The 52916-nt window shown below is 72.0% G+C and carries 44 protein-coding genes and 3 pseudogenes (1 of these 47 only partly in view); 16 read left to right on the plus strand and 31 right to left on the minus strand.

Going from position 1 to position 52916, the window contains the following annotated elements; translation table 11 throughout:
* Positions 1 to 438: the 3' end of an alpha/beta hydrolase gene (locus ACFVHI_RS02020; protein WP_380334794.1), read on the plus strand. 486 nt of this gene lie to the left of the window's left edge; 438 of the gene's 924 nt are visible here — the last part of the coding sequence; its start codon lies beyond the left edge, outside the window; its stop codon occupies positions 436 to 438.
* A 178-nt stretch (positions 439 to 616) separates the two neighbouring features.
* The gene (locus tag ACFVHI_RS02025) at positions 617 to 1375 is read left to right on the plus strand and encodes a hypothetical protein (protein WP_380334797.1); all 759 of its coding nucleotides are present in this window, start codon (positions 617 to 619) and stop codon (positions 1373 to 1375) included.
* A gap of 207 nt (positions 1376 to 1582) precedes the next feature.
* On the opposite strand, the gene ACFVHI_RS02030 is transcribed toward ACFVHI_RS02025, so the two are convergent.
* The 9 genes from ACFVHI_RS02030 to ACFVHI_RS02070 form a co-directional block, all read right to left on the minus strand.
* Complete coding sequence (locus tag ACFVHI_RS02030) at positions 1583 to 2221, minus strand: DNA-3-methyladenine glycosylase I (protein ID WP_380334800.1); 639 nt, start codon at positions 2219 to 2221, stop codon at positions 1583 to 1585.
* 80 nt (positions 2222 to 2301) lie between these two features.
* Positions 2302 to 2814, minus strand: coding sequence for a methylated-DNA--[protein]-cysteine S-methyltransferase (locus tag ACFVHI_RS02035; RefSeq protein ID WP_380334803.1), 513 nt, complete (start codon positions 2812 to 2814; stop codon positions 2302 to 2304).
* A 249-nt stretch (positions 2815 to 3063) separates the two neighbouring features.
* A complete protein-coding gene (locus ACFVHI_RS02040) occupies positions 3064 to 3600 on the minus strand; it encodes a hypothetical protein (protein ID WP_380334805.1) in 537 nt (178 codons plus the stop codon).
* Positions 3601 to 3728: 128 nt separating this feature from the next.
* The gene (locus tag ACFVHI_RS02045; RefSeq protein ID WP_380334807.1) at positions 3729 to 4505 is read right to left on the minus strand and encodes a 2OG-Fe(II) oxygenase; all 777 of its coding nucleotides are present in this window, start codon (positions 4503 to 4505) and stop codon (positions 3729 to 3731) included.
* Positions 4502 to 5119, minus strand: coding sequence for a methylated-DNA--[protein]-cysteine S-methyltransferase (locus ACFVHI_RS02050; RefSeq protein WP_063352126.1), 618 nt, complete (start codon positions 5117 to 5119; stop codon positions 4502 to 4504). The genes ACFVHI_RS02045 and ACFVHI_RS02050 overlap by 4 nt, the downstream gene beginning before the upstream one ends.
* Positions 5116 to 5607: an RNA polymerase sigma factor gene (locus ACFVHI_RS02055; RefSeq protein WP_380334808.1), complete on the minus strand. Its 492-nt coding sequence runs from the start codon at positions 5605 to 5607 to the stop codon at positions 5116 to 5118. The genes ACFVHI_RS02050 and ACFVHI_RS02055 overlap by 4 nt, the downstream gene beginning before the upstream one ends.
* A 254-nt stretch (positions 5608 to 5861) precedes the next feature.
* Positions 5862 to 6536: a hypothetical protein gene (locus ACFVHI_RS02060; RefSeq protein WP_380334811.1), complete on the minus strand. Its 675-nt coding sequence runs from the start codon at positions 6534 to 6536 to the stop codon at positions 5862 to 5864.
* Positions 6537 to 6855: 319 nt separating this feature from the next.
* The gene (locus ACFVHI_RS02065) at positions 6856 to 7101 is read right to left on the minus strand and encodes a hypothetical protein (RefSeq protein WP_380334814.1); all 246 of its coding nucleotides are present in this window, start codon (positions 7099 to 7101) and stop codon (positions 6856 to 6858) included.
* A complete protein-coding gene (locus ACFVHI_RS02070; protein WP_380334817.1) occupies positions 7098 to 8258 on the minus strand; it encodes an anion permease in 1161 nt (386 codons plus the stop codon). The genes ACFVHI_RS02065 and ACFVHI_RS02070 overlap by 4 nt, the downstream gene beginning before the upstream one ends.
* A 265-nt stretch (positions 8259 to 8523) precedes the next feature.
* Between ACFVHI_RS02070 and mdlC the strand changes: the two genes are divergently transcribed.
* The 6 genes from mdlC to ACFVHI_RS02100 all read left to right on the plus strand — a co-directional run bounded on the left by mdlC (position 8524) and on the right by ACFVHI_RS02100 (position 15331).
* A complete protein-coding gene (gene mdlC / locus ACFVHI_RS02075; protein ID WP_380334819.1) occupies positions 8524 to 10134 on the plus strand; it encodes a benzoylformate decarboxylase in 1611 nt (536 codons plus the stop codon).
* A 327-nt stretch (positions 10135 to 10461) separates the two neighbouring features.
* Positions 10462 to 12357, plus strand: a complete 1896-nt coding sequence (locus ACFVHI_RS02080) for an amidohydrolase (RefSeq protein ID WP_380334822.1) — start codon at positions 10462 to 10464, stop codon at positions 12355 to 12357.
* Positions 12358 to 12428: 71 nt separating this feature from the next.
* Positions 12429 to 13091 carry a hydrolase gene (locus ACFVHI_RS02085; protein ID WP_063352131.1) on the plus strand — a complete coding sequence of 221 codons (663 nt, stop codon included), beginning with the start codon at positions 12429 to 12431 and terminating at the stop codon, positions 13089 to 13091.
* A 48-nt stretch (positions 13092 to 13139) separates the two neighbouring features.
* Positions 13140 to 13664: a DoxX family protein gene (locus ACFVHI_RS02090; protein WP_380334825.1), complete on the plus strand. Its 525-nt coding sequence runs from the start codon at positions 13140 to 13142 to the stop codon at positions 13662 to 13664.
* Positions 13645 to 14373, plus strand: a complete 729-nt coding sequence (locus ACFVHI_RS02095) for a YoaK family protein (RefSeq protein WP_380334828.1) — start codon at positions 13645 to 13647, stop codon at positions 14371 to 14373. Before ACFVHI_RS02090 ends, ACFVHI_RS02095 begins: the two co-directional genes overlap by 20 nt.
* Positions 14374 to 14419: 46 nt before the next feature.
* Positions 14420 to 15331, plus strand: a complete 912-nt coding sequence (locus tag ACFVHI_RS02100; protein ID WP_380334831.1) for a VOC family protein — start codon at positions 14420 to 14422, stop codon at positions 15329 to 15331.
* 13 nt (positions 15332 to 15344) lie between these two features.
* Here the strand turns inward: ACFVHI_RS02100 and ACFVHI_RS02105 are convergent, their stop codons facing one another.
* From ACFVHI_RS02105 to ACFVHI_RS02115, 3 genes are all read right to left on the minus strand, one after another.
* Positions 15345 to 16379, minus strand: a complete 1035-nt coding sequence (locus ACFVHI_RS02105; RefSeq protein WP_380334834.1) for a helix-turn-helix domain-containing protein — start codon at positions 16377 to 16379, stop codon at positions 15345 to 15347.
* A 141-nt stretch (positions 16380 to 16520) separates the two neighbouring features.
* Entirely contained in the window at positions 16521 to 17492 is a 972-nt protein-coding gene (locus ACFVHI_RS02110; protein WP_380334837.1) for a helix-turn-helix domain-containing protein, read from the minus strand.
* A gap of 118 nt (positions 17493 to 17610) precedes the next feature.
* The gene (locus ACFVHI_RS02115; RefSeq protein ID WP_380334839.1) at positions 17611 to 20358 is read right to left on the minus strand and encodes a BREX system ATP-binding domain-containing protein; all 2748 of its coding nucleotides are present in this window, start codon (positions 20356 to 20358) and stop codon (positions 17611 to 17613) included.
* Positions 20359 to 20590: 232 nt separating this feature from the next.
* Here ACFVHI_RS02115 and ACFVHI_RS02120 point away from each other — a divergent pair, with 232 nt between their 5' ends.
* Positions 20591 to 21148, plus strand: coding sequence for a hypothetical protein (locus ACFVHI_RS02120; RefSeq protein WP_063352136.1), 558 nt, complete (start codon positions 20591 to 20593; stop codon positions 21146 to 21148).
* A gap of 80 nt (positions 21149 to 21228) precedes the next feature.
* On the plus strand, positions 21229 to 21777 hold the full coding sequence (locus tag ACFVHI_RS02125; RefSeq protein ID WP_380334842.1) for a hypothetical protein: 549 nt from the start codon (positions 21229 to 21231) through the stop codon (positions 21775 to 21777).
* Between the two features lie 101 nt (positions 21778 to 21878).
* Here the strand turns inward: ACFVHI_RS02125 and ACFVHI_RS02130 are convergent, their stop codons facing one another.
* Positions 21879 to 22364: a TetR-like C-terminal domain-containing protein gene (locus tag ACFVHI_RS02130; RefSeq protein WP_380334845.1), complete on the minus strand. Its 486-nt coding sequence runs from the start codon at positions 22362 to 22364 to the stop codon at positions 21879 to 21881.
* On the opposite strand from ACFVHI_RS02130, the gene ACFVHI_RS02135 reads away from it, so the two are divergent.
* A complete protein-coding gene (locus tag ACFVHI_RS02135; RefSeq protein WP_063352138.1) occupies positions 22251 to 23669 on the plus strand; it encodes an APC family permease in 1419 nt (472 codons plus the stop codon). The genes ACFVHI_RS02130 and ACFVHI_RS02135 overlap by 114 nt on opposite strands.
* A 37-nt stretch (positions 23670 to 23706) precedes the next feature.
* A complete protein-coding gene (locus ACFVHI_RS02140) occupies positions 23707 to 25344 on the plus strand; it encodes an amidohydrolase (protein ID WP_380334847.1) in 1638 nt (545 codons plus the stop codon).
* Positions 25345 to 25542: 198 nt separating this feature from the next.
* On the opposite strand, the gene ACFVHI_RS02145 is transcribed toward ACFVHI_RS02140, so the two are convergent.
* The 11 genes and pseudogenes from ACFVHI_RS02145 to ACFVHI_RS02195 all read right to left on the minus strand — a co-directional run.
* Complete coding sequence (locus ACFVHI_RS02145) at positions 25543 to 26247, minus strand: TetR/AcrR family transcriptional regulator (protein WP_063352140.1); 705 nt, start codon at positions 26245 to 26247, stop codon at positions 25543 to 25545.
* 161 nt (positions 26248 to 26408) lie between these two features.
* On the minus strand, positions 26409 to 27401 hold the full coding sequence (locus ACFVHI_RS02150) for an Acg family FMN-binding oxidoreductase (RefSeq protein ID WP_380334850.1): 993 nt from the start codon (positions 27399 to 27401) through the stop codon (positions 26409 to 26411).
* 206 nt (positions 27402 to 27607) lie between these two features.
* Positions 27608 to 28210: a TetR-like C-terminal domain-containing protein gene (locus ACFVHI_RS02155; protein WP_380334853.1), complete on the minus strand. Its 603-nt coding sequence runs from the start codon at positions 28208 to 28210 to the stop codon at positions 27608 to 27610.
* Positions 28211 to 28588: 378 nt separating this feature from the next.
* Positions 28589 to 28984: a hypothetical protein gene (locus ACFVHI_RS02160; RefSeq protein ID WP_380334856.1), complete on the minus strand. Its 396-nt coding sequence runs from the start codon at positions 28982 to 28984 to the stop codon at positions 28589 to 28591.
* 393 nt (positions 28985 to 29377) lie between these two features.
* A complete protein-coding gene (locus tag ACFVHI_RS02165; protein WP_380334859.1) occupies positions 29378 to 30661 on the minus strand; it encodes a hypothetical protein in 1284 nt (427 codons plus the stop codon).
* 79 nt (positions 30662 to 30740) lie between these two features.
* The gene (locus tag ACFVHI_RS02170; protein ID WP_380334862.1) at positions 30741 to 31865 is read right to left on the minus strand and encodes a hypothetical protein; all 1125 of its coding nucleotides are present in this window, start codon (positions 31863 to 31865) and stop codon (positions 30741 to 30743) included.
* Positions 31866 to 31886: 21 nt separating this feature from the next.
* Entirely contained in the window at positions 31887 to 35882 is a 3996-nt protein-coding gene (locus ACFVHI_RS02175) for a discoidin domain-containing protein (RefSeq protein ID WP_380334865.1), read from the minus strand.
* 10 nt (positions 35883 to 35892) lie between these two features.
* Positions 35893 to 38073 carry a hypothetical protein gene (locus ACFVHI_RS02180; RefSeq protein WP_380334868.1) on the minus strand — a complete coding sequence of 727 codons (2181 nt, stop codon included), beginning with the start codon at positions 38071 to 38073 and terminating at the stop codon, positions 35893 to 35895.
* A gap of 38 nt (positions 38074 to 38111) precedes the next feature.
* Complete coding sequence (locus tag ACFVHI_RS02185) at positions 38112 to 42074, minus strand: DUF6603 domain-containing protein (protein ID WP_380334871.1); 3963 nt, start codon at positions 42072 to 42074, stop codon at positions 38112 to 38114.
* 745 nt (positions 42075 to 42819) lie between these two features.
* Positions 42820 to 43374 carry a hypothetical protein gene (locus ACFVHI_RS02190; RefSeq protein ID WP_380334874.1) on the minus strand — a complete coding sequence of 185 codons (555 nt, stop codon included), beginning with the start codon at positions 43372 to 43374 and terminating at the stop codon, positions 42820 to 42822.
* 177 nt (positions 43375 to 43551) lie between these two features.
* Positions 43552 to 43921 (minus strand): annotated as a pseudogene (locus ACFVHI_RS02195) (transposase); the annotation flags it as partial.
* On the opposite strand from ACFVHI_RS02195, the pseudogene ACFVHI_RS02200 reads away from it, so the two are divergent.
* Positions 43902 to 44024 (plus strand): annotated as a pseudogene (locus ACFVHI_RS02200) (epoxide hydrolase); the annotation flags it as partial. The pseudogenes ACFVHI_RS02195 and ACFVHI_RS02200 sit on opposite strands and share 20 nt — an antisense overlap.
* Before the next feature lie 723 nt (positions 44025 to 44747).
* Here the strand turns inward: ACFVHI_RS02200 and ACFVHI_RS02205 are convergent.
* On the minus strand, positions 44748 to 45113 hold the full coding sequence (locus ACFVHI_RS02205) for a darcynin family protein (RefSeq protein WP_380334876.1): 366 nt from the start codon (positions 45111 to 45113) through the stop codon (positions 44748 to 44750).
* 73 nt (positions 45114 to 45186) lie between these two features.
* Complete coding sequence (locus ACFVHI_RS02210) at positions 45187 to 46080, minus strand: NAD(P)H-binding protein (protein ID WP_380334879.1); 894 nt, start codon at positions 46078 to 46080, stop codon at positions 45187 to 45189.
* Between the two features lie 107 nt (positions 46081 to 46187).
* Here ACFVHI_RS02210 and ACFVHI_RS02215 point away from each other — a divergent pair, with 107 nt between their 5' ends.
* Entirely contained in the window at positions 46188 to 47156 is a 969-nt protein-coding gene (locus tag ACFVHI_RS02215) for a LysR family transcriptional regulator (RefSeq protein ID WP_380334882.1), read from the plus strand.
* Between the two features lie 46 nt (positions 47157 to 47202).
* On the opposite strand, the gene ACFVHI_RS02220 is transcribed toward ACFVHI_RS02215, so the two are convergent.
* Together ACFVHI_RS02220 and ACFVHI_RS02225 are read right to left on the minus strand one after the other, a co-directional pair.
* The gene (locus tag ACFVHI_RS02220; RefSeq protein WP_380334885.1) at positions 47203 to 48072 is read right to left on the minus strand and encodes a recombinase family protein; all 870 of its coding nucleotides are present in this window, start codon (positions 48070 to 48072) and stop codon (positions 47203 to 47205) included.
* 191 nt (positions 48073 to 48263) lie between these two features.
* A complete protein-coding gene (locus ACFVHI_RS02225) occupies positions 48264 to 49835 on the minus strand; it encodes an FAD-dependent monooxygenase (protein WP_380334888.1) in 1572 nt (523 codons plus the stop codon).
* 113 nt (positions 49836 to 49948) lie between these two features.
* On the opposite strand from ACFVHI_RS02225, the gene ACFVHI_RS02230 reads away from it, so the two are divergent.
* Positions 49949 to 50485, plus strand: coding sequence for a CGNR zinc finger domain-containing protein (locus ACFVHI_RS02230; RefSeq protein WP_380334890.1), 537 nt, complete (start codon positions 49949 to 49951; stop codon positions 50483 to 50485).
* Positions 50486 to 50616: 131 nt separating this feature from the next.
* Here ACFVHI_RS02230 and ACFVHI_RS02235 read toward each other — a convergent pair.
* Positions 50617 to 50844 (minus strand): annotated as a pseudogene (locus ACFVHI_RS02235) (Tn3 family transposase); the annotation flags it as partial.
* Between the two features lie 238 nt (positions 50845 to 51082).
* On the opposite strand from ACFVHI_RS02235, the gene ACFVHI_RS02240 reads away from it, so the two are divergent.
* On the plus strand, positions 51083 to 52162 hold the full coding sequence (locus tag ACFVHI_RS02240; RefSeq protein ID WP_063352155.1) for a hypothetical protein: 1080 nt from the start codon (positions 51083 to 51085) through the stop codon (positions 52160 to 52162).
* Positions 52163 to 52188: 26 nt separating this feature from the next.
* On the opposite strand, the gene ACFVHI_RS02245 is transcribed toward ACFVHI_RS02240, so the two are convergent.
* Both ACFVHI_RS02245 and ACFVHI_RS02250 read right to left on the minus strand, forming a co-directional pair.
* Positions 52189 to 52611: a DUF6262 family protein gene (locus ACFVHI_RS02245; RefSeq protein WP_063352156.1), complete on the minus strand. Its 423-nt coding sequence runs from the start codon at positions 52609 to 52611 to the stop codon at positions 52189 to 52191.
* A 4-nt stretch (positions 52612 to 52615) separates the two neighbouring features.
* A complete protein-coding gene (locus tag ACFVHI_RS02250; protein WP_159398680.1) occupies positions 52616 to 52786 on the minus strand; it encodes a hypothetical protein in 171 nt (56 codons plus the stop codon).
* Positions 52787 to 52916: the final 130 nt, after the last annotated feature.

Raw genomic sequence — 52916 nt, forward strand, 5'->3', positions numbered from 1 at the left:
GCCGCTGCGGCGGCCCGCACCGCCGAGGCCCGGGACGGGGGCGTCCGGACCTTCCCGATCTTCCCCGCGACCGAGGAGGAGGCCCACCGCGGCGGCCCGCACGTCCACGACGGCTGGGAGTACTACTGCACGCCCCGCGCCGAACATCCCCGGGCGGCCAAGGCCCTGACCTGGTCCAGCATCGACCGCATCGCGGCCTTCGACACCTTCGCCGCCCTGCCCCTGCTCGCCCCGCGCCCGCTGCTCATGGTCGTCGGCCGCGAGGCGGTGACCGCCTGGATGTGCGTGCAGGCCTTCCAGCGCTCGACCGGACCGAAGGAACTGCACTGGATCGACGGCGCGTCGCACGTCGACCTCTACGACAAGAACGAGTTCGTCACCCCCGCCGTCGCGAGGCTGGCCGGCTTCTTCGGCACCCACCTCGTTGCGGCCGCGTAGCCGCGCCCCGGGCAGCCGGCCGGTCTTCGCGTGCACCGGCGGGCAAGCCCCCGCTGACGGCACCGTCACCGGCTCCCGCCGGCGCCAATGTCCGGGCTCCGGGCGGAAGTTCCGCCTCGGATTGCGGCGCGCCCCGGCGTGCACCACGTCGAGGCGCCCGGAGGAGGGAGATGGTCCGATGGGATCGGAACGCATGCGCGGCCGCCGTGCCGTTGTCGCCCGCGCACCGCGCGTGGCAGTGGCGGTGCTGGCCGGGCTCGGCCTGGCGGTGGGGCTCACGGCCTCGCCCGCCGCGGCGGCGACGACCGAGGGCAACTGGATCAACGAGGGCGGCCCCGCACGCTCCCCGTCGGCCATGACCGCCCTGTGGCACGACAACGAGACGTACGAGGCCGCCCGCGGCGAGGACGACCGGATCTGGTGGCGGCACGGGAACGGCGCCTGGCAGCTGATGCCGGGCAACGCCCGGGCCGTGCGCATCACCAGCAACTTCACCTTCACCGCCGGAGAACAGGAGTTCTACGCCTCGCGGGGGCTGACCAACACGGTCAGCATCGCCCGCACCCGCCCGGGCGACGGCAGGAACGCCCGGTACACCGAACTGCCCGGCGGCGGCAGGTGCGAGTCGGTGGCGATCGGCCGCGGCGGCGACCCAGGACACCTCGCGACCAGTCCCTTCGACCCGGGCTACGCCGCCCAGCAGAACATGGCCATCGGCTGCATCAGCCCCAACGACCGCCAGCTCTACCTCAACCGCTCCACCGACGGCGGCAACACCTGGTCCGGCTGGGCCCACAGCACCGGCGGCCCCTCCCCCTCCGACGCCGCACCCGAGATCCACGGTTTCCCCGGCGGCGAGGTCTTCGCCGTGCTGTCCTGGGGCAGCGACACCGCACCCTTCAAACGCCACATGATCGTCATGAAGCGCGTCATGTGACACCCACTCGGGACCAGGATCACCGCACCGGCCCTCCCGGGTGCGGTGGATCGGGAACACGAGCAGCGTGATGATGACGGCGAACGTCCCGTCGCCCGTCGCCTCCAGACGGCGGCTCGACGGACACGGCCCGCCACACGGGGGACGTGGCGGGCCGTGTGGTGGCCGAACGGCCCCAGCGAGCAGGGGCGCTGGGTGGTGAGGCGGTCATTCCGGCCAGATTCCGGAGGAACCGCGGCGGTGGGAGTCCAGCAGGTGGGTGTCGATGATGCCGATGGCTTCCATCAGGGCGTGCATGGTGATCGGGCCGACGAACGCGAACCCCTGCGCGCGCAGGGCCTTGGACAGGGCCTGCGATTCGGGGGAGGTTGTCGGGATCTCGGCGAACGTGCGCGGCCTGGGGGTGTCGAGTGGCTTGAACCCCCACACGAAGTCGGTCAGGCCGCCGTGTTCGCGCAGCCGGATGGTCGCCCGGGCGTTGGCCACGGCCGCGAGGATCTTCGCGCGGTTGCGGACGATCCCGGCGTCGGCCATGAGGCGTTCGACGTCGGTGTCGCCGTAGCCGGCGACCCGGTCGGGGTCGAAGTCGTCGAACGCGGCACGGAACGCCGGGCGCTTGCGCAGGATCGTCGCCCACGACAGCCCGGCCTGGAACGCTTCCAGGCTGATGCGTTCGTACAGGCCGCGCTCGTCGCGCACGGGCATGCCCCACTCGGTGTCGTAGTACTGGCGGAGCATCGGATCGGTGCCGGCCCACGCGGGGCGGGCGAGCCCGTCCTCGCCGATCACCACCCCGGGGTCGGCGGAGTGTTCGGGGGCGGGGGCGGGGGCGGTGTCGCTGGCCATCGGGGAAGGGTTCCTCGCTGTTCTTCAAAGGGGCAGGGGGTGCCGGGCGTTCGCAGTCGGGCCGCCCGGCCGGGGCGCGGCTAGAACAGTCGTCCGGCCCGGGTCTCGACCGGCTCCTCCAGGTCCAGCAGGAGCTGCTTGCGCTCCAGTCCGCCGCCGAATCCGGTGAGTTTGCCGCCCGCGCCCACCACTCGGTGGCAGGGGATGACGATGCTCACCGGGTTGCGCCCCACGGCCTGGCCCACGGACTGCGCGAACCCCTTGCTGCCCAGCTCGACCGCGATGTCGCCGTAGGTGATCCGCGCGCCGTACGGGATCTGGCGCAGCTGCGCCCAGACCTGTTCCTGGAACTCGTCGCCGTTCGTCGCCGCCGCGACGTCGAACACCTGCCGCTTTCCGGCGAAGTACTCGTCGAGTTCGCTGCGGGCCTGGGCGAGCACCGGGTCGGCCGAGGTGTCGGCTCGCCGGCCCCACGCCGAGGGCCGGGGCGTGTACCGGTAGCCCGGGAAGCAGAGCCCGATCAGGGCGTTGTCGCCGGCGACGACCAGGAGCCGTCCCACCGGGCTGTCCACGTAGGCGTGCCGGACGTCCATGTCGATCTCCTCTCTGCGCCTGCTGTCTGTGGTGAAGACGCGCGGGCGCACCGAAACGTGAGACGCGTTCCGGCAGCAGTCGGCCGGGCAGGACGGCGGGGCGGCCGAAGGCTGGGCCGGGCAGGATTCCCGAAAGGCGCGTGGATACGCGGGATCACGAGGAGTGCGGGGGTCCTGGGGCAACAGGAGCGCCCCAGGGGGCGGGGCTGACCGCATCGCGCGGCACCTCCGGCAGGTCGGACAGCGCCGTCACCGTGATCTGCCGGGGCCGGGGCCGAGGCCGGTGACCGTGAGGCCGCCGTCGTCGGTGACGATCCAGGTGGCGCCGTTCGCGTCGGCTCCGGTCAGGCCGCGCAGCTGCCGGGCGCCGACCAGGGTCAGCGTGGCGGGGCGGCCGATGGCGGCGGTGGCCAGGGTGCGGTCGGGCCGCCAGGACGTGGACCACAGCAGCCGCCGGGCCACCTGGGCCCAGCCGACCTCCGGGCCGGTCATCACCCACACGTCGGCCGGCGCGTCGGCGAAGTGGCGGGCCTGGCACAGCCAGGAGGCTGCGGTCTCCGGCCAGGTGGTCCTTGCGGCCACGACGCCGCCGGCGGCCTGCCAGGCCCGGGTGATCGCGTCGGCGCCCGCCAGCGCGGCCGGGGTCCGGCCGGAGCCGACGGCGATGCTCCGGGCGCCGCGCGCCTGGGCCAGCGCGACCAGCACGGTGACTTCGGTGTCGTTGACTGCCAGGTCGGGGCCCGGCGGTGGGGGGTCGGTCAGCAGGGGGCTGGTCAGGGGATTCATGGGGTGCCTTCTTCGTCAGCGCTCTTCGATGACCGGCAGAGGTCCAGGTGGCGCACCGCGCCCGGCCGGCAGGAGCGGGCGGGCGGGCGCGGTGAATGCGGACAGACCGACGGCGGCCGCCGGGGATGCTAGGCGGCGTCGTGGAAGACCAGGGCCAGGGTGTGCCGGTGCCCGGAGCGGAGCGCCGAGACGCCGTGCCGGACCGGGGCGGCGGACCAGCCTCGCGCGGAGCGCACGGGCCGGTCGCGGGTGGTGAACACGTAGCCGTGGCCCTGCGGGAGCAGGGTGGCGGTGCCGCGGGACTGGGCGCGGGGGCGCTGCTCGACCAGCAGGAACTCCCCACCGGTGTGGTCGGTGCCGGGCCGGTCCAGGTTGATCACGACCTGCAACGGGAACACCAGGTCGCCGTACAGGTCACGGTGCAGCGCGTTCCAGTCCCCGGCGGCGTAGCGCAGCAGGATCGCGGTGGACTTGGACTGCCCGGCCGCGTGGCACATCTGCAGCCACTCGTCCAGGGTGTCCGGCCACGGCGCGGTGCGGCCGAGCCGTTCCCACCAGGTGCGGGCGATGGGCAGCAGCCGCGGGTACAGGGCCTGCTTGAGCTGCTCGACCGGCTCGGGGTAGGGGGCGTGGAAGTACTTGTACTCGCCGGCCCCGAACCGGTACCGGGCCATGTCGACGGTGGAGCGGAACAGCTCGGGCCGCCCGTACAGGTCCCGGAGTCGGCCGGCCTCGTCCGGGGTGAGCAGTTGCGGCAGCAACGCGCCTCCGAACGCGTCGAGTTCGGCGGCCACCGCGTCCCAGTCGGCGCTCTCGGCCCGGCCGGCCCACGGCCCGGATCCGGTGGCGGCGTCCGCGCCGGGAGCCGGCGTCCTCGTGTTCGCCCTCGCAGCGGTGGCGGTCATGCCGCGGCCTCCAGTTCCAGTAGTGCGGTCTTGGCCTCCAGGCCGCCGATGTAGCCGCCGAGGGTGCCGTCGGTGCGCAGCACCCGGTGGCAGGGGACGACCACCGGCAGCGGGTTGGTCGCGCAGGCCGTGCCGACCGCCCGCACCGCCTTGGGGCTGCCGACCAGTTCGGCGACCTGGCGGTAGCTGCGGGTCTGGCCGTAGCCGATCTCCGGCAGGTGCTGCTGGACCAGTTGCCGGAAGCCCTTGGACAGGGACAGGTCCAGCGGCAGGTCGAACGCGCGACGGCGGTGGTCGAAGTACTCGTCGATCTCCCGGGCGGCGGTGTCCAGCCGGCCGGGGGCGCGCAGGATGCGCGGGCTGACCTTGTCGGCCAGGGCCTGAAGGACCTGGTCGTGGCCTTCGACCGCGAAGGCGACACGGACCAGGCCCCGGTCGGTGGCGGCCAGCAGCAGGGGGCCGACCGGGGAGTCGACGACGGTGTAGGCGATGTCGACCAGGGCGGCGGCCTGGGCCTCGGCCTCCAGCCGGCGGTGCAGCCGGGCCAGGGTCCCGGCGTCGACGGGAGCCGACAGCACGCTCAGGACGTCATCGTGGGATCGGATGCCGCTCATGTAGATGCTCCTCTCGAGGTCGCGCCCGGATAGTGTTTTCGTAGATTCTTCAGACCGTCCGCCGCCGCCCGGCGCGCCGCCGCGGTGTTCCCGCCCAGGACCGCCGCGATCTCGTCGTACGACATCCCGGCCAGATAGCGGAACGTGACCGCCTGCCGCTGCTTGCCCGGAAGGCGCCCCACCATCTCCCACAGCTCCCCGTCGTCAGCGCCCGGAACGCCCAGCGAACTGGGCTCCTCCGGCAACTCCTCGGCCGGCAGCGGCCGGCGTCCGGCGGCGCGCAGCACGTCGATCGCCTTGCGCCGGGCGATCGTCACCAGCCACGCCTCCACGTTCGCCGTCTCCGGCAGCCCCGGCCAAGCCCGCATCGCCGCCAGGAACGTCTCCGACCAGGCGTCGTCTGCGTCGTGTGTCCCCAGCAGCGCCCGGCACACCCGCAGCACGGTCGCGCCGTGCTGCTCGACCGCCTTCTCGAACGGTTCCCTCATCCTCGCCCTGCCGTAGACCTTGAATCCGAACCGATGTGTTCGAGCTCCCGAAACAGCCGGCCGGTCGCGGCCGGCACTGCCCTCCTGCAAGTCCGGCGGCCTCCGCCCGGTTTCTTCGGGTCGTCACCGTGCCCGGCCGCCTTCTGCACCTGCTGTCCCACCTGGAAGACGGTGCGGGTGCCGAGAACGTGAGATCCGAATTTCACCCGGTGGGAACGCGCTCGGCCGCGGGCCTCAGCCTCCGCCGCTCCCGTTCATCCGGCGGACGGGTGCAGGACGGGCGCGTACCCGCCGACCAGCACCTGCACCGTCACCGCGGGGGTGAGCACCTCCACCCGAAGGTCCGGGGCGACCGCCCGCGTCGCGCCGTACCCGGCCATCGACCAGGGCCGCCAGTACCCCTGCCGCATCAGCCCGGCCTCACCGTCCAGGCGGATGAACGCGCCGTCCGGCAGGTCGCCGGCCGCCGCCCGGAAGGTGCGCTGGCGCCCGTCGGGCGTTCGCCGGTCCGCCTGCAGCCTGCTGTCCATCTCCGGCGCGCCGGGAAGGCCGCCTCCCAGGGTGTCGGCCCAACTGCGCTGGAACCGCCGGTAGTCCGGGACGCGGCACAGCCCGCACGGCCGGTGCCCGGCGGCGAGGGCCGTGGCCTCGTCGAGGAAGTACAGCTCCGTCAGCCGGCCCGGCTGCCACTGAACCCGCCACCAGTCCTTGAACTCCAGCACGCAGCAGACCCAGGCCCGCGTCGACGGCTTGCGCGTCGGCTGGCCGCCGGCGCCGAGCAGCGAGCCCCGGTTCCCCCAGAACAGCCCCCGCCCCGGGTCGGCCACGAGCTCGCCGTCCGGCCGCACCCGATTGCGTCGGCCCGTACGGACCCGTTCGCCCGCCCCCGGCTGGTTCTCCCGCCTGGTCAAGCCCTCGTCCACCGGCATGATGCGCTCCTCGCCCTGTCGGATGATCGGCAGGCGGGATTGACCGCCGACATGGTGAAGACGCCGGCGGCAGGTCAGGCATGCGGCCGGAGTCCGGACGCCCATCGGATCACGATGCGCCCTGGATGTTCCCCGAGCTCCGAGGTGCGTTACCGCGGCAGCTTGGTGGTGCGCTCCGGGCGGACGGCGGGGGCGGACGGCAGGGGCGGACGGCAGGGGCGGACGGCGGGGGCGGACGGCAGGGGACGGACGAAGCACGACAGCACCCGCAGTGACGAGCGGGATCGGCATTCGCCGAGACGGCCTGGACGGCGGGCGGTCAGCGGTGGCCGACGATGACGGAGATGCCCCAGCCGATCGCCGCGAGCACCACCGCGAAGATCAGTCCCGCCAGGGTGGAGCCGACCGGCCCGGCGGCGGGCCGGACGGCGGCGGGCTCGCCGGCCGCGCCGGTCGGGTTGAGCAGGCGCAGGCCGAGGGCGAACAGCGCGGGCAGGCCGGCGCCGGTGAGCAGGCCCACCACGACGATCTTCCACAGCGCGTCCAGGTTGATCCAGGAGTTCACGGGCTCACCTCGTCCTTGGCCTTGACCGGCTCCGGCGTCACCGAACCGGTCCACGCGGCGTTGACGTTCTCCGGTGTCACGGCCGGATGGCGGGAGGCGGCGAAGAAGGCGGCCGACGCCGCCACCAGCACGCCGACGATCACCACCACGCCGACCGTCCCGCCGATCCCGTTCGCGGCCCAGTAGGCCACCGCGCCGGCCAGCGCGGAAGCCGGCAGGGTGAGCAGCCAGGCCGTCACCATCCGGCGGGCGAGCTGCCAGCGCACCACTGCGCCACTCCTGCCGACCCCTGAGCCCAGGATCGATCCGGTGGCCACGTGCGTGGTGGAGAGCGAGTAGCCGAAGTCGGTGGAGCAGAGGATCACGGCGGCCGAGGCCGACTCGGCGGCCATCCCCTGCGGCGGTTCGATCTCCACCAGCCCCTTGCCCAGGGCTCGGATCACCCGCCAGCCGCCGATGTAGGTGCCCAGGGCGATCGCCAGCGCACAGGAGAGGATCACCCAGTCCGGTGCCTTCGCCCCGGCGGGCAGGGTGCCGTTGGCGATCAGGGCGAGGGTGATGGCGCCCATGGTCTTCTGCGCGTCGTTGGTGCCGTGGGCGAGCGAGACCATGGAGGCCGAGCCGATCTGGCCGAGCCGGAAGCCGCGCCCGCGCGGTCCTTCGGGCACGTCGCGGGTGAGGCGGTAGACCAGGAGGGTGCCGACCACGGCCACCCCACCGGCGATGAACGGCGACAGCGCCGCGGGCACGACCACCTTGGAGACCAGCCCCTGCCACTTGACGGCCGAGGCCCCGGCGGCCGCCACCGTCGCCCCGACCACCCCGCCGATCAGCGCGTGCGAGGAACTGGAGGGGATGCCGAGGTACCAGGTGGCCAGGTTCCACAGGATGCTGCCGACCAGACCGGCGCAGACGACCGTCAAGGTCACCTCCCCCGTGGCGACCAGGCCGTTGGCGATGGTCGCCGCCACGGCGGTCGACAGGAACGCGCCCACCAGGTTCAGCACCGCCGACACCGCGACCGCGACGCGCGGCGGCAGGGCGCCGGTGACGATCGAGGTCGCCATCGCGTTGCCGGTGTCGTGGAAGCCGTTGGTGAAGTCGAAGCCCAGCGCCGTGGCGACCATCAGCGCCAGGACCGCGTCGTTGCCGGTCACGGACCCGAACCTAGCCCGCGCACCGGCCGAGGCTGCCGCCGACCCGCCCTGCCCCGGGGCCCGGCACCCGTTCGTCCGGCCGTTCGTCCGGTTGCGGGGCCCTCAGTGCCGATGCTCTCCTGCAAGAGCCGGCCGGCGTGACGATCGGAACCGATGTGCCGTCCCCCGTCGCCGTCCCGCCCCAGGAGGCTGCCGGCCGGCCGGACCGAGACCCGTCCCTGCAAGCCCTGAGGCCCTGACGCCCCGGGTGAAAGCGCTGGCACCCATGGCTGAGCACTCCACCGTCCGCACCGTGACGTACGACCTGCTGCGCACGCTCGGACTCACCACGGTCTTCGGGAATCCGGGCTCCACCGAGGAGCCGTTCCTCCAGGACTTCCCCGCGGACTTCGGCTACGTCCTGGCGCTCCAGGAGGCGTCCGCCCTCGCGATGGCCGACGCCTTCGCCCAGGTCACCGGCCGCCCCGCGCTGGTCAACCTGCACTCCTCGGCCGGCACCGGCAACGCGCTGGGCAACCTGGTGGCGGCCCACCACGGGAACACGCCCCTGATCGTCACCGCCGGCCAGCAGCACCGGGAGCTGGTGATCGGCGAGCCCTACCTCGGCAACCGCGAGGCCACCCAGCTGCCGAAGCCCTGGGTGAAGTGGTCCTACGAACCGGCCTGCGCCGAGGACGTCCCCGAGGCCTTCATGCGCGCCTACGCGCAGGCGCTCCAGCCGCCCGCCGGCCCGGTCTACCTGTCGATCCCGATGGACGACTGGAAGCGGCCGCTGTCCGGCTTCACCCGGGTGCGGACGGTGAGCGAGCGGGTGGCCCCCGACCCCGGGCGGCTGCGGGCCTTCGCCGAGCGCATCACCGCCAGCCGCCGGCCCGCACTCGTCTTCGGGCCGGAGGTCGACCGCAGCGGCGGCTGGGACGCGGCCGTCGCCCTGGCGGAGAGGCTGCGCGCCGCCGTCTACGGCGCCCCGCTGGGAGACCGCGTCTCCTTCCCCGAGGACCACCCGCTCTTCGCCGGCCCGCTGGGCATGTCGGTGAAGACCATCAGCGACCGGCTGGCCGGGCACGACCTGGTGGTGGTGATCGGCGCGGAGGTGTTCCGCTACTACCCGTACGTGCCCGGCGACTACCTCCCCCCGGGCACCGGGCTGCTCCAGATCACCGGCGACCCGGAGGCGGCCGCGGCCGCGCGGGTCGGCGACAGCCTGCTCGGCGATCCCCGGCGGGCGATCGAGCTGCTCCTCGACCTGGTCGAGGAGGGTTCGGCGCGGACCGCTCCGGAGCCGATGCCGCGGCCCCGCGTGCTGCCGTCCGCCCCGGACCGGCCGCTCACCCCGCCGGAGGTCTACGCCGCCCTGAGCAGGGTCCGCCCGCCGGACGCCGTCATCGTCAACGAGTCGACGTCGACCATGGCGCAGCAGCTCGAATGGCTGCCCACCACCCGATCGGGCTCGTTCTTCGCCACGGCCAGCGGGGGCATCGGCTGGGCCGTCCCGGCCGCGGTCGGCGTCGCGCTGGCCGACCGGGAGCGGGGGACGCGGCGCCCGGTGATCGGCCTGATCGGCGACGGCTCCTTCCAGTACTCCGTGCAGGCCCTCTACACGGCGGCCCGGCACCGCCTCCCGGTCGTCTACGTGGTCATGCGCAACCACGAGTACTCGATCCTCAAGTCGTTCGCCCTGCTGGAGGACACCCCCGGGGTGCCCGGGCTCGACCTGCCCGGACTGGACGTCGCCTCGGTGGCCCGCGGCTTCGGGTGCCACGCCGTCGACGCGGAGACCACCGAGGACCTGGAGCGGGAGTTCACCGCGGCCCTGACCGCCGACACCCCCACCGTCATCGTCGTTCCCACCCGACCCCAGCAGGCCGCGCTGTAGACCGCGCGGCGCGGCCGGGCCGGGCGGCAGGAGCACCTCGGCGACCAGCAGGGGAAGGTGTCCGACAGCCGGGCACCTTCCCCTTTCGGCACCACGGACCCCTCCGTCTTCCGCCATCGACCGCCCGCGCACGATCGCCGCTGCGGGCGGCTGGTGCGCTCGCGGACCGGGGCCGGTGCGCTGTGGGCCAAGTCCGGCACCACCCCTGCGCCTAACGTCACGTCAGGAGCCCGACGGGGCGGGGCTGTGGCCCCGGCCCGCTCGGAAGCCTCCATCCGCCGCCCGCACCCGGGCGGCGGGTCGATCCCCTGACAGGAGGCCGTCGAGGTGCCTGCAATACCCGTCGGTGGGCTGGTCCCCCGGGCCGTCGAGGACGCCGCCGAGAACGCCGCCGATGTCGTCGTCCGCAACGCGCGGATCCACACCGGCGACGCCCGCCGCCCCCAGGCCGGCGCCCTCGCCATCCGCGACGGCGTGATCACCGTCGTCGGGGACGACCCGGACGTCGCCCCGGTCATCGGCCCGTCCACCGTCGTGGTCGACGCGCTCGGCCGACGGGTGGTACCCGGCCTCAACGACGCGCACCTGCACGTGATCCGGGGCGGCCTCAACTACGTCCTGGAGCTGCGCTGGGACGGCGTGACCTCGCTGCGCCGGGCGCTGGCGATGCTGCGGGAGCAGGCCGCCCGCACCCCCAGGGGCCAGTGGGTGCGGGTCGTCGGCGGCTGGTCGGCCGAGCAGTTCGCCGAGCGGCGGCTCCCGACGCCCACCGAGCTGAACGAGGCGGCGCCGGACACCCCGGTGTTCGTCCTCCACCTCTACCAGTCGGCGATCCTCAACCGCGCCGCCCTGCACGCCGTCGGCTACACCCGCGACACCCCGGACCCGAAGGGCGGCCAGATCGTCCGGGGCCGCGGCGGCGAGCCGAACGGCATGCTGCTGGCGGCGCCGAGCGCCCTGGTCCTCTACTCCACGCTGGCCAAGGCCCCGGTGCTGGAGGGCGAGGACCGTGCGACCTCCACCCGGCACTTCCTGCGCGAGCTGAACCGCTTCGGACTGACCTCCGCGATCGACGCCGCCGGCGGCTTCCAGAGCTTCCCCGAGAACTACGCCACGGTGACCGAACTCGCCCGCGAGGGCCTGCTCACGCTCCGCATCGCCTACCACCTGTTCCCGCAGACCCCCGGCCAGGAGCTCGACGACCTCACCCGCTGGATCGAGACGGTCCGCCCCGGGGACGGCGACGCCTGGCTGCGGCTGAACGGCGCCGGCGAGAACCTCACCTGGGCCGCCGCCGACTTCGAGAACTTCGCCGAGCCACGCCCCGAACTCGGCCCCTACGAGGGCGAGTTCGAGAAGGCCGTCCGCCTGCTGACAGAGCACGGCTGGGGCTTTCGGCTGCACGCGACCTACGACGAGACGATCCGGCGCGACCTCGCGGTGTTCGAGAAGCTCGCCGCCGAGGGGCTCTTCCCGGCCGGGAACCGGTGGCTCTTCGACCACGCGGAGACCGTCTCCCGGGACAGCCTGGACCGGATCGCGGCCCTCGGCGGCTCGCTGTCGGTGCAGAACCGGCTGTCCTTCCAGGGCGAGGTGTTCACCCGCCGCTACGGCCTCGGCGCCGCCGCCGAGGCCCCGCCGATCCGCGCGATGCTGGAGCGCGGCCTGACGGTGGCCGCCGGTACGGACGCCACCCGGGTGTCCTCGTACAACCCCTGGGTCGCCCTGCACTGGCTGGTCTCCGGGCGCACGGTCGGCGGGTCGGCGATCCGGCCGCCGCAGAACCGGGTGGACCGGGCGACCGCGCTCGCGATGTACACCACGGCGGGCGCCACCCTCACCGGCGAGCAGGACGTCAAGGGCGTGCTGCGGACCGGCTGCTACGGCGACCTGGCCGTCCTGTCCGAGGACTACTTCACCGTGCCGGAGCCGGAGATCCCGTCCATCGAGTCCCTGCTGACGGTCGTCGGCGGCCGGATCGTCCACGCGGCGGCCGAGTACGAGGGCATGGACGAGGAGCTCCCGCCGGTCAGCCCCGGCTGGAGCCCGGTCGCCCACTTCGGCGGCTACCAGGCCTCCGGTCGCGCCTCCGGCGCGGGCGCCCGCCAGGCGGAGCTGCTCGGCGAGGTCGTCGCCGAGTCGCAGCTGCACCACCGCTGGCGGGTCGAGCGCGGCCTGGCGGACGAGCACCACCAGCCGTTCGACCCCTGCTTCCTCCTCTGATCCACCTCCCCCGCCCCCGCGCGGAGCACCGTGCGGGGGCCCTGCCGAGACGAACCGAAGGGAACCCCGTCATGGTCGACCTCACCCAGGTCAGCCCCACCCCGAGCCCCGACCTGCTGACCCCCGACAACGCCGTGGTGCTGTTCGTGGACCACCAGCCGCAGATGTTCTTCGGCACCGGCAGCGGCGACCGCACCGCGATCGTCAACGCCACCGTCGGCCTCGCCAAGGCCGCCCGGGCCTTCGAGGTGCCGACCGTCCTGACCACCGTCGCCGCCGAGTCCTTCTCCGGCCCGCTGCTGCCGCCGCTGGCGGCGGTGTTCCCCAAGGCCGAGGTCCTCGACCGCACCTCGATGAACGCCTGGGAGGACGCGGCGGTCGTCGAGGCGGTCAAGGCCACCGGGCGCGGCAAGGTCGTCATCGCCGGCCTGTGGACCGAGGTCTGCCTGGTCCTGCCGGTGCTGTCCATGATCGACCAGGGCTACGAGGTCTACGTCGTCACCGATGCCTCCGGCGGCGTCTCCCCGCAGGCCCACGAGCACGCGATCCAGCGGATGACGCAGGCCGGTGCGGTGCCGGTCACCTGGGTCCAGGTGCTGCTGGAGCTCCAGCGCGACTGGGCCCGGACGGAGACGTACGGCGTGGTCACGGAGATCGTCAAGGAACACGGCGGCGCGTACGGCCTCGGGATCGTCTACGCCCAGGCCGTCATCGGCGAGCACGCCGCCGGCTGACACCCACCACCGACGCTCCGTCAGAACAGGGACCAGGGACAGGACACGATGGATACCGGACTGCTGATCCTCCGCGTGGTGGTGGGCCTGCTCATCGCCGGGCACGGGGTACAGAAGGTGAGCCACCGCCTCGGGGGCAACGGCCTCGCCGGCGGGACGGAGGAGTTCCGGCACGACGGCTTCCGCGGCGGGACGCTCACCGCGCTCGCCGCGGGCGCCGGGCAGGTCGGTTCGGGCCTGTTCCTGGCCCTGGGCGCGCTCACCCCGCCGGCGGCCATGGTCGCCATGGGCGTGATGACGGTGGCGATGACCGTCAAGCTGCCGCACGGGCTCTGGGTGCAGGACGACGGCTACGAGTACCCGCTGGTGCTGGTCGTCGTCGCGGGATCCCTCGCCCTCACCGGCCCGGGCCGGTGGTCCGTGGACCACGCCGTCGGCCTGACCGCCTGGCCGCTCTGGCTGTCGGTCACGGCCGCCGTGCTCGGCCCGGCGAGCGGGCTGCTCACCCGGGTGGTCCTGCACCACCCGCCCGCACCCGAGGAGGCGGCCGCCGTTGCGCGCCCTGCTGACTGACGCCCTGCGCACCCTCGCCCCGCCGCGCACCGACCGGCACGGGCCCCTCCCCCCGCTGATGCTGCTGCTGACGGTGGCGACCGGGGTGGTCGACGCCGTGAGCTACCTCGGCCTCGGGCACGTCTTCGTCGCCAACATGACCGGCAACGTGGTCTTCCTCGGCTTCGCCCTGGCCGGAGCCCCGGGCCTGTCGGCCACCGCCTCACTCGTCTCGCTGGCCTCCTTCCTGGCCGGCGCACTCGTCGGCGGGCGGCTCGGCAGCCGGTCGACCGCCCACCGCGGACGCCTGCTGGCCCTGGCCGTCGGCGTCCAGACGGCCCTGACGGCCGCGGCGGCCGCCACCGCCGCGGCCGGCGGCGCCGACTACGTCCTGATCGTCCTGCTGGGCCTGGGCATGGGCCTGCAGAACGCGGTCGCCCGGCGGCTCGCCGTACCCGACCTGACCACCACCGTCCTCACCCTCACCCTGACCGGCCTCGCCGCCGACTCGACGGCGGCCGGCGGCACGGCGCCGCGCCCGGGCCGTCGGATCCTCTCCGCCCTGGCGATGCTGCTCGGCGGCCTCGCCGGCGCGGCGCTGGTCCTGCACGGGCGCCCCGCCGTGGCCCTCGCCCTGGCCGCCCTGCTGCTCCTCGGCACGGCGCTGGCCGCCCACCGGCTCTCGGCCGCCGACGGCCCCGACGCCCCCTGGGCCGCGCCGACAGTCTGAGCAACCCACCGCACCGTCACAACGTCAGAACATCAGGAGCTTCCCCATGATGCGACGCTTCGCCCGACGCCTCGTCCCGCTCGCCGCGGCGATCGCCGTGCTGACGGCCCTGCCCGCCGCCTCGGCGGCCCAGCCCGCACCGGCCAGCCGCCACACCTTCGCCGTCGGCCCGCAGTACGACTCCACCCACGTGTACGTCGAACCGGGCACCGAGCAGGCGTTCGCGGCCAGTTGGGTGGCCACCTTCGGCGGCAGCACGATCGGGCCGAACGCCACCCAGGTGACGCCCACGCCCAGCCGGACGCTCTCCGAGCTGGTGGTCTCCCCGGTCGGCACGCTGTCGGTGTTCGACTACACCACGCCCGTCCCGTACCCGTTCGGCACCGAGCGCACCGGCTGGCTGGTCACCGACCTCGACCAGGCGGTCCGCGCCGCCCGCGCCGACGGAGCCGCCGTCACCGTGGCGCCGTTCGCCGACCCGATCGGCCGGGACGCCGTCGTCCAGTTCCCCGGCGGCGTCAATGCCCAGCTCTACGTGCACACCACGCCGCCGTCCTACCCCGAGTTGGCCAGCGTGCCGGAGAACCGGCTCTACCTGTCACCGGACGCGGTGGGCGCCTTCCTGCACAGCTTCCTCGCCTTCACCCAGGGCCGGATCGTCTCCGACGACCGCCGGGCCGACGGCGCCGCGATCGGACTGCCCGGCACCGCCTACCGGCTCGTCCGCCTCACCTCCGGCTTCGGCACCACGACGGTCGCCGTGACGGACGGCCACCTGCCGTACCCGTTCGGCCAGGAGCTCACCGGCTACGGCGTGGCGGACCTCGGCGCCACCCTGGAGCGGGCGAAGGCCGCCGGCGCCTCGGTGCTGTCGGGCCCGGTCCGGGCGGGCGGCCGGGACACCGCGATGGTGCGGTTCCCCGGCGGCTACGTCGCGGAGCTGCACAACGACCGGTGAGCGGCGGGGGCGATCACACCGCGACGCCGTACCCCGCCGGCCGGGCGGCCGGGACCGGCTGCCCGGCCGGCCGCACCACGCTCCCCTGGGCCAGGCCCGCCAGTGCGCACGCCTGCCACTCGCGCGGCGAGACCCCGTAGGCGGCCCGGAAGGCCCGGCTGAAGTGACTGGCGCTCACGAAGCCCCACCGGCCGGCGACCGCCGCCACGGTCGCCCGGCCCGCGTTCGGACGCCCCAGGTCCCGGCGGGACATGTCCAGCCGCTGGCGCTGGATCCAGCGGGCCACCGTCACCCCCTCGAAGCGGAAGAGCTTGTGCAGGTACCGCACCGACACGTGATGGGCCCCGGCGATCCGCTCCGGTGAGAGGTCCCGGTCCCCCAGGTGGCGCAGGATGTGGTCCTTCACCCGGGCCAGGGTGGCCAGGGCCGCCTCGGGCGCCTCCGGGGCGGCCCTGCCGCGCCGTTCGTGGGCGAGCACCGCGAGCAGGTCGAGCGCCGTGGCGGCGAGCCAGCGGGCCACCTGCGGTTCCATCGAACCGGCCGACCGGGAGAGGCACTCCAGGTAGGCGGCCACCAGGCGGGCGGTGTCGTCGCGGGTGTCGAAGGCCGTCGCGGTCAGCACCCGCAGGTCCTCCTCGGTGACGCCCACCGCCGAGCGCGGCCAGTGGAACGCCGTGAAGACGAACGGTTCCGGCAGCTCCTTGACGAACGGCCTCCCGGCGTCCGAGATCGCGAAGGCGCCCGGGCGCAGCTCCACCTGGCGGCCGTCCTGGACCAGCCGGGCGGTGCCGCGGTGGTGGAGCGCCAGGGTGAGGTGGTCCTCCCCGCCGCGGGCGATCAGGCCCGCGCTGCGCTCGACCCGCTGCGGTCCGGCCTGGACCAGGGAGACCTGCACGGCGCCCAGCCGGTGGCTGGTGATCGCCGCGGGCGCGGGCGCGTCCTCTCGCAGGGCGACGTCGAGCGGGATGAAGGTGCGGGAGACGGCCTCGTGCCAGTACTCGGCGCGGTCGCCGGACGGTATCCCTGTGGTGTCGAGGACGACGGACATCTGTACTCCTCTTCGGGGGGCCGGCCGATCGGGGCCCACCAGGAACGGCTGTGCAGGACGACGCGCACGGTGTCGGCCGCCTGGACGGTGGCCCGATCGTGCGCTTCGGCGGACGGTTCGGCAGACGGCTCGGCGGCCCGGTCAGCCGGCCTCGTCGTTCCGGAGTGAGCGCCACTCGCGCGGCGGGACCCCGTACGCGGCGCGGAAGGCCCGGCTGAAGTGCGCCGGGTTGACGAAGCCCCAGCGCTGGGCGACAGCTGACACGGTCGGGGCCGTACGACCGCGGCGGCCCAGCTCGCGGGCACAGGCTTCCAGGCGGCGCTGCTGGACGAGGCGGCTCACCGTCACTCCCTCGTTCTCGAAGAGCCGGTGCAGGTACCGCACGGAGATGTGGTGGGCCCGCGCGATCCGCTCGGGTGTCAGCTCCGGATCGCCCAGCCGGTGGTCGATGTACTCCCGCACCCGCCGGACCAGGTGCCCGTCGGGGCCGTCCGGCTCGTCCGTGGCCCGGCCGGCCACCAGGTGGGCGACGAGCGCGCTCACCAGGTCGGCGACGCGTCCGGCCAGCAGGTCGCCGACCGGTGCGGGGAGCGACCGGGCGGACGCGGCCAAGGCGCCGAGGAAGGGCGCCAGCACCGGCCCGCAGCCGTCCGCGGGGCCGACGGCGCTGCCCGCCGCGTGCCGCAGGTCGCGCTCCGCCGCACCGAGCAGCCGGCTCGGCAGGTGGACCAGATGGGTGCGGAAGCGCTCCGGGAAGTCGACGGCGTAGGGCCGCTCGGTGTCGTACAGCATGAGCCCGCCCGGCAGCGCCTCCGCCCGGCGCCCGTCCTGCTCCAGCACGGCCCGGCCCGACACCTGCACCCCGACCCCGACCTGCGGCTCGGTGCGCGGGGCCCGGGCGATCAGGTCGGCCGTACGGGAGAGGCGGGCGGCGTCCGCCTCCAGGGTGGAGATCCGTACGTAGCCGAGCCGGTGCGACTCCAGGAGTCCGTCGAACGGCCGCCCGGTGAGCGGGTGCACCTCCACCGGCACCAACGTCCGCGACACCATCTCGCTCCAGAACGCCGCCTTCTCCTCGTCCGCGACCGACCCGGTCGTCACCCGCACGCCCATCTGACCGCCCTTCCGCCGAAGCCCTGCGCGGTCCAGCGTGGACCGCGCGCACGACGTGCCGTTAGGTCATCTGACTGCCGTGCCCGGGAAGGGCGGTTCGAGGAGCCGTTCCGGCAGGTCAGCCGCCGTCCAGGGCGTGGGCGAGCGCGGCCCGGGTGGTGATGCCGAGCTTCGGGAAGATCCGGTAGAGGTGGGCCCCGACGGTGCGGGGCGACAGCTGGAGCTGCCGGCCGATCTCCTTGTTGGTCAGCCCGGTCGCGGCCAGCCGGGCGATGCGCAGCTCGTGACCGCTGAGGCCGGCCGGCTCCGCGTCCGGTCCGCCCGGCGGCAGCGCCACGGAGTCGCCGGCCGCCCGGAGTTCCGCCTCGCACTGCCGGGCCCAGGGGGTGGCCTCCAGGCGGCGGAACACGTGGTGGGCCGCGCGCAGCGCCTCCCGGGCCCCGGGCCGGTGGCGCCGGCGCAGCCACGAGCCGTGGGCGAGCCGCAGCCGGGCGAGGTCGAACGCCCACCGCTCGGCGCCCGGTACGGCGTACGCGGCGCGGTAGGCGGCGTCGGCCTCGTCGTCGTCGGCGGAGGCGGCCAGAGCGGTGGCGGCCAGGGCGGTGGCGGCCGCGAAGAGGAAGGCGTGGCGACCGGAGATCTCCGCCGAGCGCGCCGCGGCTCCGGCCGCGAGGTGGTCCCGGGCCTCCTCGTGCCGGCCGGTGTGCACGGCGGCCGTCACCAGGTCGAGGACCAGCGCGTGGCGCCACGGCGACCCGTTGGGCAGCCGCCCGGGCGGGGTGAGCTCGCAGAAGTGCGCGTACGCCTCCTCGTCGCGTCCGTGGGCGAGCGCCGCCAGGCCGCGCAGGTGGGTCAGGCGGTCCAGCACGTACCGCATCCGGGCCCGGGTGGCGACCGGACGGACGGCCTGCTCGATCTCCCGCAGGCCGTCCTCGTCCCCTCGGCCGGCCACGAAGTGGGCGTAGTACTGGCGGAACATCAGGGCGTTGGTGTGATAGCCGAGTTCGTCCGCGATCTCGGCCTCGCGCAGGCAGGCGGCCGCCCGGTCCCAGTGCCCGAGCAGGAAGTCCTGGTGGCACTTGGCCTTCGCCACCGAGCCCTGGGTGGCGTAGCCGTGGAAGCCGGTGAAGCGCCGCCACAGGTCGCCCTCGGGGCAGTCGAGCGCCGAGGCGGTCCACAGCAGGAGCCAGGCCGCACCGGCCTCCTGCTCCTCGGTCATGGCCCCGGCCACCGTCCGCAACGCTTCGGCGACCTCCGGGCCGGGGGCGGTCCAGGCCCGCAGGCACAGCCGCCCCACCTCGGAGACGTTCTCCCGGTGCCGTTCCAGGGCGTGCCACACCCACGGGTCGTCGGTGTAGCTGGCGGCCAGCAGCAGCTTGAAGTACACCTGGTCGACCAACCCGCCGAAGGTGTCCGCGCCCGGGGCGGTCAGCGCGTCGAGGGCCGCGGGCAGCAGGGCGGCGGAGGACTCGAAGTCGACGTGGTGGCTCTGGTCCGCGTAGACCACCGCGTACGCGAACAGCGGGGCGACGTCCTGCGGCACCGTACTGGACTTCAACTCCTCCACCAGGTCCACGGCGTGGCGCAGCTGCCCGCCGCGCGCCGCCATCACCGCGGCCCAGGTGAGCCGGCGGGTCTGGTCGCAGGAGCCGGGGCTGAGGGCGGCGGCACGTTCGAGTAGCAGCGCGCCCTCCGCGTCGCCCCCTCGACGCGCGAGGTCGCGCCCCGCCTCCTGCAGCCGCTGCGCGAGTGCCTCGTCGGGCAACAGCGCGGCCGACGCCTCGTGGGCCAGCCGCCTGGGATCATCCGGCGCGAGGGCGGCGGACAGGGCCCGGTGCGCTTCCCGGCGGGCACTGTCGGAGGCGGTGGAGACGACGGCGGTACGGACCAGGGGGTGCCGGAACACGAGCTGTCCGGCCCGGTCGAGCCGGACCAGCCCGTCCGCCTCGATCCGTTCCAGGATCTCCCGCGCGTTCTCGTCCGCGACGGCGCGCAGCCACGCCCCGGTGGCGGACTCCGTACCGGTGGCCAGGGCGCCCAGCAGCAGCAGGCGGCCGACCTCGGGCGTCACGGCGCCCAGGCGGTCGGCGAACATCCGCTCCAACTTCCGTCCCAGTGGCAGCCGTTCGGGCAGCGGGGCGGCCCCCAGCTGCTGGGCGGCCGCCAGTTGGCGCGGCAGCTCCACCAGCGCCAACGGGTTCCCGGCCGCCTCCGTGAGGACCCGGTCCCGGGCGGGCGCGGCGAGGTCGGGGTAGCGGGCGCCCAGCAGTAGCGCCGCGTCCGCCCGGGGCAGGGCCCGCACGTCGACGGTCTCGGCCGACCACGTCCGGGCGGCCGGTCCGCCCGGTCGGGTGGCGGCGACGATCACCACCGGCAGCTCGGCGCAGCGGCGGTTCAGGAAGGCGAACACGCTCGCGCTGGAGGAGTCGATCCAGTGCAGGTCGTCCAGGAGCAGCAGCACCGGGGCGGTCCGCACCGCCTCCTCCAGCAGGGCCAGCACGGCGGCGCCGACGGCGAACCCGCTCGGGGTGCCGGCCCGGACGCCGAGCGCGCTCTCCAGGGCCTCCCGCTGGTGCGCGGACAGGGCGTCGGTGTGCTGGAGCAGCGAGCGGAAGGCCTGGTGGAGGGCGCCGAACGCGAGATCCGTCTCCGCCTCCGCACCGAGCGCCCGCAGGACGGTGAACCCCCGCTCCCGCGCCGCCCGTTCCACCCAGGCCAGCAGCGTGCTCCTGCCGACCCCGGCCTCACCGCGCAGCAGCACCGTGGAACCGCTCGCACCGTCCACGGCCTGGACCAGCGCCGCGGTCAGCAACTCCGTCTCCCGTTGCCGCCCGACCAGCCCCGGCACCCGCCCGTCCTCCGCCACCCTTGCCCCCTCGGGTCCGCCCGGGTCACTCCACGGGCAGCCAAGGCTACCGTCCGTCAGCATCTCCGGGCACGCCGTCGGACGCTCCCCGGGTCGCCGTGGGCCACTCAACGTGATCGGGCACGTCCGCCGTGGCACGTCGTTCGACTTCTTCGGTTCGTCCGCGTTTTGGCTCCGGGCCGCAGGGCACGCGCCGGTCAGGGAGGTCCGGAGCTACAAACGGAGGACCCAAATGTCAACAGGGACCCTCATCGCAGTCCTCGTCATCGTCTTCGCCCTTCTGGTCGTGGCCGCGCTGGTGGCGACGTTCGCCATCCGCCGCCGCCACCTGCAGGAACGGTTCGGCCCGGAGTACGACCGGACCGCCGAGGCGAAGGACGGCCGTTTCGCCGCCGACCGGGAGCTGCGCAAGCGCGAGTCGCGCCACGACTCGCTGAACATCAAACCGCTGTCACCAGGTGCCCGTGACCGCTACGCCAAGGACTGGGCACGGGTGCAGGAACAGTTCGTCGACCGGCCCGACGACACGGTGCACGAGGCGGACCGGCTCGTCACCACGCTCATGAGCGAGCGCGGATACCCGACCGAGGGGTACGAGCAGCAGCTCAAGGACCTCTCCGTCGAACACGGGAACGTGCTGACGCACTTCCGGTCCGCTCACGAGGTCAACGACCGCAGCAGCCGCCACCAGGCGACCACGGAAGAACTGCGGGGCGCCATGGTGCACTACCGCACCCTGTTCGAGGAACTGCTCCACAACGGCGACCGTCCGCAGGGCAGCCGTGCGTGAGCCCCGGACCGGCGAGTTGAGCCGACGGGGCGAGACCGGCGACGGCCGCCGACCGGAACTGCCGAAAGGGAAGTGAAGAGATGCACAGCCGAGCAACATCCGAACCGGTCGAGGGCGGCCTGTCCACGGAGGACCTGGCCGGCGCCCGACAGGACACCGACGAACAGAGCGACACCTCCGGGGCGGATTCGCCACCGGCGTTCCCCGGGGAAGCCACCACCGAACAGCGGAGCGGCGAGCAGGAGTTCACGCTCGAAGGCCGCGACCGCGAGCAGGAAAGTGGGCAGGAAGAGGACCAGGAAAGGGGCTACACCCAGGCAGCCGAGCCGTCCGACCGCACCGAGGGCTCGGAATCCGCCGAGAACGAACCCCTGCTGGGCGGGCAGCAGGAGGAGTTCCGCTCCCGGTGGCAGAAGATCCAGGGCGAATTCGTCGACGACCCGCGCAACGCCGTGTCCGCGGCCGACAACTTGGTCGCCGAGGCGATGCAGGCACTCGCCACCACCTTCTCCGCGCACAAGCAGGACCTCGAAGGCCAGTGGCACCGCGGCGACGAGGTGCCGACCGAAGAACTGCGCGTCGCGCTCCAGCGCTACCGCTCGTTCTTCAACCGCCTGCTCAACACCTGAAGCAACGGGGCCGAAGCCGCGCCCCCCGACCTGCGATGATCGAGCTCCATCCGGTCCTCGCCCAAAAAAACCGAACAGGTTCTTCGGGCCTCCTGCGAACCTCAGGAGGCCTGCTGCTGGACCGGACCGGGCGACAGCAGCCGCGACACGAGGGTGCGGGTCCATTCGGCGGTCAGCGGCAGGTCGGTGAAGACGGCACGGTAGTAGAGGGGCGCGAGTACGGCGTCCGCGGTGTGTTCGAGGGTCGGGGGCTGTTCACCCCGGGCCCGTTCCCGCCCGAGGACGGCTTCGAGCCCTTGCTCGCGCTCTCCTGCGCGCCAGCTCTTATGACAACAGCATTGACGTGTAGGGACGCCACCGGTTTCATGTCTCGCACCCCTCCCCCACACGAGCAAGGCGGTGATCCGTTGACACCGACGGTGAAGGCCACGGGCGACGCTCCGAGACCGGACACGAGCAGCCCCCACGTCACCATGCACAAGTCCATCGGCCTGCTGGACGGGGCGACGATCGCCGCCTCCAGTACGGCGGCCACCAGCAGCATCGGCATCGGCCTGGGCCTGATGGCCGGAGTCGTCGGCCTGCACCTGCCCGCGATCATGCTGTTGGCCTTCCTGCCCGTGCTCGCCATCGCGGGCGGGTACGGGCGACTGAACGCCGTTGAGCCGGACGCCGGCAGCAGCTACCGCTGGGTGGGCCGAATACTCAACCCCTGGCTGGGCTTCCTCACCGGCTGGGTGAACACCGTCGGCACCGTGGTCTTCATGGCCTACACCACCACGGTCACCGGGTCCTCCATCATCCAGCTCCTCGACCTGGCCCACGTGCGCAGCGTCGCGGGCCTCCGCCTCGACGCCGACTCGACCGTCCAGTGCACCCTGCTCGGCCTGGTGGTCCTGGCCGGCGCGGCGCTGGTGGCGGTGCGCGGCCTGGACCTGGCCGCCCGGCTGCAGAAGGCGCTGCTGGTGTTCGAGTACGCGGTGCTGCTCGGCTTCTGCGGGTACGGACTGTTCGCCGGCGACCAGCCGTTCTCACTGCAGTGGTTCAACCCGTTCGACATCCCGTCCTTCGACGCGCTCGCCCAGGGCATGGTGCTGGCGGTGTTCTGCTACTGGGGCTTCGAGTCGGTGTTCAGCGTCGGCGAGGAGGTGCGCAGCCCCCGGGACGCCTCGCGGGGCGGCATGCTCGCCCTGGTGGTGATGCTGCTGCTCTTCCTGCTCGCCGGTACGGCCTTCCAACGGGTGCTGCCGCTCGACGAGTTGGCCGACAACGGCGCACACGGGCTCGCCTACTTCGGCACGACGCTCGCCCACCAGCCGTTGGCCGCCCTGCCGTTGATCGCGCTCATGTTCTCCGCGGTGGCCTCCCTGCAATCGTCCGTGATCCCGACGGCGCGCGGAATGTACGCGATGGGGCGCGACGGCGTGCTCGGCCCGGTCTGGACCCGGCTGCACCCGAAGCACGCGACGCCCGCCGTCGGCACGCTCCTGATCACCGGCATCGCGATGGCCCTCGCGCTGGCCTCGATCGTCATCCCCACCGTCAACGACCTGATCTCCGCCTCCGTCAACGCGATCGGCATCATCGTCGCGCTGTACTACGCGCTGACGGCCGTCGCGGCGGCCGTCCGGTTCCGGCACCTACTGCGCAGCAACCTACTGGAGGGGCTGCGCGCGGTGGTCGGCCCGCTGCTGGGCGCGGCGACCCTGCTCGCCGTCGGCGGCTATCTCGCCTGGTCGTTCTACGACTCCGCCGACCACTTCGAACTAGCCGCCGACAACGGGTGGTTCGAGCTGACCGTGACAGTGATGATGATCGTCACCGGACTACCGGCGGCCGCCTGGGCCCGCTGGCGGCGGCGCTCGCCCTACTTCCTGCCCGACACCGACTGACGATCCACGGAAGCCACGAGAGAACGGAGCACCCCCCATGCCCGAGGCCGATCTGGTCTTCACCCGCGGCCCGGTCCACACCGGTGACGCAGCCCGCACCCGGGCGACCAGCCTGGCCGTGACCGGCGAGCGGATCACCGCCGTCGGCCACGACGAGGTCCGGGAGCTGATCGGGCCCGGGACGGAGGTCGTGGACCTCACCGGCAAGCTGCTGCTGCCCGGATTCCAGGACGCGCACATCCACGCGGTCTTCGGCGGCACCGAGTTGGCGGTCTGCGACCTCACCGGCACGGTCGGCGTCGCCGACTACCTGGAGCGGATCCGCGCGTACGCCGACGCCAATCCCGGCCAGGCGTGGATCACCGGCAGCGGCTGGTCGATGGAGAGCTTCGAGGGCGGGCTGCCGACCCGGCAACTGCTGGACTCCGTCGTCCCGGACCGCCCGGTGTACCTGACCAACCGCGACCACCACGGCGCCTGGGCCAACACCCGGGCACTGGAGCTCGCCGGCCTCACCCGGGACACCCCCGATCCGGCGGACGGCCGGATCGAGCGCGAGCCGGACGGCACTCCGGGCGGCACGCTCCAGGAGGGCGCCACCGGCCTGGTCGCCCGGCTGATCCCGCCCTCCACCGCCGCCGACCGGCTGGACGGGCTGCTGCGCGCCCAACGGCTGCTGCACTCGCTCGGCATCACCGGCTGGCAGGACGCGCTGCTCGGCGAGTTCAACGGCCAGCCGGATCCGTCCGACGCCTACCTGGCCGCCGCGCGCTCCGGCGCGCTGACCGCCCGGGTGACCGGCGCGCTCTGGTGGGACCGCGACCGAGGGGCCGAGCAGATCCCCGAACTGGTCGAGCGGCGTGCAGGGTTGAGCCATGGGCGGTTCCGGGCCGGCTCGGTGAAGATCATGCAGGACGGCATCGCCGAGAACTTCACCGCTGCTATGACCAGCCCCTACCTGGACGGCTGCGGCTGCGCCACCGCCAACTCCGGCCTCAGCTTCGTCGACCCGGCCGCCCTGCGCGGGTACGTCACCGAGCTGGATGCGCTCGGCTTCCAGGTGCACTTCCACGCCCTCGGCGACCGGGCCGTCCGCGAGGCGCTGGACGCGGTCGAGGCCGCCCTCGCCGCCAACGGGCGACGCGGCACCCGCCATCACCTCGCCCACCTCCAGGTGGTTCACCCGGATGACCTCGACCGTTTCGCCCGGCTCGGCGCGATCGCCAACATCCAGCCGCTCTGGGCCGCGCACGAGCCTCAGATGGACGAGTTGACGATCCCGTTCCTCGGCCCGGAGCGCGCCGCCTGGCAGTACCCCTTCGGCGCCCTCCAGCGCGCGGGCGCCACCCTGGCGGCGGGCAGCGACTGGCCGGTGAGCAGCCCGGACCCGCTCGCCGGCGTTCACGTGGCCGTCAACCGGAGGGAGCCGGGGGCCGCCGACGGCCGGGTCTTCCTCCCCGAGCAGCGCCTCGACCTGGCCTCCGCCCTCGCGGCGTACACGGCCGGAACCGCGCACGTCAACGGCCATGACGACGCCGGCACCCTCACGGCGGGCCACCTCGCCGACCTCGTCGTCCTGGACCGCGACCTCTTCACCGCCCCCGCCGAGGAGATCGCCGACGCCCGCGTCCTGCGCACCTACGTCGGCGGCCGGCTCGTCCACGCGGCGGACTGACCCACCCGGGGGTGAGTCGGCGCCCCGGCGTCTCAGGGCACTACCGGGATCCCCCGCACGAAGTGATGAAACGTACCCAGGAACGCGTAGGCGCCAGGGCTGCGTCGGCACCGTGACGGTCGCCGACGCAGCCGGGAGCGATCGGCCCGGTTCCGAGGGCCGATTCGGATCCGGCAGCGCTCGGCCCGTCGCCCGCGCTCAGCCCGTCGCCGGGAGACGGGCCTCGGCGGCATCGAGGAGGAGGTCGAGGGCGTAGGGATAACCGCTGCGGCGCATGTCACTGGTGAGGAGGCGGGCGGTGGCGGCGATGTGCGGGTGCGTGGTGGCGTCGAGCCGGGCGTAGGAGGCCTGCCAGACCTCCAGGTCGGCGGCCTGGGCCGCGGCGGGCAGGGCGAGGGCGGCGGCGTCGAGCGCGGCGAAGCCGAGGCTCTGGTCGACGAACGCGTGGTAGATCCGGACGGCCTCGCGGTCGGGGAAGCCCGCCCCGCGCAGGACGCCGAGGATGGCCTCGACGGCGGCGATCTCGTAGGTTCGGCCGGTGGTGCGGTGGGCGGCGAGCAGCGCGGCCTGGGGGTGGGCCTGGTAGGCGGCGTGGATTCGCAGGCCGATGGCGCGCAGGTCGGCGCGCCAGTCACCAGTGGCCTGCCAACCGTACTGGGCGCGGCCGATGAGCTCGTCGGCGACGGCGAGCAGCAGGTCGTCGGTGCTGCGGAAGTAGCGGTAGACGGCGCTGGGATCGGCGCCGAGCGCGGTACCGAGCCGCCGTACGGTGAGCGCGTCCGCGCCGTGCTGCTCGATGAGCCGCAACGCGGTGTCGACGATCAGTTCCCTGGACAGGATGACGCCTTGCTTGGTGGGCCGCCGACGCTGCCGCCGGGGCTCGGGGACTACCCGTTCGCTCATACCGGCAGCGTAGGTCAACATGCTTGACGTAAGCCAGGGAAGGCTCGCATTTCCGCCGTGCCCGAGGAGGTCCCGTGCACCCTCCCGGCCCTGGCCGCCGGAGAAGAGCGCCAGATCGCGATCCCGCAGAAAGCCGCGGCCCAGGGCCCCACCGGCTTGCTCTACGACGCCGACGTCGCCGGGTCGAGGACGTCCTCGACCCGGCGACGCGGGCTGGCCGCACCGGACGGACCGTAGCCGAGGCGCAGCACGAGCTGGACGTGCCCGGGTCCCTCGTGCGGGTCGCGCAGGCGCCAGCGGGTGTCGGGGATCTCGACGGCCTGGTGCAGGACGGAGGCACGCAGGCCGCGGACGGTGGCCAGGAGCCACACCCGTTCCATGGCCTGTCCGGTGCGCAGCCATTCTGCCCGGCTGTCGAGGTGGGTGGTGAGGGTGGCCAGTTGCGGCAGCGCCTCGAAACGTTCGGCCGGGGTGCTGTGGTGCGGCGGGTGACCGTCGAAGCCGCGCATCGGGACGCGGGCGTCGCGGTCGTGCGAGCCGAGGGCGGCCAGCGGGATGCCGTCGTAGGAGGGCTCCAGCCGTAGCCAGCGGCGGGTCTCGGCCTCGCGGGTGACGTCGGCGGCCATCGCGGCCTCGGCCTCGGAGGTGAGGGCGAGCACGCGACGCACCCCGTCCTCCTCCAGCACGGTGAGCGTGACGCCTTCGTCCCGGCCCGCCGAGATGAGCTCGGCGACCAGTGCCTCGGGGACGTCCCGGTTGGTGAACGGCTGCCGGCTGGAGTGGCGCCCGGCGATGGCCGGGTAGAGGTCGGCGCCGAAGGGCAGCGGTGTGCGGGCCTGCGTGGAGAGGTCGAGCACGGCACACGGTTGCGCGCCTTCGCCGGACGGCAGCAGCCGGACGGCGGCCTCGCGGCCGAGGTGCGCGGCGGCCACACGCAGGTTGAACAGGGCGGCGCCGATCGAGATGTGCAGCGCCCGAAGGTCCGGGTCGGCAGCTTGGACGGCCCGGCTCAGGTCGGCGCGGACCTCCAGGCCGAGCAGGTCGGGCGTGGGACGGAAGCGCCAGGGCTGGCTGTTGTGCAGCGAGGGCGCCAGGCCTCCGGCTTCGGCCAACAGGTGCAGATCCGCAGTGGTGAGGGCGGTTTCGGTGGTCATGGTTGATCACTCCCTGTTCTCGGCGGGGAGCTCCGGTGGTTCAAGCATCCGCCGATCCGGTGATGCCGAGCGAGGGTCCTAAGGCCCTGGCCCCACGGCCGAGCGGCACCGGTGCCCGCCGACGCGTCCCGGCCGACTCCCCGACCACGGAAGTACCGCAACTCGCATCCACTGACCGAACAGGTTCTTCGGGTCTCCTGCGAACCTCAGGAGGCCTGCTGCTGGACCGGACCGGGCGACAGCAGCCGCGACACGAGGGTGCGGGTCCATTCGGCGGTCAGCGGCAGGTCGGTGAAGACGGCACGGTAGTAGAGGGGCGCGAGTACGGCGTCCGCGGTGTGTTCGAGGGTCGGGGGCTGTTCACCCCGGGCCCGTTCCCGCCCGAGGATGGCTTCGAGCCCTTGCTCGCGCTCTCCGCGGCACGCCGCAGCACCCTGTTCTCCGCCCGTGCCGATGGTGGCGCGCACCAGGGCGAGGGTGTCCGGGTCGCCGAGGTCCTTGGCGAGGTCGAACGCGTAGCGCTCCAGGTCCCCGCGCAGGCTCCCGGTGTCCGGCACGACGATGTCCCCGGTGAAGCGGCTGGTCGCGACGTCGGCGAGCAGTTCGCCGACGGATCGCCACCGGCGGTAGACGGTGGTGGCGTGCACGCCCGCGCGGGCGGCCACCACCGGGATCGTCAGCACGTCGGGGGAGCCTTCGGCCACCACTTCCTGGACGGCCCGGTGCACAGCCGCTCGGACCTTCGCGGAGCGGCCACCGGGCCGGCTGCCGTTGCCGTTGCCGGACGGAGGGGTCGTCGTAGCGGTCATGCGGCCAGTATCGCATCGATCACTGCTTTTTAGGCTTTCCCCGGGCAAGCCTCCGACCCGCAGGAACGTAGCCGACATGCCGCCTGACCTGCGAAGGTCACTCTCGGTGCCTCGTGTCGCCAGCGGTCGTTTCTCGTCCTCATGCGTGCTGAATCCGTGCCCCGAGGGGACTTCGCAAGCCCGGGGGCTGGGCGACGAAGCATGCATCGTCGCCCAGCCCCCAGCGAACTGAAGCGCCGAGCAAGGCTCGTGCAGCCACCCCAGCATTCGAGCTTCCGCAGCCAGCAGCCCACCCCGGCAAGGCCGGAGGCCGCTGCCCTTCAGTCACTCTTGGTAGCTGCCCGCCGCCTCTATCCACCGCGGCCGCAGGTCGCGGAATCAGATGGAGATGACTTTGCCCTTCGCGAAATTAGGATCGCCTTGCTGCCCGTAGATGCTGATCCTGTACTGCGTGCTCGACACGTGCTCCCCCATAGCGAACAGCATCAGCTTGCTGCCGTCCGCGTAGAAGAAGAGGGTGACACTCTGCTGCCCGTTGCCCGAGCTCGCGTGCAGAACCGGCTTCCCGCGGAACTGGTAGGACCCCGTGGGCTTTCCCTGCCCGTTGAACGCCTGATTGAGGGACTGCTTCAGGTTCGCCAACCTGTTGCCCATTCCTGCTTCATTGAGGACGTTCACCAGGTAGGACTCGGCTTGCGGCTGGCGCATGGGGGTGGTCTGAGTCCCGTCGGTTTTGATGACCACCATCTCGGAAACTGCTGCAAGTGATGCCATGATCTCCCTTTCGACCCTTCGAACACGGTACTCCGGGATCGGCCCGAACCACCCTCAGATTACCCAGCGAGGCTGGGCCAAGTGAGGCTTTCCGGAAATCAGTCACACCATTCGCAGAGTCGGCTGGCTTCCCCGAGTTCGACAGCCGAAGAACGCGTGAACTCAGTGCTTCCGAGATCCACCAGGACTGGCCAGGTGTGGAGCCGACAGCAATTCCCAGTCGGCACTCAGCCACGTCCGCTGGAGTGGTGAATCGATGGCCAATCATAATCCGGCGTCAGGATACGAGGCGAGTTCCGAGCCGAGGTAGCGACAGGCAGCAGCTCCCAGCGCCCAGGCATTATGGGCGGCGACAGAACGTGCCAGAAGCCTTCCCTTCTCTGTCCACTCCGACTAGATCGGGCCACCGGATCCGAAGGGGACGAAGAAGAACGTGGTGCTGGGGTAGGGCCCGCTTCCACCCATAGGTACGGTTTTCGCAACGACGGCAGCATCCCGAGGGACCGGGAAGCAGAAATTGCTGCTCCTTGCGATATTCAGCGTGCAGCTCCCACTCGAACGCTGAATAGTGAACTCCAGCGCGTGGCCTCCATCGGCATTCCCGAAGATCATTCCATCCGTGCTGAACCTGAAGGTCTTCGCCTCTTTCATCGTGACAGTGAGTCGATGGATCAGGTCTCCGCCCATGATATTTGCGGCACCCTTGATGCTGAGTCCGTCGTGGGCGGTGGCGTTCCCGTGGATGTCGAGGTGGCCCTTGCCTAGGTCGGTGCCAATAGTGATCCCTTTCGCCTGCAGCTCGTCGAGAGTGTAGGTCTTCCCCTCGACCACGAGGATGTCGCGGGCGACTAGGTCTCCGCGTACGACCAGGCCGTTATGGGCGGTGGCATTGCCATAGACGTTGAGGTGGCCGGTGTCGAGGTCGGGTTTGGCGACGGTGACGGCGGTGGTGAGGGTGTGGACGAAGCTGGCGTCCTCGGCCGAGGTGGCTTGGAGCATGAAGCCGGTGGTGTTGTGCAGCGCGGGCGAGGTCCACTTGGGTTCGGAGTTGACGTTCGGGTCGGACTTGTCGTCCCAGTACATGACACAGGTGCCGTTCTGGATCTCCCAGGTGAGGGTGACCTTCTCGCCGTTCTCGACCATGATCTTGCTCGGACGCAGGTTGCGGAACAGGAAGCCGGGCGGGGCCTTGTCCACCGTGATCCGGACCGGCTCCTTCGGTGTGAAGTTGCTACTGGTCGGCGAGGTCTCCTCGATGACCTCGATCACGGGCTTGCCGACCACCTTGTTGATCGGGATCTGCGAGATGACCAGGGTGACCGCCCACTGCCCGGTGAACTCCGGCGCCCGGCCCGGGGTGAAGGTGAACACCCGCTTGTCCCCTTCCGCGACGGCCGTGGCAGTCCAGCCGTTGCCGTGCCCCGGATCGGAGCCACCGGTGACCGACTGCTTGATGTCGTTGGTGTTCACCGTGGTCAGATGCGCAGCGCCCGCGCCGATCGGGATCTTGACGATGATCTTCCGGCAGTACGCGGCCGTCGTCATGTTCCGGCCGACCGTGATGTCGAGCCGGCCGATGACGGGGTCCTTGTCGGTGCTCGCGTTCAACGGATCCGTCGGACTCGTGGCGAGGGAGTAGCTGAGCAGCGCGTCGGCGGAGGTGGCGTGAATGGCCATGCTGTCGTCCTTGTCCTGGAGTCGGGCGCCTACGGCGGAGGGAGTTGGCGCGGTGGGGCGGCGGAAGTACCCGCAGGACTCAGTGCGGGATGGTTCCCAGGAACTCCAGCTCACCGTCGCCGAAGGAGCACCAGTGCAGAGTGGCCTCGATATCCCGCCAATAGTGGCGGGTGTACATGCACTCTCCTTGGTGCAACGGCACGGAGAGGGTCTTCTCCTCATCCCCGGCGCCGACATCTGCGCTGAACGTGGCGATCCGCTCGTGAAAGTCGCTGCCGTCGGCTCGGATCCACAGCTCGATGTTCCTGGCGCTGGAGCCGGTTCGCTTGAAGGTCACGGTCACGATGCCGTCGGTGGTCGCCCGCCAGTCACTGCTGTCCTCCATCGCGACCGGAGGGTGGCGACGCAGGATCCTGGCCTTCCCGTAGACGGTGAGGTCTCCGATTTCGATATCCGGCTTGTCCACGGTGACGGCGGTGGTGAGGGTGTGGATGAAGCTGGCGTCCTCGGCCGAGACGGCCTGCAGCATGAAGGCGGTGGTGTTGTGCAGTGCGGGCGAGGTCCACGTGGGTTCCTTGCTGACGTCCGCGCCGGGCTGGTCGTCCCAGTACATGGTGCAGCGGGCGTTCTGGACTTCCCAGGTGAGGGTGACGGGGCAGCCGTTGTCCACCATGATCTTGCTCGGGCGCAGGTTGCGGAACAGGAAGCCGGGCGGGGCCTTGTCCACAATGATTGTGGTGGTCTTCTGAGTGAAGTCACCGTTGGTGGGCGAGCTTTCCTCGATGACTTCGATGACCGGCTTGCCGACCACCTTGTTGATCGGGATCTGCGAGATGACCAGGGTGAGCGCCCATTGCCCGGTGAACTGCGGCGGCCGGCCCGGGGTGAAGGTGAAGACCCGGTGGTTGCCCTCGGCGACGGCGGTCGCGGTCCAGCCGCCGCCCTGCTCCGGCGTGGTGCCTCCGGTGACCGACTGCTTGATCTCGTCGGTATTGACGGCAGTCAACTGCGCGGCGCCCGCGCCGACCGGGATCTTCACAACGATCTTCCGGCAGTACGCGGCCGTCGTCATGTCCCGGCCGACCGTGATGTTCAGCCGCCCGATGACGGGGTCCTTGTCGGTACTCGCGTTCAGCGGATCCGTCGGACTCGTCGCGAGCGCATAGCTGAGCAGTCCGTCGGTGGAGCTGGTGTAGATGGTCACGCGGTCCTCCTTGTCCGGGGGTCAGGCACCTGGGGCGGGGCGGAGCTGGAGGTAGCCGGCCCGCGCGGTGGGGATCGGGTCGTCGGGGTGGGCGGCGCTGTCGGCCTGGAGGATGGGCAGCTCACCCCACTCGGGTACCGGGCCTGCGGTCGCGTAGGGCTCGGCCCAGGTCCAGTCGCCGTGCCAGGCGGCGGGACGGGGCATGACCAGGCCGCTGCCGGGCGCATCGGTGCTGACCACGAAGGAGCGGACTGCCACCGGGGCGGCCATGGCGCCGGTGAACCGCAGCCGCAGGTAGCGGGTGGAGAGCGCGGTGTCGAGGTGGATCTCGGCAGCGGCGGGGCAGTCGGCAAGCACGGTCCAGGCTTCGGCGTCGGCGGAGTGTTCCAGGACGCCGGCCGGCGTGGTGTGCCCGCCGGTGAGGTCGCCGGGGTAGAGGTCGACGCGGTCGACGTTGCGCTGTTCGCCGAGGTCGACCATCACCCAACTGCCGGCGCCGGCCTGCTCGGTGCTGAGCCAGTAGGTGCTGAGGTCGCCGTCCAGCAGGTTGGCCAGCGGGTAGCCGTCGGCGGCGCCGAGCGGGGAGCCGGCTTCCTGTTCGCCGGCGCGGGTGGGGGCGAGCAGCGGGTCGAGGCGGAAGGACGCGCGGATGCGGGCGAGCGCTTGGTGGACGAGGTCGGCGTCCAGGCCGAGGGCGGCGACGGGCAGGATGCCGGTGGTGGCGTGCACCGGCGTGTGCGGGTCGGCGAGCAGCGTGAGGCGATGGGTGATCAGTTCACTGCCGGGGCGGGCGGGCAGCGCGAGGTCGTGGCCGTATTCGATGGGCTGGACGTAATCGCTGGTGCCGGGCGCGGGGGCGACCGCGTTGAGGCGGGTGTAGTCGGTGGCGCCGCCGGGGCCGGTGGTGCTGGCGTAGTAGCCGATCAGCCCGTCGGTGAGGCGCTCGGGGTCGCCGAGCTTGATCGGCCACTGGTAGCTGGGGTAGTAGTCCTCGGGCGGCGGCTTGAGGGCGTCCCAGCCGGAGCTGGTCAGCGGCGGGCCCTGGAGTTCGATGCCGAGTGCGGCGCGGATGAGGGCGACGGGGCGTCCGGCGAGGCGGGCCGGGGTGCGGTCCTCCTGGGCGCTGGGGTCGGTGATGGTGTCCAGGGTGGTGTCGATGGTGGCCATCAGGTGCCGGAAGGCGGCGGGTGGCCGGCGGCCGGTCAGTTCGAGGATCAGGCCGGCCAGGTCCGGGAAGACGTCGGCGAAGTCGGCCGGCCCGGCGTAGGGAGCGTGCGGCAGCGGGTTGAAGGCGGTGCGGGTGTCGTCGCCGACCACGCGCAGTTCGCCGAGCGGTGCGCCGTCGGGTGCGTAGACCAGCAAGGTCTCGTCGAGGTAGTTGAGGAGCAGCCAGCCCGCCACCGGGGTCTCGCCGACGGCGGCCGGGTCAGGGGAAAGAGCGGTGTAGCGGGCGTTGTCACGCGAGCGGAGCGCGTCGAAGCGCATCCGGGTGTCCTGGAGCAGGCGGGGAGGCAGCTGGAAGAACCGGTCGGGTGTGGCGATGCCCTCGAAGAGCGGCTTGTCGGGTTTCACGCTGTCGGCGTGGGCGGTGGGGAGCTTCAGGTAGTTCTGCTGCTGGAGGTTGGTGGCGTCGCAGGAGCGGCCGAAGCGGTCGATGATCCGCAGGTCGCGGAAGTAGAACTGGCCGGCCCGCACGGGCTGGAAGCGGTCCGGCGGGGTCGTGCCGAAGACCCCGGCGGCGGGGACGGACTGCGGATCGCCGAACCGCCACCCGTTCTCCGGCGACGGCAACATCCGCGCGGCGCCGTCCTGTTGCAGCAGCCAGTCGTTGAAGCCGTCCAAGGTTTGGGAGAGCAGGTCGAGCTGCTCGTAGTCCTCTCGCAGGGCGCGCAGGCCGACGGTCTCCGACTCCGGGTAGCTGTCGAGGTAGCGCTCGATCTGGCGGCGCAGCACGTAGGAGACGGTGGGGGCGAGGTAGCAGCGGTCGGCGAAGGTCAGCCAGCGCATCTGGTCGTCGCCGGTGGAGTCCTCGCCGCTGCGCTGGGCGCCGGTGCCGTCCCAGTGGTAGTCGGTGCCTTTGCCGGTGGTCTTGAAGGTCCAGTTGTCGCGGTTGTCGCTGTGGTACGGGATGGGGCAGTAGTGCAGTTCCCACTGGAGGTACATCGGGGCCCAGGGCTGCTGCCAGAGTGCGGTGTACTCGGCGAGGGTGCCGCGCAGCTTGCCCGCGGGGTCCTTGAGGGCGACCTCCAGGGCGTTGCTGGTGCCCGAGGTCGTGCGGTAGGCCTGGTCGAGGAGGTCGCATTCGGCGAGCAGCGCACGGCAGGCGGTCGGCAGGTTCGTCAGGTCGGGCACCAGCGGGGTGGTGGGCACGGGGACGGTGGCGTCGTTGATGACGATCGAGGTCAGCAGTCCGCTGGGGATGCGGCAGGGCAGCGGGTCGTCCTCGTCGCGGCTGAGCGGTTCGCCGGCACCGGTGCCTTCGATGACGACGACGGGGTCGGCGGGGCGGTAGAACGGCTCGCGGGCGATGCGCTTGAGTTCCAGCGTCTCGGGGAGGCCTCGTCGGTGGGCCTCGGCGTCGATGGCGGCCTGCTGCGCCTCGGGGGTGAGGCCGTGCGGCAGGGCGGCCAGCAGAGTGGCGGTCTGTGTGAGGAGGGTCTGGGCCTGCGTGGCGAGACTGCCGCCGACGGCGGGGCTGAGCTGGGTGTCCGCAGCGGCATCGAAACCGTCCGGGTGCTCGCCGGGCTGGTTGCGCAGCCACCACAGCGTCCACAGGCGTTGCTGGGCGTCGCGCAGCAGGGGCGCGAGGGCGTCGTACCGGGCCTGGGCTTCGTTGAGTTCGTCCAGCCAGGCGGGCACCGGCGGCAGGTCGACGGGTTCGTCGCTGGGGCGGGGGACGATCTGCCAGGCGTGGCCGCCGTCGCTGCCGGAGTACCAGGCGCGGCGGGTGGCCTCGTCCAGGTCGGTTTCGCCCTCGACGGTGCCGTAGGTGTCGATGGTGCCCTCGAACAGTGCGCGTACGAGGTCGCCGGTGCGCGGCGAGCGGGTCTGCCGGGTCACGAGCGCGGCTGCGGCGTCGGCGGTGCTGTGGCCGATGGCGACGGTCTGGTGCAGGGGCCGTGGGCGGGCGTCCGGCTGGGGGTAGAAATTGAGCTGCCGCCAGGGGATGCCGAGGCTGTGCCCGGCGTACAGGGTGCGCTGCGGGTCGGGCACGTCGGCGGGGGCGGACCAGCCCAGGGCGGCGAGGATCTCGCGTACGCCGGTGACGCCCTCGGGTAGCAGTCCGGGGATCTCGGCTGCCTTGGTGAGGATGTCCGAGGCGGGGTCGGAGTACCAGCCGATCACCTGGTAGCTGAGTTCGGTGTCCGGCGGGTAGAGGTTGACCTCGTCGGGGTCGTCCTCGTGCTTGATGTCCTGGAGGGTGTCGTGGAGGAGGAAGACGTCCTTGTGGTAGATCGCGAAGGCGGCGAAGGCCGGAAGGCCGGGGCCGACCGCGGTCAGGAACAGCTCGCGGGGTGCGTCCTCGGGTTCGGTCCACGGCCCGTCGGCGAGCTTGTGGTGGCGGCCGATCCAGTCGGTGTGCGGATCGGTCTCACCGCCACCGGGGCTGCGGGTGGTGGCGAAGCGGCTGGTGCCGTAGCCGAGCCTGGCCTGGTAGTCGCTGTCCTCCAGGTAGTCGGAGTGCACGACCCAGCCGGTGGCCTTGCGCACGCCGAGCGGGGAGCGGTGGTAGCGCACGACGAGCCAGCGGTTGGGCACCAGCGGGAAGGTGGTCTCACCGGTGGCGGGGTCGTAGTGGCCGCGGGTGAGCGCCTCGGGCAGTTCCCACTGGACGTGCAGTCCGTCGTCGCCTTCGCTGATCCCCTGGTCGCTCTGCCCGGGGCCGGGTTCGGCCGGGGCGTTGTCCTCGACCATCCCGCCGAGGTTCGGGTACCAGCGGGTGAACAGGTCGCCGGCCCTGACCTTGTCGTTGACTTGGAGGGTCCGCACGCGTACCGGCACGATCAGGTCACTCATCTGGGGCTCCTTACGGCCGGGGCAGCAGCAGTTGTTCGAGCGGGGCGTTGACCAGTTGGACCGCGAACTCGCTCGGGCGCAGCGTCTGCTTGCCCAGGGCCCGGGCGAGCTCGGGCACCAGGGCTCCGCTGCCGAGCAGGTTCAGCACGTCCTCGCTCCCCGGGCGCAGGAAGCGGCCGAAGACCGTCCCCTCGCTGGGGAAGTCGCGGCCCAGCGAGGCGCCGAGCGGCGGGGTGGTGTTCGGGGTGAGCTGGCGCAGGCCGAGCAGGCCGCCGTCGTCGATGCCGAAGTGGATGCCCTGGCCGGGTTCGCGGATCGTCAGGGCGTCCGGGATGTCGTCGAAGAGGACGAGCAGGGTGTCGGGGGCGAGGTGGGCGCGGCGCAGTTCGGCCAGCTCGGCCCCGGCGCGGCGGGCGATGAGGATGATGTCGGGCCAGGCGGGGACGAGTTGGGAGCGCAGCAGGAGTCCGGCCTTGGGCCTGGCGCCGAGGCTCTGGGCGGTGGTGGCCGCGCGCAGGGTGTCGTCGAGGCGCTGGTCCATGGAGGTGTGGATGCCGACGCCGGCGGCGCCGTCGATGAGCGCGTCGATCCACTGCTGGTCGATGGCGAAGACCCGCAGGGACTCGTCGGGGAGCATGTCGGGGTGCGGGACGAGGTAGTGGAAGGGCACGCCGCGCAGCAGCCTCAGGCGGTCCAGCCAGCTGGGCATGGAGGCGGTGCGCGCGTCGGCGGTGGCGCGCAGCGCGCTCTGGGCGGCTGTGGTGGACAGGGCGGCGCGGGCTTCGGCGCGGGTGAGTGCGATGCGTGGTGCGCGGCGCGGGACGTCGAGTGGGTCGACGTTGGGCGCGGCGAGTGCCTCGGCGAGCGGGGTTTCGGCGAGGGTGCGCAGCCAGTCCAGGCCGCGCTGCGGCACCGGGTCGCCGGCCTGGGCGGCGCGGGCGGAGCGGGCCGGGTCGGCGGCCAGCTTCATCATGGCGGCGGCCTGGTTGGCGAGTTCGCGCCGGGCGCGGGTGACGTCGGCGGCGTAGTCGGGGTCGGCCAGGCCGATCGCGCGGCCCAGGGTCCACGCGGAGGCGTAGCTGACGTCGAAGAGGCCGTGTTCCTCCTCGTAGATGAGCAGGTGGTCGGCGGTGGTGTGGTCGCCGGGGGTGGGCGGCAGTTCCCGGGCGGTGACGGGGGTGCAGGGGCCGCGGTACCAGGCGTAGCCGAGTTCGCCGGACAGGACGCGGTGCGGGACGGGCGCGTAGCCGAGCTTCAACCGCTCGGTGACGTAAGTGTCCTCGGGGTCGGAGCCGGCGGCGGTCTGGGGTTCCAGGCGCAGGGTGAGTCGCTCGGGGTCGGTGCTGTTGCCGGGGGCGACCAGGTTCCTGAGCAGGCCGACGGCGTCGAAGCGCGCGTTCTCGTCGCTGGTGAACGACCAGGTCCACAGGGTGCACAGGCGCAGGTGGGTCTTGTCGCCGGGGATGGTGCCGGCCAGCGGCTTGTCGTGGCCCTCCAGCGAGACCAGGTGGACGGTGTAGGCGCCGCCGGTGCGCGGGAAGCGGTTGGCGGTCAGCACCGCGTAGTCGCCTTCGGTGAGGACTTCGCCCTCGAAGCGGCGCTTGGCCTGTTCGACCCGGCGGACGTGGGCGAGGTAGGACAGCTCGCCCTCGGTGGGGATCAGCCGTCGGAACAGGGGGACGGGCACGTCGATGGTGCGGCAGGTGCTCGCCTCCGTCTCCGTGGGCAGGCCGCTGATCGCCGGTCCCAGGACGCCGGATTCGGCCGGTCGGCAGAGCTGGGCAACCGTGCGCGAGGCCGCGAGCCCCATGGCGTCGGGGTCCTCGGGCAGTTCGCCCTCCCGGAAGACCATCAGGGCCAGCCACGGCGCGCGGGCCTCCACCCGGGACCACTTCGGTTCGCGCTCCCACGGCAGGATCGAGCGGTTGAGGGTGATGTGCGGCAGTACGAGGGCGTGGTCACCGGAGGCGCCGGGGGCGGGGAAGACGGCGTGCACGGAGGAGGGGTCCAGCACGAACTGGACCGCCCGGACCTCGAACTCCTCACTGGTGGCCGGGAGTTTGTCGGGCGCGTCGATGTCGCCGTGGGCGTCCTTGAGGACGTGGCGGACATCCGCGCGGTAGGTGCCGGCGGTGATGGCGGGCAGCAGGTGGTCGTAGAAGGTGATGTCCAGCTCGGGCAGGGTCGGCACGAGGGTCCCCTCAGACGGTGGCCAACGGTGATGGGTGGTCAGTTGGCCGCGGTGAGCAGTGGCGACGAGACCAGGGTGTCGGCGGCGATCGCGGCATACTTCGCCCGGGGGCCGTTGGCGCCGGGCGCCACCCCCAGGCGGGCCATCGCGGCGTAGGCGGCGTCGCGCCTGGGCTGTTTGACGGCGATCGTGCGGGCGATGGTGTCGATGCTGCCCGACCCGGAGACCGGCGCGGGTCCGGCGCTCTGGCCGGGCCGGCCGGTCAGCTTGCTGTCCGGGTTGACCTTCTCGGTGCCCAGGGCCTGGGAGGTGATCGGACCGGTCGCGGCGGCAGGTTCGAGCTTCGGGCCCGGGATCTCGAAGCGCAGCCCGCTGAGCCGCCTGGGCAGCAGCGTGTCCTCGTCCAACGCGTCGCCGGGCTTGTTCAGCGGATCGCCCCACAGGGCGCGGGCGGCGTCCTTGCGCAGCACGGTGATGGTCCAGTTCACCGGGTCGAACGGCTTGTCCCCGTTGTTGCGCCAGAGGGTGACGCGGTGTTCGGAGGTCACCGCGGTCTTGCGCATCGGCCGGATCGCGATGGCCGGGTCCGCCGATCCCACGAGATCGTCGTTGAGGTAGACGTGGGTGGCCGGCAGGGCGGACTCCGTGGTGAAGACGAACCCGTCGCGGGAGACCAGCAGGGGTGCCTCGACGGCGCGGCGGGCGGCGAGTTCGCCCGCGTCCACGTCCGCCAGCAGGCCCTTCTCCGGTGTGATGGCCAGCGGCGCGGGCAACTGCGCGCGCACTTCGGACCATTCGGCGGCGGGCAGCGGCTCGCGCTTGGAGCCGATGTCGAAGCTGAAGGAGATGAACCAGACCTTGACGGTGACCCGGCCGCCGAACGGAGGCGTCCACAGCGCCAGGTTGATGCCGACCGAGATCGAGACCCGGACCTTGACGAACCACACCTTGATGGTGAACGCGACGCCGATGCTGATCCCCAGCGCCATGTCCAGGTAGAACGGCTTCCACTGGATCAGCACGTCCAGGTAGGCGGTGAACCACGCTGAGAGCAGGCCTGAGGTGTAGGTGGCGGCGAGCCGGCCGCCGATCATGAACGCGCCGGGGGTGAGCGCGGTGTAGCCCTCCGCCTTGACCATGATCTTGCTGTCCGGCGACCAGGTGAAGCCCAGCCGGGCGGGCCTGGGGTAGTGCGCGGGCACCTTGAACCGCGGGTGGTAGCCGCCCACGCTGAGCACGAAGTCCCCGGCCCTGGACCCGGCGGTCCACACGTACACCGCGATCCCACCGGTCAACCGGCAGGCCGGGTCGAAGATGAACGAGCCCGCGCCGACCGCCACGTCCAGCGACAGCAGCCCCTGGGACTGCTGGTAGGCGAGCTTGAGGTCCAGATCCAGGCGGGCATGCACCTTCTTGCCCGGGGCCGCGTTGCGCGGGAAGGTGATCGAGGTACGGCCCAGCAGCATCACGTTCAGCTCGCGGCCGAACTCCACCAGGGCCAGCGCCTTGGTGTCGATGAACTTGAACGTGGTGAACTGGACGCCGATCGCGCCCCAGTACTGGCCGTCCGCCGGACGCACCCAGTCCGTCAGCGCGTTGAGGATCTCCTGCGGGGTGGCCTCCGGGCGCCCGTCCAGGCGGGCGATCAGCGGGAACTCCGGCAGCTCCTCGATCCTCGGCACCCGCACCGAGCTGTTGACGCCGAAGCCCCCGGACAGGCCGGTGACGGTGAAGGCTGGCGGCCCGAACAGTGCGACGCCACCCTTGGCCGCCGCCTCGCCGAACAGGAACACCGACGCCCAGCCGCCCGTGCTGCGGGCATAGCTGCCAGCCGCCTGCATCGCGAAGAAGCCGGCCTCCACCGCCACCAGGCCCGCGATGTACACCTCGTACGCCGGATCCTGGCGCACCTCCAGCACGCCGGTGACCTTCAACGGCGGAATTGCGATCCGCACCCCGGCCCCGGCCAGCACCGGAGTGACGGTGAAGTCCTGGTCCACCGCCAGGCCCAGGCCGATCATGTCCAGCGCCACCGGCCCGAGCGTCAGAGTGGCGTCGAAGGCGACGAACAGCCGGCCCTTCGCGTAGCCCAGGCTCACCCGGCGGATCCGCACCGGCCCGAAGACCTGATCCAGCTCCTGGGCTGAATCGCTGCGCTGCTGCCCCGCAACGGCGGCACGTTCACGCCCCAGCACGACCGCGCCCTCGGACGTGTCCAGCGACACCAAGTCACCGCTCCCACCCTGCGACAGGGCAGCGGCACCAGTGCTGTTCGGCCGCCAGACCAGTGGCGCCAGCGCCCGGCCACCCATCGTCAGCAGCCCCCAGATGAGCAGGCCGCGCTGCAGCGCCTCGTCCAGCAGCACGGGCAGCAGCCCCTGTGCGGCCCCGGGCAGGCCCGCGACCGCGGCGTTCAGCGCCCGGACCTGGGCGAGGGGCCAGGCGCGATCCGCGTAGCAGAACTGCACTCCTGTCACGACCACATCGCGATCCGCCGGGATGCTCTCCCCCACCAGCGGCAGATCGGACGCCCGGGCCCCCACCACCCCTCGGACCGCCACCAGCCGAGCGACCGCCGGCCCGGTGCCCTCGGGCACCGACGCCACCACCACCCCCACCCGGCCGACGACCGCCGACACCACCAGCGACCCCGCCGCGGCGGTCCCCACGGGAAGACGGTAGGCGAACGACGCCGAGCCGAGCGATGGAACGAAAGGCTCCAGGTCCGCCGGGACATCGATTCCGACGGCCGCGGCCAGGTGAGCCAGCGTCAGCGCTTGGCCGTCGTTCTCCAGGGAGGCGCTCAGTTCCCAGGCCCCTGAGCCCGTCTTGGCGATTGCGCCGCTGAACCACAGCCGGGTCTCCGCGCCTTCGACGGCGGCGGTGAAGCCTGCGTCCGCGGACAGCGAGAACGTCGAGGCCCCGCCGGCGGCCGGGGTCGAATGCCGGAAGCAGACGAGCAGGTCCATCACCGTGTCACCGAGGCGGACCTCGGTGGCTGCGGTGAACTCCCATTCCTCCCGGCCTCCAGGGCTCGTCAGCACCTCGATCGTCAGGTACTGCAGGTCGAAACTCCGCAGGCCCTCCGGGATTTCACCGGCCACTCCCCAGTTCTCACCGAGCCAATCGAAGAGGTCGGCCATCCGAACGTTTTCCGCAGTCGCCCCGCGAAACAGGTAGCCGCTCTCATCGGACCAGGTGTCCAGATCCAGCCGGGTGCCGCCGATGATGACGAAATCAACCCCCTGTGGCATGCCCAGTACCGGTACGCAGGTCAGCGGCTCCGCCGCCGTGCCGGACAGGGATCCGACGGGCCGGATGCGGTACTTGGCGCCGTCCGGCTCCCAGTCGGCGCCTTTCAGCGGCCATACCCGGTTCGGGGTGAATGCCTCGATGAGGCCCTTGAAACCCTGCACGCCATCTTTTTCCATCCCCCCGCCCTTTGGCTTCTTGCTGAACCGGTCCAGACTGGCGAAGGCCGCAGTCCGCTTGGTGAGCGCCTCCTGGCCGATGATCCGTGCGCTGCCGCTTTCGACTTTCGGGCCCGGATCGTCGGTTCGGTTCTGATTGTCCGGACCGACGAACAGGTTTCCCGGAAGCCAGGTGAGGATGTTGTGGATGTCATCCAGACCATCCAGGGTGATGCCGTCAGGGTCATAGCTGGAGTCGGGGTCTTTGAACGTCTCCACGAACTCCTTGATGCGAGGGAAATTGAGCTTCTCCTGGTCCGTGTAGTCCAGGGTCTCAAATTTCCGGACCACCGTGTCGGCGAACTCCTCCAGCCCCGCCCTGAGACTGGACCCCTTGACGTTGTACGCGTTTTCGATGGCCGCGTTCCATGATTTGATGAGCGTTTCGAAAGGGATCACGTGATGGCGTGCCAGCTTGATCCCCCCGACCGGCTGCACCTGGTCGAGGTCGCCCGGTTTGCGGTTGACCAGCTCATCCGCGAAGGGATAGCCACCGCGTCCTTTGAGCAACAGCTTCATACGCTCGGCCACTGTCCAGCCTCCTCGGCTTGTGCGGCTACTCCGGTCTTGTGTGACCTGGGAAGGATCGGCTCACCGGCCTCCTCGCGGGTCCAGTGACGCGCTGTCGCCAGCCCGGCGATCCGGCAGCCGACGTCGGCCTCCGACGGCCTCCGACGGCCTCCGACGGCCGTGGTCAGCCGAGCCGAAGAGACGGCTCGCCGTACACCGGCCCCGCGCAGGGCCTCAACAGCCCATACAGCTCAGGGAGTTCGATCGGATGCAGGCGCAGGACAAGGCCCTCCCCCGATGCCGGAAGCCGGTGAGAGATCCGCAACGAACATCGACATGAGAAATCCCCTCGTCCCGACACGAGTGACGCCACTTCGAAGCACCCGACCCTCGACGGAACAGGCCAGGACTCACCACGCCAGGCAACGAGCAGCAGACATCGACCATCGTCATACACCTGCCCACCTGACAGGGGCACGATCTTGTCACGCCCCGTGATCAAGTCGCTCCTTAAGGCGATATCCGGCCACCGATATGGCCGAGTTCACCACCTTCTCACCCAGAAAGCCGATCTCGGCCAGCCTGACCCGAAGCGCCGACCGTACGGACCACTCGGACCGCCTCAAGGGACCTACCGGCCCGCCGCCCCAGGCCGTTCGCCGTCCTCGCGGAAACCCTGAGGGTTCGCGCCTGATCCACCCTGCCACCCGCCGGCCGCACCGACGAGTTACCCGCGGGCCCAACCCCACCAGGGGCACTGACAACCTCAGAGCTCGCCCTCATCACCCTGGTCGACGTCGTGCAGCGTCTCACCGAACCGCTCCAGCGCCTCCTCCGGCCCGCAACCGAAGGCGCGGCCGATGTACTCCCAGGTCATCAGATTGCTGCGGGCCTTGCGGCCGGCCAGCAGGGCGGTCGACCCGGCGGCGCGCTCGAACCGGGCGGCCGCACGGGCAGCGGCGTACGGCCTACTCTCCGTCAGATCGCAGATCCGGTCCACCAGCGCCGCGACCAGCTCCTCGACCTCTCGTGGCACCACACCCTCAGCCAGGTCGACGTGCCACTCCCAGTCCGCGAACGGCCCGGTGGCCTCGCCCACCGCCTCGGTCGCCGCGTCGTCACCGAAGTCCAACAGATGCACCCGCTCACCCCGCCAGCCGCAGCCGCAACCACCGCGCACCGCAACGGCCCGAGGACCATCCGCACCGTTGTAGAGCCACCAGGTGGTGCGCCCGTCCGGCAACGGCGCCGGCTCGCTGCCGTCCGCCAACACCGCCACCAGGAAACCCTGGTGGCGCCCGCTCTCGTCAACCCATGGCATGCCGTGTCCCTCGCGTCCCTGGAATACAGCACCAGGGTTCGCGGCCTGTGACGCAGTGTCAAGACTTCGCGACAACCGGTGCGACCCGCAGCTCAAGGCTGCGCGCACCAGCCGCCGCACGCCGGATCAGGGGTGCTCAGGCAGTTCGGTGAGCCGCTCGACCCGGGTGACCGTCCCGTTCACCGAGTCGACCGCGCACCTCGACCAGTCCAACTTGCCGCGCGCGCCCAGCTCGTCCAGGACGACCCGGTGGAGCTTGGCCCACACCCGGGCCCTGCTCCATTCGGTGAATCGCCGGCGGGCGGTCTGCCCGGACGGGCCGAAGCAGGGCGGAAGCTGGGCCCAGGTGCACCCGGGCGTCGCGACGAACACGATCGCCACCAGCACCTCCCGGTCGCCGCAGCGGCGCCCGACCACCGCCCTGTGGGCGGGTCGGCGCCGCCGGTACCACCAACTGGAACAGCTCCCACAACTCGTCCGGCACCAAGCGCTCCACGATCGTCACGGAAGCAGCCTGCAAGTCCAAAGCCGAACCCACGGCCACCATCACGCAATGGACCGAGTTCGAACGCGGCGGCCATTTCGCCGCCATGGAGGAACCCGCCGCCCTGACCGGCGACATCAGGACGTTCTTCCGCGCCCTGCGGTGAAGCCGAGGCGCGCCCCGGGCCCTCGGGTACCGGCGGACGCCGGCGAGCGGCAATCCGCCGGACGCGAGCGACCGGGTGCGCGACAGCCGGGGAGCCCGGGCCGCGCCGGCCAGGCCCGGCAGGTGCACCGCCCTTCCCGCAGGGCCTGCACCACGGCCTGCCCGTCGGACTCCAGGAACAGCTGGCCAAGAAACTGAAGCCGGGCGACCGCATCGACAGCGAGGTCGTTTTCGTGGACACCAAGGTGTCCCTGACCCCCACACCGGACGCCGAGGCCGTCAGGCGCAAGGACCAGGAGGCCGGCCAGGCGGGGAAGGCAGCCCCGGCGTCCTCGGCCGGGTGAAGGGCCATCGTCCCGGCGAACGACCGGGTCCGTACGGAAACACCGCCGGCACGGCATCGTCGAGCCGGGTTCGCACGAAGCAGGATAGAGGGGTTCATTTCGCCCACTGAGCATCCGTCAAAGACGAATCATCAGAAGGCGTGCACGAACAGGCACGCATGGCGGCGATCCTCGCGGACACCTCGACCGCGAAGGTCACCACCCGTACATCACGCCACGCAGCTGATCAATGACCCAGCACTTCTCAAGCCGTAGGGCCGTCTCAGCTCTCCGAACAGCCGGTACCTCTGGTCCTTCCGGGCCGATGCCCTCCGACCGGGTGCGGCCAGAGGGCATCGGTGCTCTTGCGTTCCGGCGCTCTTGCGCGGGCGGGCGGTGTGTCAGGTGGCGATGGTGGCGACGGGTTCGAGGCCGTAGGTCCGGGCGTAGCCGTTCTCGGCGCCGACGAGGAGGTCGACGACCTCGAAGTAGCGGTCCCAGAAGGGGGTTTCGCGCAGTGCATCGACGAGGATCTGGTAAGCGTGGTGGTCGTCGGCCTCCCACACCCAGACATCGGTGACGCGAGCGGAGTAGAACTCCGTGTCGTAGAAGCGCGACCGGACGCCGGTGGTCTTGGCCTTGATGGCCGGCAGGACCTGGGTGGTGAAGGCGTCCACGCGTTCCTGGACGGTCAAGGCGAGCCATTCGGGCGTGGTCTTGACCAGCATGAACGCCGTGACCGGCGGTTCGGACTTTTCAGCGGACATCGGGGTGCCTCCCAAGCGGCAGGTGGTAGGGGTCTCCAGGCTCCGTGGTGCGCCCGGCACGGGGTGCTGGGCTTCAGGAGAGGACGGCGGGCTTGAGGGTCCGGGCGCACCACTGCTCGAAGCCGGTGGGGGAGGCGGTGTCCGGGGTGCGGGCGACGCCGGCGTCGAGGCCCTCGTCCTTGGCCCGCTTCATGTCGACCACGCCCTGGGCGAACGCCTCGTTGAGGCCGTAGCCGACGAGGGTGGTGTACAGCTCGTCGAGCGACTGGCGTTCGTAGCGGACGGGGCGGCCGAACTGCTCGGTCATGACGCGGGCCAGGTCGTTCGGGGACAGGTCCTGCGGCCCGAGGACCGGGACGCTGCCGGTGCCGGTCCACGAGCGGTCCAGCAGCAGGTCGGCGGCCGCGGCCGCGATGTCGGCGACGGCGACGAAGGGGGCCTTGCGGTCGGCGTCGACGGAGTCGGTGAAGACACCCTTCTCGCGGATCGAGTCGGCCTCCTCCAGGAGGTTCTCGAAGAAGGACGGGTTGGCCAGGGCCCGGTAGGCGACGCCGGTGCCGGCGATGAGGTCGTCCATCGCGAGGGAGGCGGTGACGAGGCCGGCCCGGTCGGCGAGCGGGGTGCCGCGGCCGAGCGCGGAGACGCCGACGACGTGGCCGACGCCGTGGGCGACGAGCGCCTCGACGGCGGCGCGGGTGAAGCCGCTGTAGGCGTCGTATGGGGTCAGGGAGGAGTCCGGGGGGACGAGCCAGAAGACCGCGTTTGCGCCCTCGAAGGCCCGGTCGAGGACCTCGGCGTCCGCGTGGGAGCCGGTGACCACGTCGACGCGTCCGTGCGCCGCGTCCGGGAGCCGGGCGGGATCGCGCACGATGACGCGCAGTTCCTCGCCCGCGGCGGGGGCGGACTCCAGGAGCTGGGAGAGCAGGTGACGGCCGATGTTCCCGGTGGGACCAGTGATGACGATCATGAAAACCTCGTGGCTCGTGCTGGTTTCGGTATGCCCTCATCCTGCTGAGATCCGCCGTGCTGCCACAATGGGAACTTCAGCACGGAATCATTGACTGAAATGGAATAATGCTGGTGAGCAGCCCCGATCCGGTCATCGACGCCAATCTCGCCATCGCCCTGGATGCTCTGCTGACCGAGCACAGCGTGACCCGCGCCGCCGCACGACTGCACACCTCACCCGCCGCCATGAGCCGCACCCTGGCCCGGCTGCGCCGCATCCTCCAGGACCCCCTCCTGGTCCGGGCCGGGCAGGCCATGGTTCCCACCCCGCGCGCCGAGGCCCTGCGCGAGGAGGCCGCCACCGTGGTGCGCAGCCTCGGAGCGCTGCTCAGCCCCGGCACGAGCGTCGACCCCGCCGGCCTCCGCAACACCTTCACCCTCCAGGCCGCCGACCTGGTCGGCGCGGCACTGGCCCACGGTCTGCTGCAACTGGCCCAGCAGGAGGCGCCGGGGGTCTCGTTCCGGATCGGGGCCGAAGAACTGGAGGCCGGGCCCGCCCTGCGCGACGGCCGGATCGACCTGGAGGTCGGATCCATCGACCACGTGGACCCCGAAACCCGGGTCGAGGAACTGGTCAGCCTCCGCATGGTCGCGGCCGTCCGGGCCGGCCATCCGCTCACCGAAGGGCCGCTGACCCCGGCCCGGCTCGCTGCCGCCCACCACATCGCGGTCAGCCGCCGCGGCCGGTTCACCGGCCCCCTCGACACCGCGCTGGCCGAGCAGGACCTCCACCGTCGGGTCAGCGTCGTCCTGCCCAGCCACCTGGCCGCGATGACCCTCGCCACCCGCAGCGACCTCGTCTGCCTGGTACCCGCCGCACTCCCCGGCGCCGCCCCCTCACCCCTCACCCACGACGCCGGCGCCCTCGGACTGCACCTCCTCGACATCCCCCTGGCACTGCCGCCACTGACCATCGGCATGGCCTGGCACCCCCGGCACACGGCCGACGGGGCCCACCGCTGGCTCCGCGACGCCGTCCGGCGGGTGCTCCGGCCTTGGGGACCATCGGTACAGCCATTAGCGCTAAGCCGCTGATCCTGGTCAGGCCGGGGCTTCGTGGGTGCTGACGCGGTTCGCGTACTCACGGCGGGCCTTGCGCTGGGCGGGGACAGCCGCAGTGGCGTCGAGGGGCTGGCAGAGGTCCAGGAGCCGCCGGTGGATCGCGGGGACGGCGGTGACGCGCAAGGTATAACCCTGGCCTCGCCGTACGGTCACGCCCTAGTGCGGCGCGCTCGGCGGGCGCCAGCTCGGCGGTGCGGAGGAAGTCGGCGACCTTGCCCGGCATGTCGAGAACGACCGGCAGTTCTGGGGCTGGGGCTCCCGGGGCGTCGGCCGCATACTCGGGTAGGAGGTCCGCGACGGCGGTGCGGATGGCGCCGCGGCTGACATGGTGCTCGCGGGCGAGAGCAGCGATGGACCGGCCCTCCAGGTACGCGGCACGCACCTCGTCGGTCTTCCCGGCCGTGACGGCTGGCCGCCGGCCGCCCTTGTTGCCCTTCGCTTCGGCGGCCCGTAGTCCGTCGTACGTCAGCTCCCGTTGCAGGTCGCGCTGGAGTTCGCCGGCGGCCGCGAGGGTCTGGACCATGAACTTCACCGTGGACAGCAGCTCTCCGGTGCGTGGGTGGCGGGCTGTGAGGTCCATCGCGGAGAACGCGCCGTCGTGGATGCGCAGAGCGAGACGATCGCGGTGCAGGATGTCGAGCACGTCGAGGATGTGCCCGGTGCCACGCACCAGGCGGAACATCTCGGAGATGTGCACGGTGTCGCCCGGCCGCGCGTAGGTGAGCAGTTCGCGGAACTTCGGTCGCTGGAGGGGGTGGAGGCGGCTGGAGGTGCCCGGGGCCTCCTCGAAGACGACCGGGTCCTCGATGCCGGCCTCGTCCAGGACGAGGTCCTGCCGGGCGGTCGACTGCTGGTCGGTCGAGACCCGCTTGTAGACCAGGTTCGCCATCGAGAGGCCCCTTCCATGCGGAGGAATGGACCCTATCTGTCGTCAAACCCTGTCAGCAATCACCATCGGATCCGATTGGATTCGAGCCACAGTGAACCCCCGGATTGCACGGGTTCATTGGACGCCTGCCGGGCCTGTCGTCATCCGATCGTTTGCCGACAGATCAGTCGACTGAGCCGTTCCGGCGGGAGTCACCGGTCCGCGAGTACGCGCTGTACGAGGGCCGGAAGGGTTGTCGGGTTTGCTGGGATGGTGCCGCGCCAGGCGATGTGTCCGTCGGGGCGTACCAGGAGCGCGGTGTCCGCGTGGTCGGCGCCGAGGAGGTGTGCCCACTGACCGGGGTCGGCTTCCTGCTGGCCGGCGGTGCGTACGGCCTGGAGGGCGAGGGGGACCCCGGCTTGCCGTACGGCTTCGGCCTGCGCCTGCCACCGGGGGTCTTCGTCGGCTGTGAGCAGGGTGAGGCCCGGGCCGACGAGGTCGAGGGTGGAGGTGACGCCTGCGGGCCCCGGGGTGAGGCGTGCGTGGGGTACGCGTTCTCCGGGCCGGCAGCCGGGCGTGTACCCGGACGGGTCCAGAACCCCGTGTTCGCCGGTGTGCTCCGGGTCGGGGATGACGGCGGCGGAGCGGTAGGTGGCGGTCAGGAGGAGTTCGTCGTCGATGCGGTAGCCGGCGCGGTTGGTGGCGTTGGCCGTGGAGATGTCGATGACCTGGCGGGCGAGGGGGCGCCGCTCGGCCTCGTAGGTGTCTATGAGGGCTTCGCCGGCGTATCCGGCGGTGACGGCGGCGAGTTTCCAGGCGAGGTTGTCGGCGTCACCGATGCCGGTGTTCATGCCGTGGCCGCCGGTCGGCGGGACGACGTGGGCGGCGTCGCCTGCCAGCAGGACGCGGGAGTGGCGGTAGGAGGCGGCGAGCTGCGCGTCCATGCGCCAGGTCATCGTGTCGTGGACGGTCACGTCCAGGTCAGGGATGCCCGCGGCCGTGCGGACGAGGTCGGCCAGGAGCTCGTTGTCCGTCGGGTCCGTCTCGGCGTCGGGTCCCAGGGGGTACTGGTAGATCCAGTGGCGGTCGTTGTCGACGGCCATGAACCCGCCCCGGCCGGGGACGGTGAGGAAGTACGAGGCGCTGGCGCGGTCGGCGACGACCTCTCCCAGGGGCGCTTCGAAACGGACGCTGAGATAGCGCCCCAGGCCTACGGGGCCCTCCATCGCGATCCCGGCTCCGGTGCGGACGGTGCTCGCGGCGCCGTCGCAGCCGACGAGCCAATCCGCCCGCAGGTGGTCCAGACGGCCCGTGGCCCGGTCTTCGACGACGGCCCGTACGCCGAGGCCGTCGTCCTCGAAGGAGACCAGACGGGCGGCGAACCGAATACGGGAGCCTGCCAGTTCCGTGGCGCGGCGCAGCAGGAGCGGCTCCAGGGCGTCCTGGGAGCAGATGAGGCCGGGCGACGGCGTGTGCTCGGGGCCCTCTCCGGGCTCCTGGGCGAGACCGTTGCGGGTGTAGTCGGGATCGACCAGGTCGCGGCCTCGGTAGAAGTGGACCTGCTCGGCCGGCAGCCCCGCCGCGCGGACCTCCTTCTCCAGCCCGAGCCGCCGGAAGATCTCCATGGACCGGGCCGAGACGCCCCGGGCCTTGGGGTGGCGGGAGGTGCCGGGGTGGGACTCGATCAGCACGTGGTCCACGCCCTGATCCGAGAGCAAGCAGGACAGGGCCAGCCCGACGGGTCCGCCCCCGACGACCAGTACGGGCGTGTGCGATTCGGTCATGGGGGCTCCTTCGAGTGGGTATGACCACCTCAGTAACGACTAATCTAAATGTAGACGTTACCATGGAGGGGTGATGATGGAGTGGTGCTGTCAAGTGACACGGGGAGCGAGCCATGGACCAGCGGTTCACCGATGACAATCCGCGCGGCCTGTACCTCCTGGCCGACCTGGTCAACGCCGTGCAGGACGGGACCGGCGCCACGCCGGCGGGGCTGGAGGCCGTCGTGGAGGCGCACGGGGGCCCGCCGCTGCGGCTGACGGAGACCACCGCAGGGGAGATGCGGGAGGCCGCGGCGGCCATCGCCGGAATCCTGGACCTCGACGACGAGGACGGCGCCGCCGAAGCGATCAACGCCCTGCTCGACCAGTACCCCGCCCGACCCCGCCTGGAGCGCGTTCCCGAACGCCGGTGGTCCCTCCGCGCCACGGCCCCCCACGACGCACAGCCAGCCCGCTGGCTGCTGTCCACCGCCGCCCTCGCCCTGGCCCTCTGGCTCAGCGAACGCGGCTACTGCGCATGGGGCCGCTGCGCCGCCCCTGGATGCGGCCGCTACTTCATCGACACGGGCCGCCGCACCCCGCAGCGCTACTGCTCGACCCGCTGCGGAACCCGCGTCCGCGTCGCCGCCCACCGCGACCGGAGCCGATGATCCGCATCGACACATCCGGCAGCCGTCCAGACGGCTGCGGTCACCTGCGCCTGGGCCTGCACGACCCCCGGGTCTGCGCGGCAGCCCCGGCCGCCGCCGGTCGCTGAAAGGAAGGCCGGCGCACCGCCGCGTCAGTCCTGCACGCCGTCGTCGTCCTCGTCCAGCCCGGGTGCGTCCGGGTCGCGCAGCGGGCGCAGGGCGCCGGCGGCCGGGGTGGAGGCGGTGAAGTTGTAACGGCCCAGGACGTTCAGATTCTTGTGCTTGAGCGGGGAGAGCCGGGCCACGTCCTCGTCCTTGATGTCGTGGCCCTCGGCGCGGAGCTGGGCGACGGCGGCGTCGATGTACCTGGTCGTCCAGAGCGTATCCGGGGCAAACGGGTGAGCGGCTGGTGTTCGTGCAGGTAGAACGCTTGCGGTCGCGTCCGTAAGAGATCGACCCCAGGACGTCTCGTGGCAGCCGGTGCGCCAGGGGTCGATGCGGCGTCGGAGTTCTCCCTCCGGACGGCTTTGAGGGCATGCAGGGGCCGTCTCGGCCGATAGGGTCGATCACGTTCGTGAGATCACCGACGCCCTGGTTCGGGGTACTGAGGAGCCGTCGATGCACCACCCAGACCCGTGCTATGCCGCGCGCCTCGCCACTTACGGGACCATCGCCACACACCTGTCCCTTCTGAGCGACCACCGGCTCGGCGAGGTCGTGGCCGCCGTCGCACCGCTCGGGTCCGGCATCGGAGGCAGGTCGGCGGAGCTGGACATCGACGGGACGCGGGTCTTCGTCAAGCGGGTCCCCTTGACGGACATCGAGTTGCGGCCGGAGAACGTGCGGTCGACGGCGAATCTCTTCGGGCTGCCGATGTTCTACCAGTACGGAGTGGGGTCGGCCGGGTTCGGAGCCTGGCGCGAGCTGGCCGTGCACACCATGACCACCAATTGGGTCCTCGAAAACGAGTACGAGGGCTTTCCGCTGATGTACCACTGGCGGGTCCTGCCCGACTCCCCTCCCGAGGGGTTCGCCGACGAGTTCGGGGGCATCGACGGAGCGGTCGCGCACTGGGAGGACTCACCGGCCGTGCGCGAGCGGCTGGAGGCCATCGGCCGGTCCTCCTGCAGCCTGGTTCTCTTCCTGGAACACGTGCCACAGACGCTCGCCACGTGGCTGGCCGACCAGCGAGAAGCCGGCCCGCAGAGCGGGGACGGCTCGCCCTACCCATGGGTGGAGAAAGCTCTGGCACGCGGGACCGCCTTCATGAGCTCTCACGGGCTCGTCCACTTCGACGCCCACTTCCGCAACATCCTGACCGACGGACGACTGCTCTACTTCGCGGACTTCGGGCTCGCCCTGAGCTCCAGCTTCCAACTTGCAGCAACTGAGGTCGAGTTCCTCTCCCAGCATCTCGCCTACGACCGCTGCTACGCCCCGAGCCACCTGCTCCGCCACCACTTGCCCGACGGTATACGCGTCGACACGGACCACGAGGCGTTCCTCCATGAATGGATCGCGGGCCGAAAGCCCGATGGCGTCACGCCGGAGGTCGCCGCGATCATCGAACGACACGCTCGGACTGCCGTCGTCCTGGACGCGTTTCACAGCCGTCTTCTCGCGGAGAGCAAGCGGACGCCGTTTCCGGCCTCCGAGATCGAGCGGGCCCTGAGCACCGCGGCTCCGACGCCCCGCTGAGGCCAGACCCCCTATGAGATCGGACATCAGGCGGTCTCGGGACCTGCAGTCGGCCGGGCGCCGAGACGGCGTCGCAGTTCAAGGTTCTCGCTCTGCGCGGTTTCGAGGGCTTGCCGCAGGGCGTGGACTTCGTCGCGGTGCCGCTGCTTGAGGTCGGCCAACTGGGCGGTGAGGGTGCGGACGACGCTGCTGGGAGAGTCGTCGGGTGGCTGCGCGGCCGGGCGGGGCGGGTTGTTCTGCTGCTGGGCACGGAGCTGTTCGACGCGCTGGCGGATCTCGGTGCACCGGTAGAGGAAGTCGAGTGAGACGTCGGCCGTCTGGGCCAGGCCCCGGAAGGTGATGGGCTGCCGGTCACGGATCATCTCGCGCAGGCCCTGTTCGGCTCGGGCCTGGGCGGCGGCGCTCTTGCGGGCGGCGGCCTGCCGGAGGTTATCGGGGTTGCCGCGCATAGGGTCAGCTCCGTTCCTGGCTGCGGGTGATGGGGTCGGTGCGGGCGCCGACGCCGGCCCCGCGGATGGCCTGGGGTTCGTCGGCGAGCCGGGTGGCTTCGAGTTTGAGGATGATGCGGCCCAGGGCGTCCTGTTCCTGCCGGCGTCCGGCGAGCCAGATGTTGTCCTCACCCATGGGCTGGCCGGTCCACGCGAAGCCGATCACGTGTGCTAAGGGCTGTCCCGTAATTGCTCTTTGAGCGGTGACGGGCAGAGCTGGTCGAGTGCCAGCCGGTCCGGCTATGCGGCCTGAAGGAGGTTGTGCA

Origin of the sequence: Kitasatospora sp. NPDC127121 (assembly GCF_042677305.1) — a bacterium.
In the GTDB taxonomy this organism is placed as follows: Bacteria; Actinomycetota; Actinomycetes; order Streptomycetales; family Streptomycetaceae; genus Kitasatospora.

Excerpts from the sequence above, each read along its gene's own strand:
- ACFVHI_RS02240 (WP_063352155.1), top strand. The coding sequence starts at position 51,083 with ATGCACCACCCAGACCCGTGCTATGCCGCGCGCCTCGCCACTTACGGG.
- ACFVHI_RS02165 (WP_380334859.1), bottom strand. The coding sequence starts at position 30,661 with ATGGCCATTCACGCCACCTCCGCCGACGCGCTGCTCAGCTACTCCCTC.
- ACFVHI_RS02250 (WP_159398680.1), bottom strand. The coding sequence starts at position 52,786 with ATGGGTGAGGACAACATCTGGCTCGCCGGACGCCGGCAGGAACAGGAC.
- ACFVHI_RS02045 (WP_380334807.1), bottom strand. The coding sequence starts at position 4,505 with ATGACCGCCACCGCTGCGAGGGCGAACACGAGGACGCCGGCTCCCGGC.
- ACFVHI_RS02085 (WP_063352131.1), top strand. The coding sequence starts at position 12,429 with ATGGTCGACCTCACCCAGGTCAGCCCCACCCCGAGCCCCGACCTGCTG.
- ACFVHI_RS02100 (WP_380334831.1), top strand. The coding sequence starts at position 14,420 with ATGATGCGACGCTTCGCCCGACGCCTCGTCCCGCTCGCCGCGGCGATC.
- ACFVHI_RS02205 (WP_380334876.1), bottom strand. The coding sequence starts at position 45,113 with ATGTCCGCTGAAAAGTCCGAACCGCCGGTCACGGCGTTCATGCTGGTC.
- ACFVHI_RS02060 (WP_380334811.1), bottom strand. The coding sequence starts at position 6,536 with ATGCCGGTGGACGAGGGCTTGACCAGGCGGGAGAACCAGCCGGGGGCG.
- ACFVHI_RS02190 (WP_380334874.1), bottom strand. The coding sequence starts at position 43,374 with ATGCCATGGGTTGACGAGAGCGGGCGCCACCAGGGTTTCCTGGTGGCG.
- ACFVHI_RS02215 (WP_380334882.1), top strand. The coding sequence starts at position 46,188 with ATGCTGGTGAGCAGCCCCGATCCGGTCATCGACGCCAATCTCGCCATC.
- ACFVHI_RS02160 (WP_380334856.1), bottom strand. The coding sequence starts at position 28,984 with ATGGCATCACTTGCAGCAGTTTCCGAGATGGTGGTCATCAAAACCGAC.
- ACFVHI_RS02145 (WP_063352140.1), bottom strand. The coding sequence starts at position 26,247 with ATGAGCGAACGGGTAGTCCCCGAGCCCCGGCGGCAGCGTCGGCGGCCC.
- ACFVHI_RS02030 (WP_380334800.1), bottom strand. The coding sequence starts at position 2,221 with ATGGCCAGCGACACCGCCCCCGCCCCCGCCCCCGAACACTCCGCCGAC.
- ACFVHI_RS02110 (WP_380334837.1), bottom strand. The coding sequence starts at position 17,492 with ATGGGCGTGCGGGTGACGACCGGGTCGGTCGCGGACGAGGAGAAGGCG.
- ACFVHI_RS02245 (WP_063352156.1), bottom strand. The coding sequence starts at position 52,611 with ATGCGCGGCAACCCCGATAACCTCCGGCAGGCCGCCGCCCGCAAGAGC.
- ACFVHI_RS02220 (WP_380334885.1), bottom strand. The coding sequence starts at position 48,072 with ATGGCGAACCTGGTCTACAAGCGGGTCTCGACCGACCAGCAGTCGACC.
- ACFVHI_RS02035 (WP_380334803.1), bottom strand. The coding sequence starts at position 2,814 with ATGGACGTCCGGCACGCCTACGTGGACAGCCCGGTGGGACGGCTCCTG.
- ACFVHI_RS02135 (WP_063352138.1), top strand. The coding sequence starts at position 22,251 with ATGCACAAGTCCATCGGCCTGCTGGACGGGGCGACGATCGCCGCCTCC.
- ACFVHI_RS02040 (WP_380334805.1), bottom strand. The coding sequence starts at position 3,600 with ATGAATCCCCTGACCAGCCCCCTGCTGACCGACCCCCCACCGCCGGGC.
- ACFVHI_RS02230 (WP_380334890.1), top strand. The coding sequence starts at position 49,949 with ATGGACCAGCGGTTCACCGATGACAATCCGCGCGGCCTGTACCTCCTG.
- ACFVHI_RS02120 (WP_063352136.1), top strand. The coding sequence starts at position 20,591 with ATGTCAACAGGGACCCTCATCGCAGTCCTCGTCATCGTCTTCGCCCTT.
- ACFVHI_RS02150 (WP_380334850.1), bottom strand. The coding sequence starts at position 27,401 with ATGACCACCGAAACCGCCCTCACCACTGCGGATCTGCACCTGTTGGCC.
- ACFVHI_RS02090 (WP_380334825.1), top strand. The coding sequence starts at position 13,140 with ATGGATACCGGACTGCTGATCCTCCGCGTGGTGGTGGGCCTGCTCATC.
- ACFVHI_RS02025 (WP_380334797.1), top strand. The coding sequence starts at position 617 with ATGGGATCGGAACGCATGCGCGGCCGCCGTGCCGTTGTCGCCCGCGCA.
- ACFVHI_RS02050 (WP_063352126.1), bottom strand. The coding sequence starts at position 5,119 with ATGAGCGGCATCCGATCCCACGATGACGTCCTGAGCGTGCTGTCGGCT.
- mdlC (WP_380334819.1), top strand. The coding sequence starts at position 8,524 with ATGGCTGAGCACTCCACCGTCCGCACCGTGACGTACGACCTGCTGCGC.
- ACFVHI_RS02105 (WP_380334834.1), bottom strand. The coding sequence starts at position 16,379 with ATGTCCGTCGTCCTCGACACCACAGGGATACCGTCCGGCGACCGCGCC.
- ACFVHI_RS02210 (WP_380334879.1), bottom strand. The coding sequence starts at position 46,080 with ATGATCGTCATCACTGGTCCCACCGGGAACATCGGCCGTCACCTGCTC.
- ACFVHI_RS02225 (WP_380334888.1), bottom strand. The coding sequence starts at position 49,835 with ATGACCGAATCGCACACGCCCGTACTGGTCGTCGGGGGCGGACCCGTC.
- ACFVHI_RS02055 (WP_380334808.1), bottom strand. The coding sequence starts at position 5,607 with ATGAGGGAACCGTTCGAGAAGGCGGTCGAGCAGCACGGCGCGACCGTG.
- ACFVHI_RS02155 (WP_380334853.1), bottom strand. The coding sequence starts at position 28,210 with ATGACCGCTACGACGACCCCTCCGTCCGGCAACGGCAACGGCAGCCGG.
- ACFVHI_RS02125 (WP_380334842.1), top strand. The coding sequence starts at position 21,229 with ATGCACAGCCGAGCAACATCCGAACCGGTCGAGGGCGGCCTGTCCACG.
- ACFVHI_RS02140 (WP_380334847.1), top strand. The coding sequence starts at position 23,707 with ATGCCCGAGGCCGATCTGGTCTTCACCCGCGGCCCGGTCCACACCGGT.
- ACFVHI_RS02175 (WP_380334865.1), bottom strand. The coding sequence starts at position 35,882 with ATGAGTGACCTGATCGTGCCGGTACGCGTGCGGACCCTCCAAGTCAAC.